The sequence below is a fragment of the Devosia sp. P3_B2 genome (genome assembly GCF_056402875.1).
Window position 1 is genome coordinate 1 of record NZ_JBFUGO010000008.1, and the last position, 55669, is coordinate 55669.

56 protein-coding genes (1 of these 56 cut by a window edge) are annotated in these 55669 nt (G+C 65.8%); 37 read left to right on the plus strand and 19 right to left on the minus strand.

The features are described from left to right. The coding region (locus AC1DV8_RS12770) for a cobaltochelatase subunit CobN (protein WP_477157701.1) at nt 1–1479 on the plus strand (1479 nt) is incomplete at its 5' end. Continuing rightward, the gene (cobO, locus tag AC1DV8_RS12775; RefSeq protein ID WP_477157702.1) at nt 1476–2117 is read left to right on the plus strand and encodes a cob(I)yrinic acid a,c-diamide adenosyltransferase; all 642 of its coding nucleotides are present in this window, start codon (nt 1476–1478) and stop codon (nt 2115–2117) included. The genes AC1DV8_RS12770 and cobO, both read left to right, overlap by 4 nt. 56 nt (nt 2118–2173) lie before the next feature. Here the strand turns inward: cobO and AC1DV8_RS12780 are convergent, their stop codons facing one another. From AC1DV8_RS12780 to AC1DV8_RS12800, 5 genes are all read right to left on the minus strand, one after another. Next, nucleotides 2174–2506: a cupin domain-containing protein gene (locus tag AC1DV8_RS12780; protein WP_477157703.1), complete on the minus strand. Its 333-nt coding sequence runs from the start codon at nt 2504–2506 to the stop codon at nt 2174–2176. After that, the gene (locus AC1DV8_RS12785) at nt 2506–2967 is read right to left on the minus strand and encodes a hypothetical protein (protein WP_477157704.1); all 462 of its coding nucleotides are present in this window, start codon (nt 2965–2967) and stop codon (nt 2506–2508) included. Before AC1DV8_RS12785 ends, AC1DV8_RS12780 begins: the two co-directional genes overlap by 1 nt. Nucleotides 2968–3056: 89 nt before the next feature. Beyond that, nucleotides 3057–3227: a hypothetical protein gene (locus AC1DV8_RS12790; RefSeq protein ID WP_477150813.1), complete on the minus strand. Its 171-nt coding sequence runs from the start codon at nt 3225–3227 to the stop codon at nt 3057–3059. A gap of 134 nt (nt 3228–3361) precedes the next feature. Continuing rightward, nucleotides 3362–3532: a hypothetical protein gene (locus tag AC1DV8_RS12795; protein ID WP_477150812.1), complete on the minus strand. Its 171-nt coding sequence runs from the start codon at nt 3530–3532 to the stop codon at nt 3362–3364. A 319-nt stretch (nt 3533–3851) separates the two neighbouring features. Continuing rightward, nucleotides 3852–4754, minus strand: coding sequence for a cation diffusion facilitator family transporter (locus AC1DV8_RS12800; protein WP_477157705.1), 903 nt, complete (start codon nt 4752–4754; stop codon nt 3852–3854). 250 nt (nt 4755–5004) lie between these two features. Between AC1DV8_RS12800 and AC1DV8_RS12805 the strand changes: the two genes are divergently transcribed. The 7 genes from AC1DV8_RS12805 to cobM are packed head-to-tail and all read left to right on the plus strand — an operon-like array spanning nt 5005 to nt 12498. Continuing rightward, nucleotides 5005–6300, plus strand: a complete 1296-nt coding sequence (locus tag AC1DV8_RS12805; protein ID WP_477157706.1) for a sirohydrochlorin chelatase — start codon at nt 5005–5007, stop codon at nt 6298–6300. Then, on the plus strand, nt 6300–7256 hold the full coding sequence (locus AC1DV8_RS12810) for a hypothetical protein (RefSeq protein WP_477157707.1): 957 nt from the start codon (nt 6300–6302) through the stop codon (nt 7254–7256). Before AC1DV8_RS12805 ends, AC1DV8_RS12810 begins: the two co-directional genes overlap by 1 nt. Continuing rightward, complete coding sequence (locus tag AC1DV8_RS12815) at nt 7253–7876, plus strand: precorrin-8X methylmutase (RefSeq protein ID WP_477150808.1); 624 nt, start codon at nt 7253–7255, stop codon at nt 7874–7876. The genes AC1DV8_RS12810 and AC1DV8_RS12815 overlap by 4 nt, the downstream gene beginning before the upstream one ends. Beyond that, nucleotides 7873–9228 (plus strand): precorrin-6y C5,15-methyltransferase (decarboxylating) subunit CbiE, encoded by a 1356-nt coding sequence (gene cbiE / locus AC1DV8_RS12820; protein ID WP_477157708.1) that lies wholly within the window; start codon nt 7873–7875, stop codon nt 9226–9228. Before AC1DV8_RS12815 ends, cbiE begins: the two co-directional genes overlap by 4 nt. Further along, a complete protein-coding gene (gene cobI / locus AC1DV8_RS12825) occupies nt 9225–9947 on the plus strand; it encodes a precorrin-2 C(20)-methyltransferase (RefSeq protein ID WP_477157709.1) in 723 nt (240 codons plus the stop codon). Before cbiE ends, cobI begins: the two co-directional genes overlap by 4 nt. Further along, complete coding sequence (locus AC1DV8_RS12830) at nt 9944–11719, plus strand: cobalamin biosynthesis protein (protein ID WP_477157710.1); 1776 nt, start codon at nt 9944–9946, stop codon at nt 11717–11719. The genes cobI and AC1DV8_RS12830 overlap by 4 nt, the downstream gene beginning before the upstream one ends. Further along, the gene (gene cobM / locus AC1DV8_RS12835) at nt 11716–12498 is read left to right on the plus strand and encodes a precorrin-4 C(11)-methyltransferase (RefSeq protein WP_477157711.1); all 783 of its coding nucleotides are present in this window, start codon (nt 11716–11718) and stop codon (nt 12496–12498) included. Before AC1DV8_RS12830 ends, cobM begins: the two co-directional genes overlap by 4 nt. Before the next feature lie 176 nt (nt 12499–12674). On the opposite strand, the gene AC1DV8_RS12840 is transcribed toward cobM, so the two are convergent. Then, nucleotides 12675–13400: a cobalt-precorrin-6A reductase gene (locus tag AC1DV8_RS12840; RefSeq protein WP_477157712.1), complete on the minus strand. Its 726-nt coding sequence runs from the start codon at nt 13398–13400 to the stop codon at nt 12675–12677. 134 nt (nt 13401–13534) lie between these two features. Between AC1DV8_RS12840 and AC1DV8_RS12845 the strand changes: the two genes are divergently transcribed. Then, nucleotides 13535–14917 (plus strand): cobyrinate a,c-diamide synthase, encoded by a 1383-nt coding sequence (locus tag AC1DV8_RS12845; protein ID WP_477157713.1) that lies wholly within the window; start codon nt 13535–13537, stop codon nt 14915–14917. Here the strand turns inward: AC1DV8_RS12845 and cobF are convergent. Further along, the gene (gene cobF, locus AC1DV8_RS12850; protein WP_477157714.1) at nt 14905–15663 is read right to left on the minus strand and encodes a precorrin-6A synthase (deacetylating); all 759 of its coding nucleotides are present in this window, start codon (nt 15661–15663) and stop codon (nt 14905–14907) included. The genes AC1DV8_RS12845 and cobF overlap by 13 nt on opposite strands. 46 nt (nt 15664–15709) lie before the next feature. Between cobF and AC1DV8_RS12855 the strand changes: the two genes are divergently transcribed. Next, the gene (locus AC1DV8_RS12855) at nt 15710–17161 is read left to right on the plus strand and encodes a cobyric acid synthase (protein WP_477157715.1); all 1452 of its coding nucleotides are present in this window, start codon (nt 15710–15712) and stop codon (nt 17159–17161) included. After that, complete coding sequence (cbiB, locus tag AC1DV8_RS12860; RefSeq protein WP_477157716.1) at nt 17161–18114, plus strand: adenosylcobinamide-phosphate synthase CbiB; 954 nt, start codon at nt 17161–17163, stop codon at nt 18112–18114. Before AC1DV8_RS12855 ends, cbiB begins: the two co-directional genes overlap by 1 nt. A gap of 161 nt (nt 18115–18275) precedes the next feature. Here cbiB and cobU read toward each other — a convergent pair whose 3' ends face one another. Next, nucleotides 18276–18833 carry a bifunctional adenosylcobinamide kinase/adenosylcobinamide-phosphate guanylyltransferase gene (cobU, locus tag AC1DV8_RS12865; protein ID WP_477157717.1) on the minus strand — a complete coding sequence of 186 codons (558 nt, stop codon included), beginning with the start codon at nt 18831–18833 and terminating at the stop codon, nt 18276–18278. Between the two features lie 231 nt (nt 18834–19064). Between cobU and AC1DV8_RS12870 the strand changes: the two genes are divergently transcribed. From AC1DV8_RS12870 to edd, 4 genes are read left to right on the plus strand one after another with little or no spacing between them, the layout of a single operon-like run. After that, nucleotides 19065–19991, plus strand: a complete 927-nt coding sequence (locus AC1DV8_RS12870) for a glucosamine kinase nucleotide-binding domain-containing protein (protein ID WP_477157718.1) — start codon at nt 19065–19067, stop codon at nt 19989–19991. 36 nt (nt 19992–20027) lie between these two features. After that, entirely contained in the window at nt 20028–21509 is a 1482-nt protein-coding gene (gene zwf / locus AC1DV8_RS12875) for a glucose-6-phosphate dehydrogenase (RefSeq protein ID WP_477157719.1), read from the plus strand. After that, complete coding sequence (gene pgl / locus AC1DV8_RS12880; RefSeq protein WP_477150795.1) at nt 21506–22204, plus strand: 6-phosphogluconolactonase; 699 nt, start codon at nt 21506–21508, stop codon at nt 22202–22204. The genes zwf and pgl overlap by 4 nt, the downstream gene beginning before the upstream one ends. A 31-nt stretch (nt 22205–22235) precedes the next feature. Then, nucleotides 22236–24050 carry a phosphogluconate dehydratase gene (edd, locus tag AC1DV8_RS12885; RefSeq protein ID WP_477157720.1) on the plus strand — a complete coding sequence of 605 codons (1815 nt, stop codon included), beginning with the start codon at nt 22236–22238 and terminating at the stop codon, nt 24048–24050. Here the strand turns inward: edd and AC1DV8_RS12890 are convergent. After that, nucleotides 24047–24541: a M15 family metallopeptidase domain-containing protein gene (locus AC1DV8_RS12890; RefSeq protein WP_477157721.1), complete on the minus strand. Its 495-nt coding sequence runs from the start codon at nt 24539–24541 to the stop codon at nt 24047–24049. The two genes, edd and AC1DV8_RS12890, sit on opposite strands and share 4 nt — an antisense overlap. Nucleotides 24542–24761: 220 nt before the next feature. Here AC1DV8_RS12890 and AC1DV8_RS12895 point away from each other — a divergent pair, with 220 nt between their 5' ends. Next, entirely contained in the window at nt 24762–25346 is a 585-nt protein-coding gene (locus AC1DV8_RS12895; RefSeq protein ID WP_477157722.1) for a hypothetical protein, read from the plus strand. 118 nt (nt 25347–25464) lie between these two features. Here AC1DV8_RS12895 and AC1DV8_RS12900 read toward each other — a convergent pair whose 3' ends face one another. Genes AC1DV8_RS12900 through AC1DV8_RS12910 form a run of 3 tightly spaced genes read right to left on the minus strand, consistent with a single transcriptional unit; the run spans nt 25465 to nt 29172 of the window. Next, nucleotides 25465–27015, minus strand: a complete 1551-nt coding sequence (locus AC1DV8_RS12900; protein WP_477157723.1) for a hypothetical protein — start codon at nt 27013–27015, stop codon at nt 25465–25467. Nucleotides 27016–27019: 4 nt separating this feature from the next. Next, nucleotides 27020–27961 (minus strand): DUF6384 family protein, encoded by a 942-nt coding sequence (locus AC1DV8_RS12905; protein WP_477157724.1) that lies wholly within the window; start codon nt 27959–27961, stop codon nt 27020–27022. Nucleotides 27962–27987: 26 nt separating this feature from the next. Next, nucleotides 27988–29172 carry a cell surface protein gene (locus tag AC1DV8_RS12910; protein ID WP_477150789.1) on the minus strand — a complete coding sequence of 395 codons (1185 nt, stop codon included), beginning with the start codon at nt 29170–29172 and terminating at the stop codon, nt 27988–27990. A gap of 234 nt (nt 29173–29406) precedes the next feature. Here AC1DV8_RS12910 and AC1DV8_RS12915 point away from each other — a divergent pair, with 234 nt between their 5' ends. The 8 genes from AC1DV8_RS12915 (at nt 29407) to AC1DV8_RS12950 (ending at nt 39027) form a co-directional block, all read left to right on the plus strand. Next, the gene (locus tag AC1DV8_RS12915; protein WP_477157725.1) at nt 29407–29868 is read left to right on the plus strand and encodes a CoxG family protein; all 462 of its coding nucleotides are present in this window, start codon (nt 29407–29409) and stop codon (nt 29866–29868) included. A 332-nt stretch (nt 29869–30200) separates the two neighbouring features. Further along, nucleotides 30201–31211, plus strand: coding sequence for a BMP family lipoprotein (locus AC1DV8_RS12920; protein ID WP_477150787.1), 1011 nt, complete (start codon nt 30201–30203; stop codon nt 31209–31211). A 24-nt stretch (nt 31212–31235) separates the two neighbouring features. Continuing rightward, nucleotides 31236–32885, plus strand: a complete 1650-nt coding sequence (locus AC1DV8_RS12925) for an ABC transporter ATP-binding protein (protein ID WP_477157726.1) — start codon at nt 31236–31238, stop codon at nt 32883–32885. Continuing rightward, a complete protein-coding gene (locus AC1DV8_RS12930) occupies nt 32882–34015 on the plus strand; it encodes an ABC transporter permease (RefSeq protein ID WP_477157727.1) in 1134 nt (377 codons plus the stop codon). The genes AC1DV8_RS12925 and AC1DV8_RS12930 overlap by 4 nt, the downstream gene beginning before the upstream one ends. 1 nt (nt 34016) lies before the next feature. After that, on the plus strand, nt 34017–34982 hold the full coding sequence (locus tag AC1DV8_RS12935) for an ABC transporter permease (RefSeq protein WP_477150784.1): 966 nt from the start codon (nt 34017–34019) through the stop codon (nt 34980–34982). 1 nt (nt 34983) lies between these two features. Continuing rightward, entirely contained in the window at nt 34984–35388 is a 405-nt protein-coding gene (locus AC1DV8_RS12940; RefSeq protein ID WP_477150783.1) for a cytidine deaminase, read from the plus strand. Between the two features lie 59 nt (nt 35389–35447). Then, nucleotides 35448–36473 (plus strand): deoxyribose-phosphate aldolase, encoded by a 1026-nt coding sequence (deoC, locus tag AC1DV8_RS12945; RefSeq protein ID WP_477157728.1) that lies wholly within the window; start codon nt 35448–35450, stop codon nt 36471–36473. Nucleotides 36474–36651: 178 nt separating this feature from the next. Beyond that, nucleotides 36652–39027 carry an aldehyde dehydrogenase family protein gene (locus tag AC1DV8_RS12950; RefSeq protein ID WP_477157729.1) on the plus strand — a complete coding sequence of 792 codons (2376 nt, stop codon included), beginning with the start codon at nt 36652–36654 and terminating at the stop codon, nt 39025–39027. Between the two features lie 59 nt (nt 39028–39086). On the opposite strand, the gene AC1DV8_RS12955 is transcribed toward AC1DV8_RS12950, so the two are convergent. Further along, entirely contained in the window at nt 39087–39482 is a 396-nt protein-coding gene (locus AC1DV8_RS12955; RefSeq protein ID WP_477150780.1) for an SRPBCC family protein, read from the minus strand. A gap of 89 nt (nt 39483–39571) precedes the next feature. After that, on the minus strand, nt 39572–40003 hold the full coding sequence (locus AC1DV8_RS12960; RefSeq protein ID WP_477157730.1) for a VOC family protein: 432 nt from the start codon (nt 40001–40003) through the stop codon (nt 39572–39574). A gap of 36 nt (nt 40004–40039) precedes the next feature. Here AC1DV8_RS12960 and AC1DV8_RS12965 point away from each other — a divergent pair, with 36 nt between their 5' ends. Genes AC1DV8_RS12965 through upp form a run of 4 tightly spaced genes read left to right on the plus strand, consistent with a single transcriptional unit; the run spans nt 40040 to nt 44100 of the window. Beyond that, nucleotides 40040–40900, plus strand: coding sequence for a helix-turn-helix domain-containing protein (locus tag AC1DV8_RS12965; protein ID WP_477157731.1), 861 nt, complete (start codon nt 40040–40042; stop codon nt 40898–40900). Between the two features lie 60 nt (nt 40901–40960). After that, nucleotides 40961–42274 carry a thymidine phosphorylase gene (gene deoA / locus AC1DV8_RS12970; RefSeq protein ID WP_477157844.1) on the plus strand — a complete coding sequence of 438 codons (1314 nt, stop codon included), beginning with the start codon at nt 40961–40963 and terminating at the stop codon, nt 42272–42274. 3 nt (nt 42275–42277) lie between these two features. Then, nucleotides 42278–43456 carry a phosphopentomutase gene (locus tag AC1DV8_RS12975; RefSeq protein WP_477157732.1) on the plus strand — a complete coding sequence of 393 codons (1179 nt, stop codon included), beginning with the start codon at nt 42278–42280 and terminating at the stop codon, nt 43454–43456. A 14-nt stretch (nt 43457–43470) separates the two neighbouring features. Further along, the gene (gene upp, locus AC1DV8_RS12980; RefSeq protein WP_477150776.1) at nt 43471–44100 is read left to right on the plus strand and encodes a uracil phosphoribosyltransferase; all 630 of its coding nucleotides are present in this window, start codon (nt 43471–43473) and stop codon (nt 44098–44100) included. Nucleotides 44101–44269: 169 nt separating this feature from the next. On the opposite strand, the gene AC1DV8_RS12985 is transcribed toward upp, so the two are convergent. From AC1DV8_RS12985 to AC1DV8_RS13000, 4 genes are all read right to left on the minus strand, one after another. Then, nucleotides 44270–44893 carry an HAD family hydrolase gene (locus AC1DV8_RS12985; RefSeq protein WP_477157733.1) on the minus strand — a complete coding sequence of 208 codons (624 nt, stop codon included), beginning with the start codon at nt 44891–44893 and terminating at the stop codon, nt 44270–44272. Nucleotides 44894–44952: 59 nt separating this feature from the next. Further along, nucleotides 44953–45531 carry a TadE/TadG family type IV pilus assembly protein gene (locus tag AC1DV8_RS12990; RefSeq protein WP_477157734.1) on the minus strand — a complete coding sequence of 193 codons (579 nt, stop codon included), beginning with the start codon at nt 45529–45531 and terminating at the stop codon, nt 44953–44955. Further along, a complete protein-coding gene (locus tag AC1DV8_RS12995) occupies nt 45513–46124 on the minus strand; it encodes a TadE/TadG family type IV pilus assembly protein (protein WP_477150773.1) in 612 nt (203 codons plus the stop codon). The genes AC1DV8_RS12990 and AC1DV8_RS12995 overlap by 19 nt, the downstream gene beginning before the upstream one ends. A gap of 108 nt (nt 46125–46232) precedes the next feature. Then, nucleotides 46233–46679 carry a pilus assembly protein N-terminal domain-containing protein gene (locus AC1DV8_RS13000; RefSeq protein ID WP_477150772.1) on the minus strand — a complete coding sequence of 149 codons (447 nt, stop codon included), beginning with the start codon at nt 46677–46679 and terminating at the stop codon, nt 46233–46235. A 359-nt stretch (nt 46680–47038) separates the two neighbouring features. Here AC1DV8_RS13000 and AC1DV8_RS13005 point away from each other — a divergent pair, with 359 nt between their 5' ends. The 8 genes from AC1DV8_RS13005 to AC1DV8_RS13040 all read left to right on the plus strand — a co-directional run bounded on the left by AC1DV8_RS13005 (nt 47039) and on the right by AC1DV8_RS13040 (nt 55175). Continuing rightward, complete coding sequence (locus AC1DV8_RS13005; protein ID WP_477150771.1) at nt 47039–47218, plus strand: Flp family type IVb pilin; 180 nt, start codon at nt 47039–47041, stop codon at nt 47216–47218. Between the two features lie 129 nt (nt 47219–47347). Beyond that, on the plus strand, nt 47348–47860 hold the full coding sequence (locus AC1DV8_RS13010; RefSeq protein WP_477150819.1) for an A24 family peptidase: 513 nt from the start codon (nt 47348–47350) through the stop codon (nt 47858–47860). Between the two features lie 129 nt (nt 47861–47989). Continuing rightward, nucleotides 47990–48859, plus strand: coding sequence for a Flp pilus assembly protein CpaB (gene cpaB, locus AC1DV8_RS13015; RefSeq protein WP_477157735.1), 870 nt, complete (start codon nt 47990–47992; stop codon nt 48857–48859). A gap of 17 nt (nt 48860–48876) precedes the next feature. Continuing rightward, entirely contained in the window at nt 48877–50370 is a 1494-nt protein-coding gene (locus AC1DV8_RS13020; RefSeq protein ID WP_477157736.1) for a type II and III secretion system protein family protein, read from the plus strand. 14 nt (nt 50371–50384) lie between these two features. Further along, on the plus strand, nt 50385–51659 hold the full coding sequence (locus tag AC1DV8_RS13025; RefSeq protein WP_477157737.1) for a CpaE/TadZ family protein: 1275 nt from the start codon (nt 50385–50387) through the stop codon (nt 51657–51659). A gap of 12 nt (nt 51660–51671) precedes the next feature. Beyond that, nucleotides 51672–53162: a CpaF family protein gene (locus tag AC1DV8_RS13030; RefSeq protein WP_477150767.1), complete on the plus strand. Its 1491-nt coding sequence runs from the start codon at nt 51672–51674 to the stop codon at nt 53160–53162. 9 nt (nt 53163–53171) lie between these two features. Beyond that, nucleotides 53172–54152: a type II secretion system F family protein gene (locus tag AC1DV8_RS13035; RefSeq protein ID WP_477157738.1), complete on the plus strand. Its 981-nt coding sequence runs from the start codon at nt 53172–53174 to the stop codon at nt 54150–54152. A 9-nt stretch (nt 54153–54161) separates the two neighbouring features. Next, on the plus strand, nt 54162–55175 hold the full coding sequence (locus tag AC1DV8_RS13040) for a type II secretion system F family protein (RefSeq protein WP_477157739.1): 1014 nt from the start codon (nt 54162–54164) through the stop codon (nt 55173–55175). Nucleotides 55176–55250: 75 nt separating this feature from the next. Here AC1DV8_RS13040 and AC1DV8_RS13045 read toward each other — a convergent pair whose 3' ends face one another. Next, on the minus strand, nt 55251–55669 hold the 3' portion of the coding sequence (locus AC1DV8_RS13045; RefSeq protein WP_477157740.1) for a tetratricopeptide repeat protein. It continues 334 nt past the right edge of the window; 419 of the gene's 753 nt are visible here — the last part of the coding sequence; the start codon falls outside the window, past its right edge; its stop codon occupies nt 55251–55253.

The following is a 55669-nucleotide window of genomic DNA, read 5'->3' on the forward strand; positions in this document are numbered from 1 at the left end:
CCCCCGCGGGGCGGGGGAGGGGGACCAGCGAAGCTGGTGGAGGGGGCGACCCCACGCACGGTCGGCGACGTCGTCGAATACCTGGAAGCGCTGGCGGCAGAGTTGGTCGAGGGCAGGGCCCCTGACGCCGATTGGCACGCGACAAAGTCTGTTCTCGAAACGATAGAGCACGTTATCCGCCCCCGCCTCGCCGCCTCCGGCCCGAACGAGCTCGCCTCCCTCCTCCTCGGCCTTGATGGCAAGTTCATCGCCCCCGGCCCGTCTGGCGCCCCCTCGCGCGGCCGCCTCGACGTGCTCCCCACCGGCCGCAATTTCTACTCCGTCGACATCCGCGCCGTGCCCACCCCCACCGCCTGGGAACTCGGCAAAAAATCCGCCGAGAACCTACTCACCCGCCACTTCCAGGACCACGGCCTCCCGCTCCGCTCGCTCGCGCTCTCCGTCTGGGGCACCGCCAACATGCGCACCGGCGGCGACGATATCGCCCAGGCCCTCGCCTTCATCGGCGCCAAGCCCGTATGGGACCCGTCCTCGCTCCGCATTTCCGGCTACGAGATCATCCCGCTGGCGAAACTCGGCCGCCCCCGGGTCGATGTCACCCTGCGCATCTCCGGCTTCTTCCGCGATGCCTTCCCGGCCCAGATCGCGCTGTTCGACAAGGCCGTCCGCGCCATCGGCGCGCTCGATGAGCCCGAGGACCAGAACCCGATCGCCGCCCGCATGCGCACCGACGCACTGGAGCTGATGAAATCCGGCGCCGATGATCGCACCGCCGCGCTGGGCGCCGGCCACCGCATCTTCGGCTCGAAACCCGGCGCCTATGGCGCAGGCCTGCAGGGCTTGATGGATTCCGGCAACTGGGAGACCAAGGCCAACCTCGCCGAGGCCTTCCTCAATTGGGGCCAGTACGCCTACGGCGCCAACGCCGACGGCGTGCCCGAGCGCGACCGCTTCGCCGCCCGCCTCTCCGACATCGAAGCCGTGGTCCACAACCAGGACAACCGCGAGCATGACCTGCTCGACAGCGACGACTACTACCAGTTCGAGGGCGGCCTCGCCGTCACTGCCGAAACCCTCACCGGCCGGGCCCCCGCGGCCTATCACAACGACCACTCCCGTCCCGACCGCCCGTTGGCCCGCACGCTGGAGGAGGAGATTTCGAAGGTCGTCCGCTCTCGCGTCGTGAACCCCAAATGGATCGATGGCGTGAAACGCCACGGCTACAAAGGCGCTTTCGAGATCATCGCCACGGTCGACTACATGTTCGCCTTCGCCGCCACCACCGGCGCCGTGAAGACCCACCATTTTGACCTCGCGTTCGAAGCCTTCGTCGAAGACGACGCGACGCGTACTTTCATCCAGCTCAACAACCGTTTCGGCTATGACGAGCTGATCGAAAAGTTCAACGAAGCCCGCCGCCGCGGCTTCTGGACACCCAGGTCCAATTCCGCCTACGCCTTCCTCGAGGAGTCCAAATGACCGACCGCGCCCCCAAGAAGACTGACCTGATGAGTGAAGCCGAGCGCGACGCCTATCACGCCGAAAAGATGCGCAAGAAGAAGGAGGCGCGGAACAAGATCCTCGCCACCAAGACTGAGGAACGCGGCCTGCTCATCGTCCACACCGGCAAGGGCAAGGGCAAATCCACCGCCGCGTTCGGCATGGTGTTCCGCGCCATCGGCCACGGCTTCAAGGTCGGCGTGGTACAGTTCGTCAAGGGTGCCTGGTCCACCGGCGAGCGCGACGTGCTCGACAAGTTCCCCGACCAGGTGACCATCAAGGCGATGGGCGAGGGCTTCACCTGGGACACCCAGGACCGCCAGCGCGACCTCGCCGCCGCCCGGGGCGCCTGGGAGATGGCCAAGGAACTCATTGCCGACGAGAGCTACAAGCTCATCCTGCTCGACGAGCTCAACATCGTGCTGCGCTACGATTATCTGCCGCTCGACGAAGTGCTCGAGGTCCTGCGCAACAAGCCGCGCGACACCCACGTCATCGTCACCGGCCGCAATGCCAAGGACGAAATCATCGAATTAGCTGACCTTGTCACCGAAATGACGGAGATCAAGCACCCGTTCCGTGCGGGCGTGAAGGCACAGGCGGGGATCGAGTTCTAGGAGGCGCGCCCTAAGCTCCGAAACGTCCGCCCCGGTGGATGGGCAAACCAGCCCGCTCACTCCAGCCACCGCGTCTCAAACTTCGGGCTCGCATGAATGTGCAGGCTCTTCATCGGCCCGAGCGTCCGGAACTTGTGCGGCGTGTTCGCCGGCACCACCAGAATCTGCCCCGGCCCGGCCTCGATCTCCTCGTCCCCCACCGTGAACACCGCGCGTCCCTCCTCGATGATGAACGTCTCGGGGTAGGGATGCGTATGCAGCCGCGGACCGATGCCCGCCTCGACGCTGTCGTGCAGGATCAGCGTCACATTGGCGTCGCCCCCTTCCCACTCGCCGGAGCGGCGCGTCGGATGCACCGCCCAGTCCTCGCGCTGGTAAACCCGCACCATCAGCACCCTCCCTCAAGGCTCTGCACCAACCGATCCACCACCGGACCCAGCGCACCGATATCGACCGCCGAGTATTCCAGCCGAAACGCCGCATATTGCCCGTCGCACAACGCGATCATCCGCTGGTACAGCACGCGCTGGCCCTGCGTGCCGGAGTAACTGGCCCAGCTCGGCGTCACCGCCTCATATGTGATGGTCCAGCCATCCCCGATCGCGAACGCCTTCGCTGCAGCGACCGCGCTTTCAAAACTGTGCTCGGTGATATTGCCACCCCACACCAGCAGCTTTCTGGCGCCATCGCGGAAGGCGCGGCCATCACCGTTGTCCGCCTCCTTGCCCCACTCGAACCCCGGCGACACGTCGATCGCGTAGCCGAAGCGGGGGTTGCCATAGGTCTCCCACCCAGCGGCAAGCGCCGGGGCAGCGAGGGCGATAAGTATGAAACAAATCAGAGCGCGCATGGCGGCGAGGATTGCCCGCCATGCGCTTGCCTGCAACCTCAAACCCCAAATGCTTTCGCCGTTTCATCAAACGGCGAAATGCCGGGGCGTCAGGCCCCCTTCATCATCACCGCTGCGGCGAGAATGATGAAGGCAACGATCAGAATCCAGAACGCGTAGGCACTGACGAAAGGTATCGCGACGATTGCCCCCAGCAACGCGATAACCGCGATGACGACGGCGACGATGAACATGGTCTGGCTAGGCGCATTGAGAGTCATAGAAGACCTCCTGGGTCATGCACACGAGCAGAAGCTTAGGCGCGCCGCTGAATCGCAGCCATGCCGCGAAGGCGGCTTTGCACAAGTTGTGCGGCGCGCAGCCGCCATGGGTTGCGCGCCGTTGCACCAGCGTCTCAGGCGGTTTTCACCAGCACTGCGACGGCGAGCACGACGAACGCGATCACCATCAGCCAGAACGCCCAACCCACGATCGCGCCGAGCACGCCGAAATAGGCGAGCACGCCGACAATCGCGAGGAGCAGCGCCAGCAGGTACATCACCATGTTGGGAGCATTGAGAGCCATCTTAGCCTCCATGTGCCAAGATGCAGAGCCCGCGGATCGAGCCCGCATCGGCTGCTGAATATGTAGGAATGCGCCCAACCGGCTGCAATAGTTTGAAGTACTTAGGCTTTCACGGGCTGTGCTGGTGCGAAGCGCCGACGGTAGCGCCTCGTTCCTGACGCCGGTGTTTTGGTCTCCCTCCCCCTTGCGGGGCTTCGAGCCGGCCGAAGGTAAAATCGCTCCAGTGGAGCGATTTTAGGGGAGAAGGCCATGAGAGCTATGCTCGAATGGCTTGGACAGGGGTGGGGGGTGGCTCGCACCAGCTCATCGGTGCGCCCCCTCAGACCACCACGATCCCCGAGTGCTTCGCCTTGTTCTCGGGCTCGACATGGATGGTGATCTGCGCCCGCTCCACGGTCTCGCGCAGCTTCGCCTCGATCCCGTCGCAGATCGCGTGCGCCGCCGCGACGCTCATGGCGCCAGGCACCACGAGGTGGAAATCGATGAACGTCATCTTCCCCGCCTGCCGGGTGCGGATGTCATGCGCCTCGATCGCCCCTTCGGCATTGGCCGAGATGATCTCGCGGATCTGGTTGAGCAGCTTGGGCTCCACCGCCACGTCCATCAGCCCGATGACGCTCTGCTTGATCAGCTCCCACCCCGACCAGAGGATCGCGATACCAACCAGCGCCGCGAGAATCGCATCGAGCTGCACCCAGCCGGTTGCCGCCGCCAGCGCCACGCCGATCAGCACGCCGAGCGTGGACACCACGTCCGTCCACAGGTGCCGCCCATCCGCCACCAGGGCCGGCGAGCCTTCCTGCCGGCCCCACCGCATCAGCCAGAACGCCCACCCGGCATTGATCGCCGTGGCCAGCAGGCTCATGCTCAACCCCAGCGGATCGAGCTCGAACGGGCGCGGATGGATGAAGCCGAAATACGCCTCGCGGAAAATCAGCAGTGCCGCGACCGCGATGAAGATGCCGATCACCACGGCCGAGAAATACTCGGCCTTGTAGTACCCATAGGGCAGCGATGCATCCGCCGGCCGTGCCGACAGCCGTACCGCGATCAGCGCCACTACCGACGTTACGAGGTTGACCACGCTCTCGAGCGCGTCCGAGTAGAGCGCGATCGATCCCGTCGACCATGCCGCAAAGCCCTTCAACGCCAGCACCAGGATGCCGATGGCGAGGCTGCCATAGGCGACACGGACGGCGAGGTTGGAAGAGCTGATGGCCATCAACGGCCAATAGACGAGCCGCCTCGCGCTGACAAGCTGCTGTATTTGCAAGTGATTTTCAGAAGCGTTCGCGGGTGATGGGGGAATCGTTTGACCCCTCATGGCCCCCTCACTACAACCCCTTGATAGCGCAGCGTTCCTTGATGGACTGAAACTCACGCTCGGTGCGGTCGACCCAAATCGGGGACCAAATCCGGGGCTGCTGGTTGGTCGAAAGCGAACTCTGCCTTTGTGATAAACAGAGGCGAGAATGGAAAAATCCCTGATCCTGCCGGCTGAGACCGGAATCATGCTGTGCGGCCATGGCAGCCGCAACCAACTCGCCGTCGGCGAGTTCGCCGTGCTGGCCGAGCGCCTGCGCGAGCGGCTACCGGGCGTGCCCGTCGAATACGGCTACCTCGAGTTCGCCAACCCGGTGATTCACCAAGGCCTCGACAAGCTCCGCACCGCCGGCGTCAAGCGGGTCCTCGCCGTCCCAGGCATGCTGTTCGCCGCTGGCCACGCCAAGAACGATATCCCCTCGGTGCTCAACACCTATGCCGCCGGCAAACCGGTTGAGATCACCTACGGCCGCGAACTCGGCGTCGACCTCAAGATGCTGCGCGCCGCCGGCGATCGCATCCAGGAGGCCATCGACTCTTCCCCCAACGACGTTCCGCGCCACGAAACCCTGCTCGTCGTCGTCGGCCGCGGCGCCTCCGATCCCGACGCCAATTCCAACGTCGCGAAAGTCATGCGCCTGCTCTGGGAGGGCATGGGCTTCGGCTGGGGCGAGATCGCCTATTCCGGCGTCACCTTCCCGCTCGTCGCTCCGGCGCTCGATCATGCCGTGAAACTCGGCTACCGCCGCATCATCGTCTTCCCCTACTTCCTGTTCACCGGCGTGCTGGTCAAGCGCATCTACGACGCGGCCAACGAAGCCGCCGCCAAATACCCGCACATCGAGTTCCTCAACGCGCCCTACCTCAACGATCACCCGCTGGTGGTCGAGACCTTCGTCGATCGCATCCAGGAAATGCTGGTCGGGCAGAACCTGATGAACTGCGCCATGTGCAAATACCGCGAGCAGGTGCTGGGCTTCGAAGCCGAAGTCGGCCTCGCGCAGGAAAGCCACCACCACCACGTCGAAGGCATCGGCGGCGGCCTAGAGAACTGCCCCTGCAAGGGCGATTGCGATTCCTCCTGCCGCGACGAAGCCTTCTGCCTGAAGCACGGCCTGCCTTGGACCCCGCTCCCCAGCCATGATCATGATCATGGGCATGACCACAACCACGATCACGCCCACCCGCATGCGCACCCACACACCCACGCGCCGGCCCAACACGCCCTCGTCGCCAACCCTGCTTTCCCGGTGATCCGCCTGGGCGGCAGCCACGATCACGGCTACCCCGAGGATCACGGCCATCACCACGGCGACGGCCCCCATCACCACCATGATCACGCCGATCATCACCACCACCCCTATCCCCACGCCGACCACCCACTCGGGCCAGTGACCCTCCCCAAAATCCCCGGCCGCCTCGCTCGCGAGGACCAGGAGAGCTAATGCCGCTCTTCGATCGCTACATCGCGGTGGATTGGTCGGCGGCGAACACCCCGAAGCGCGGCAAGGACTCGATCTGGATCGGCGAACTCGGCCCCGACGGCCGCGCCCCGAGCGAGAACCCACCAACCCGCTACCTGGCGATGCAGCACATCGCCAGCCGCCTCCTCGCCGCCCGCCAGCGCAGCGAGCGCATCATGCTCGGCTTCGACTTCGTCTTCGGCTACCCCCGCGGCGCCGCGGCAGCCATCGCGCGAGCCACCGGCCGCTCAGACACCTCCCCCCTTGCGGGGGAGGATGGGTGGGGGGGCGATGAGCCCCGATGGCTGCAGTTGTGGTCAACGCTCCACCGCCTTGTGGTGGACGCCCCTGACAACCGCTCCAACCGCTTCCAGCTCGCCGAGTCCCTCAACCTCCGCCTCGCCGACGGCCCGCACTTCTGGGGCCACCCGCACCAGCACAGCTACCCCGGCCTAACCCCGAAGCGCCCCGCCACCGCTTACTCCACCATCCCGGAACGCCGCCTCGCCGAGCGCTATGTCCGCAGCGCCCAGCCGGTTTGGAAACTTACCGGCGTCGGCTCCGTCGGCAGCCAGGCCATGCTCGGCATCGCCCGCCTCGAAGCCCTGCGCAGCGATCCGCGCTTCGCCGCCGACATCGCCGTCTGGCCATTCGAAACCGCCTTCGCCGACAATCTAGCCAAGCCCATCACCATCGTCGAAATCTACCCCTCGCTGTTCCCGGTCACCGATGCCGACGGCCTGCCGCGCGACCGCGCCCAGGTCGAAGTCACCACCGGCCGCTTCGCCGAACTCGACCGCGCCGGCCTCCTCGCCACCGTCCTCAGCCCACCGGCAGGGCTGTCGGGGGAGGAGCGCGAAATCCTCCTCACCGAGGAAGGCTGGATCGCCGGCGCTGGCCACCAAGCGCTGCTCGCCGAGCTGCGGAGCGCCGCATGAGCTACCTCCGCGACCCCGACGCCATCTACATCAAGAGCTTCGCCACCATCGCAGCCGAAGCCGACCTCTCCTCGCTGCCGCCCGAACTCCACCCCGCCGCCATCCGCATGATCCACGCCTGCGGCATGGTCGACCTCGCCGCCGACATCGTCGGCGATCCCTCCGTCGTCGCTGCCGCGCGCCACGCCCTCAACTCCGCCGCCCCCGTCCTCTGCGATTGCGAAATGGTCCGCTCCGGCATCATCCGCCGCCACCTTGCGGAGACCACCGAGCTCGTCCTCACCCTCAACGATCCGTCCGTCCCGGCTCTCGCCAAATCCCTCGGCACCACCCGGTCCGCTGCCGCCGTCGAACTCTGGCGCCCCCGTCTCGAAGGCGCCGTCGTCCTCATCGGCAACGCCCCCACCGCCCTGTTCCACCTCATCGAACTGATCGAAGCAGGCGGCCCGCGCCCCGCCGCCATCATCGCCGCGCCGGTCGGTTTCGTGGGGGCGGCTGAAAGCAAGGCCTTGCTCGCGACCAACGCGCTTTCTATTCCATTCCTCACGGTGCGCGGTCGCCGCGGTGGCTCGGCCATCGCCAGCGCCGCCTTCAATGCCATTTCGAAAGACCTCGCATGACCGCCTGGCTGCACATCATCGGGGTAGGGGAGCGCGGCCCGAGCGAGCTGCCGGCGTCCTACAAGCTGCTGCTCAACTATGCCGACACCGTCATCGGCCCGGCCCGCTTCCTCGCCGATCTCGAGCCCATCACCCGGCCCAATGCCGGCGCTGACCTGTTCAATCCCGAGTTCGTCACCAAGCGCAGCTTCGAGGCCGTCGCCCGCGCCCTCTCCGGCGAGGAACCGGACCATTCGCCGGCCTCCTCCTATGCCGATGGCCGCACCCTGATCGAATGGGAGCCGCCGCTCGAAACCATGATCGAGCAGGTGATGGCGCTGCGCGAAACCCCCACGGTCATCCTCGCCTCGGGCGACCCGATGTGGTTCGGCATCGGCGCCACGCTCACCCGCTATCTGTTGCCGTCCGAGTTCGTCATCCACGCCCACCCCTCCGCCTTCCAACTCGCCGCCGCGCGTCTCCACTGGCCGCTGCAATCTGTGGCGACCATCTCCCTGCATGGCCGCGCCGTCGAAACGCTGCACCCGCACCTCGTCCCCGGCAATCGCATCCTCGCGCTCACCGCCGACCACACCACCGTCGATCTCGCTATCGAGCTCCTCGTCGATCGCGGCTATGGCCGGAGCCTCGTCACCACGCTCGAAAACCTCGGCGGCCCGGACGAGAAGATCACCTCCGACGAGGCCGAGGCCTTCAACACCCGCGAAGTCGATGATTTCTACGTCCTCGCCATTGATTGCGTCCCCGATTTCACTGCCCCGCTGCTGCCCCCGGTCCCCGGCCTGCCCGACGAAACCTTCGTCAACGATGGCCAGCTGACCAAGCGCGAGATCCGCGCCGCCACCCTCGCCAAGCTCGGCCCGTTCCCCGGCGCGCTGCTGTGGGATGTCGGCGCCGGCTCGGGCTCCATCGCTATCGAGTGGATGCGTGCCGCTCGCGACGCCAAGGCCATTGCCTTCGAGCGCGAAGGCGAGCGCCTGCAGATGATCGCGCTGAACGCTGCCGCCCTCGGCGTCCCGCACCTCGAGATCGTCAGCGGCGAGGCGCCCGGCACGTTCGGGCGCACGGCCCCGCCCGACGCCATCTTCATGGGCGGCGATGTCGGCAATGATGATCTGTTCGATGCCTGCTGGAACGCGCTGAAGCCCGGCGGCCGCCTTGTCGCCAATGCCGTCACCCTCGATGCCGAGCATGCGCTCTACTCGCGCCACCTGCAGCTCGGCGGCGAACTCACCCGCATCGAAATCTCCGCGCTCGATCGCGTCGGCGGCCACCGCGCTTTCAAACCGCGCATGGCGGTCACTCAGTGGTCCGTCACCAAGGCGCTGCACGGCCTCGTGGTGACACCGTGACCGGTACCCTCCATCTCGTCGGTGTCGGCCCCGGCGATCCCGAATTGCTGACGCTGAAGGCCGCCCGCCTGCTCGCCTCCATCCCGGTCGTTGCCTACCCCACCACCGGTGAGGACGCCGCGCTCGCGCTCGAAATTGCCGGCCCGCACCTCAATCCCGCCGCCGAGCGCCTCCCCGTCAGCATCCCGATGTCGGTCGAACGCGGCCCGGCCCAGGCCGCCTATGATGCCGCCGCCGAAGCCATCCTCACCCACCTCCGCGCCGGTCGCGATGTCGCCTGGCTCTGCGAGGGCGATCCGCTGTTCTACGGCTCGGCCATGTATCTCGTCGCCCGCGTCGGCGCCCATGCCCCGGTGGCCATCGTCCCAGGCGTCACCTCGCTCACCGCCGCCGCCGCCGCCATTGGCCGCCCGCTCGCTGCCCGCAACGAAATGCTGAAGATCCTCCCCGCCCCCCTCGACGACGCCACCCTCCGCGCCGAGCTAGCCGCCACCCCCGCCGCCGCCATCATCAAGGTCGGCCGCCACTTCGACCGTGTCCGCGCGCTGCTCGCCGAAACCGGCCATGCCGCTGGCGCCATCGTCGTTGAACACGCCACCATGGATCGCCAGCGCATCACCCGCCTCGCCGATTTCGCCCATGACGAGCGGCCCTACTTCTCCACCATCCTCTGCTATCGCGGCGCCGAAGCCTGGGGCAGCGGGGAGAACGCGGCATGACCACCCCCGCCATCATCATCTTCGCCGACACCGGGCTCGATACCGCCACGCGCATCGCCGAGGCGACCGGCGGCGAGATCTACACCTGCGGGCAGGGCGGTGCCGATGCGCTGAAGCTGCTGCCGCGTCTGTTTTCCGAAGGTCGCCCCATCATCGGCGTCTGCGCGGCCGGCATCCTGATCCGCCTGCTCGCCGCCAGCCTTGAGAACAAGCAGAAGGAACCGCCGGTCCTCGCCGTCTCGCTCGGCGGCGGCAGCATCGTGCCGCTGCTCGGTGGCCACCGCGGCGCCAACCGACTGGCGCGCGAGCTCGCCGATGAACTCGGCGGCCACCCCGCCATCACCACGGCGTCCGACAGCAAGTTCCTCCACAGCCTCGACGAGCCGCCCGCGGGGTGGGTGCTCGGTACCCCGCAGGATGCCAAGCCCGCCATGATGGCGCTGCTGCTGGGCGCCAAGCTGCAGATCGAGGGCGAGGCGCCGTTCCTCGCCGAGGCCGGCTATCCGGTCTCTTCGATGGGCGCGGTCAAGGTGCTGGTCACTGAGCAGAAGCTGCGCATCGAGCGCGGCGTCGTCTATCACCCAAAAACCCTCGTCGCCGGTGTAGGCTGCGAGCGCGGGGCGGAAGCCGAGGAGGTCATCGCCCTCATCGATTTCGCCCTCGCCAAGCAGAACCTCGCCCCCGAAAGCCTCGCCGCCCTCGCCTCGATCGACATCAAGGCCGACGAACCCGCGCTGCTCGAGGCCGCTCGCCACTTTAGCGTGCCGCTCCGCCTGTTCTCCGCGGCCGAACTCCTGCAGGAGCGCTACCGCCTCAAGTCCCCTTCCGACTATGTCGAGGAAACGGTAGGCACCCCAAGCGTCGCCGAAGCCTCGGCCTTGAAGGCCGGCCCGCTGGTGGTCGAAAAGCTGAAATCCGAGCGCGCCACCTGCGCCATCGGCAAGGCGCTACACCCCATCGACCCCGCAACCTTCGGTCGCCGCCCCGGCGTGCTTCATCTCGTCGGCATTGGCCCGGGCGAAGCCATCTCTCGGACCGCCGCTTCCGTCAACGCACTCGAGCAGAGCACCGACTGGGTCGGCTACGACCTGTATCTCGATCTCGTCGCCGATCTCCGCCGCGGCCAGGTCGAACACCGTTACGGGCTCGGCGAGGAAGAAACCCGCGTCCGCCACGCCCTCGAACTCGCTGCCGAAGGCAAGGTCGTGTCGCTCATCTGCTCTGGCGACGCGCAGATCTACGCCATGGCCGCGCTCGCCTACGAGCTGCTCGATGCCACCGGCCCGCGAGCCGTCTCCGACGTCGCCCGCCGCGTCAATCTCGAAACCCACCCCGGCGTCTCCGCCTTCCAGGCCGCCTCCGCCGCCGCCGGCGCGCTGATCGGCCACGACTTCTGCTGCATCTCGCTCTCGGACCTCCTCACCCCCCGCGACGACATCCTGAAACGCCTCGATGGCGCCGCCCGCGCCGATTTCGTCACCGCGCTCTACAACCCGCGCTCGCAGCGCCGCACAGACCTGATCGAGGAGACCAAGCGTATCTTCCTCGAATACCGTCCGCCCTCGACCCCGGTCATCATCGGCTCCAACCTCGGCCGCCCCACCGAGCGCGTCCGCGTCGTCGAACTCAGCGAGTTCGATCCAACCGAGATCGACATGCTCACCATCATCATCATCGGCGCCAGCACTTCCCGCACCTTTCAGCGCGGCTCGGGTACCGTCGCCTACACGCCGCGCGGCTACGCGGCCAAGTCCGTCGAAAGCAGCAAATGACCGTCTACTTCATAGGCGCCGGCCCCGGCGCGCCCGACCTCATTACGCTGCGTGGCCAGCGCCTGATCGAGCGCTGCGAAGTCTGCCTCTATGCCGGCTCGCTCGTCCCCGCCGAAATCGTCGCCGCCGCTCCCGCTGGCGCGCTGGTCCGCGACACCGCCCCCATGCATCTCGACGAGATCATTGACGAGATCATCAAAGCCAATGACGTCGGCAAGGATGTGTCGCGCGTCCACTCCGGCGATCCGTCGATCTATGGCGCCGTCGCCGAGCAGATGCGCCGCCTCGACGCCCTCGGCATCCCCTACGAGGTCGTCCCCGGCGTTCCCGCCTTCGCCGGCGCCGCCGCCCGCATCTCCGCCGAACTGACCCTGCCGGAAATCAGTCAGACCATCATCCTCACCCGCACCTCCGGCAAGGCATCCGCCATGCCGGAGTCGGAAAGCCTCGAAATCCTCGGGCTGTCGAAGGCGACACTCTGCATCCACCTGTCGATCCGCAATCTCGGCTACGTCGAAACCGCGCTCACCCCGAACTACGGCGCCGATTGTCCGGTGGTTATCATCTACCGCGCCACCTGGCCGGACGAGGAAGTGATCTTCACCACGCTCTCCGAGATGAAGGCCCGCGTCCGCGAGGAAAAGATCACCCGCACCGCCCTGATCCTCGTCGGCCGCGTCCTGGGCGAAACCCGCTTCCGCGAGTCAAAGCTCTACGACGAGAGCTTCGCCCACGTGCTGCGGAACGCGGGAAAGAAGAAGTCGCGGGCAGGGGCATGACCGCCGATAGGGCCGTGCGGGAAGAGCACCCCTGTCCCCTCCCCGTAAGGGGGAGGCAGACCCTCCCTGTCAGCCGTCGCAGCCTCACGCGCGGTGCAAGTGTAAGCGTCTCCTCCCCCCTTGCGGGGGAGGGACAGGGTGGGGGGTGCGTTTCCCGCACCAGCCCCTCGACCAACCTACCCCAGCTTCAGCGCCGCAATCGCCTGCCCGACTGTCGGCACCTCATGCGCTGGCGGCAGTGCCGGCCGGTCGATCATGAACACCGGCAGCCGCAGCCTGAGCGCTGCCTGCAGCTTGGCCTCCGTCTGCGCCCCGCCCGAGTTCTTGCAGACCAGGTGGGTGATCCCCTGTTCCTGCATCATCTGGAACTCGCCGTTGAAGAAGAACGGCGGCCGCGCCAGGAGCGAGGTGGCATTGACAGGCAGTTCCTTTTCCGGCGGCTCGATCGAGCGCACCACGAAGCTGCAATCGGTGCGCTTGAGGTACGCATCGAGATGTGTGTGCCCCACCGTCAGCAGCGCCCGAGCCCCCTTGGGCAGGCTCGCCGCCGCTTCCTCTGCCGATGCGACGTGCTTCCAGAACGCATATTGCGGCTCGCTCCAGGCCGGCCGGGTCAGCCGCACCAGCTTCAGCTCGGCAAGCTCGGCCGCCCTCACCGCGTTGCGCTTGATCTCCTCGGCATAGGGATGCGTTGCATCCACCAGCCGGTCGAACCGCTCGGTGATGATGTAATTGCCCATCCCGTCGCCACCGCCAAAGCCGCCCACCCTCACCGCGCCTGCGGGCAGCAGCGGATCGCTGGTCCGGCCGGCGAGCGACGTGGTGACGTCGTGGCCCATCTTGGTCAGTTGCCCGGCAAGCTGCCGCGCTTCCTCTGTCCCCCCAAGGATCAGGATCTTCATCGTCTGGTCGCTTTCCCCAAGTCCGGCGCCCTGGCGGCCCGCCGTGGCGCCGCTAGTACCCCCCGGTCTCACGGCGCCGTCCCCACCATAACTGCTAGCCCCAAGATTTTGCAGCACAATCTTCGGGTGGCCAGATGAACGGCCTCGTCATCGCTGCCCCGCGCTCCGGCTCCGGCAAGACCACCATCACGCTCGGCCTCCTCGCCGCCCTCAGGGCGCGCGGCCTAGGCATCGCCCCGGCGAAGACCGGCCCCGACTATATCGACACCACCATCCTCAGCCGTGCCGCCCGTCGCGCCGCCATCAATCTCGATCCCTGGGCCATGTCGCCCGCCCGCCTGCGCCACCTCGCCAGCACCCACGCCGCCGATGCCGATCTCCTCCTCGTCGAGGGCGTCATGGGCCTGTTCGACGGTGCTGCCGACGGCCGCGGCTCCACAGCCGATCTCGCCGCCACCCTCGGCTTGCCCGTGATCCTCGTCCTCGATGCTGAGCGCCAATCCCAGTCGATCGCCGCGCTCGCCCACGGCTTCGCCACCTGGCGTCCCGACGTGAAAGTCGCCGGCCTCATCGTCAACCGCGCCGCGTCCACCCGCCACGAAGCCATGCTCCGCGCTGCGCTCAGCGCCATCGATATCCCGCTCCTCGGCGTCATCCCAAAACGCGAAGCCCTCGGCCTCCCCGACCGCCACCTAGGCCTCGTCCTCCCCGACGAGATCGCCCAGTTCGACAACGTCGTCGCCACCGCCGCTGCAGCGATGGAGGACTACCTCGATCTCAACCTGCTCCTTGCCCTCTCGGCCCCATTGCCTTCTCCCCTTGTGGGAGAAGGTGCCCGAAGGGCGGATGAGGGGTATCCTCCCCCGCGTGGCGAGGGAGCGGGACCAGCGACGCTGGTGGAGGGGGCGGCCACACGGACCAGCCTCCCACCCCTAGGCCAACATGTCGCGATCGCCCGCGACGACGCCTTCGCCTTCCTCTACCCGCATTGGCTCGCCGACTGGCGCGCCGCCGGCGCCAGCCTCAGCTTCTTCTCCCCGCTCGCCGACGAAGCCCCCGACCCATCCGCCGACGCCGTCTTCCTCCCCGGCGGCTATCCCGAGCTCCACGCCGCTCGCCTCGCCAGCGCCCAGAATTTCATGCGCGGCCTGCGTGCTTCTGCCGAAAACTCAGCGCTCATCTACGGAGAGTGCGGGGGCTTCATGGTGCTCGGCGCCACCCTCACCGACAAGTCCGGCGTCACCCACCCGATGTCCAGCCTGCTCCCGCACGAGACCCGCATTGACCGCCCCAAGCGCGTCCTCGGCTACCGCCGCCTGAGCCACCAAAGCCCGCTGCCGTTCCCGCGAGACCTCATCGGTCACGAGTTCCACTACTCGTCCGCCCGCAAAACCCACGGCACGCCGCTCTTCCACGCCACCGACGCCCTCGGCGAAGCGCTTCCGCCGATGGGTCTCATCCAAGGCCGCATCATGGGCTCCTACGCCCACGTCATCGACGTCGATCAGTCCGCCTGAGGCTTGCGGATCATGTACGTATCCATGATCCACCCGTTCCGCGCCTGCGCCTCGCGCCGCTTCACGTCGATCTCGTCCATCACCTCGGACACCTTCCCCGCGACGAGAATCTCGTCCGCCGTCCCCAGGTAGGCGCCCCAGAAGATCTCAGCGTCATCCCCGGCAAACCGCCGGAACACCTGGTGGTTATCCAGCATCACTACGGCGCTCGTCAGCCCATCCGCCTCGCCTTCGCCCACCCGTCGCCCGGTGGTGATGGTCACCGCCTCACCCACCCGGTTCAGCGTCACCTGATGCTGCGCCGCCAGTGCCTGCGGTGCCGAGATGCCGGGAATCACCTCGATGGCGATTTCCCATCCCGCTGCCTGCATGTCCCTGAGTATGCGGAGTGTGCCGTCATAGAGCGTCGGGCAGCCCCAGACGAGGAAGGCGCCAACGCCGTCCTCGGCCAGTTCTGAGAACATCCGGCGATAGGCATCCTCGAGCTTGTCTCGCCATTCCTCGACGCTGGCGCGATAGTCCGGCGTCTCGGCCTTCCGGCGCGAAGGGATGGCGAACTCCACCAGTCGGTATTGGTGGTCGATATACTGCTTCAGTATGGCCAGGCGAATGGTGTTGAGGCCGGCCCTCTCCGCTCCCTTGTCAGGTATGAAAAATACGTCGGCCCGCTCGAAGGCGGAGAGCGCCTGCACGGTGACATATTCCGGGTTGCCGGCCCCGATGCCGATGACGAGGATGGTGCGCATCCCTCCTCCCTATCGGATCGCGGCGTCAGCGGCTAGAACGGCGGGCATGGCAGGATCCCTCATGTTCATGGGCACCGGTTCCGACGTCGGCAAGTCGCTGCTGGTGGCGGGCCTCTGCCGCGCCTATGCCAATCGCGGGCTGCGGGTCGCGCCGTTCAAGCCGCAGAATATGTCCAACAATGCCGCCGTCACTGCCGATGGCGGGGAGATCGGGCGTGCCCAGGCGCTGCAGGCGCGGGCTTCACGCCGCGAGCCGGTCACTGCGATGAACCCGGTGCTGCTGAAGCCCGAGCATGAAACTGGCTCGCAATTGGTCGTGCGTGGGCAGCGTGTTGGATCATACAAGGCACGGGATTATTGGTCGAAAAGACATGAACTTCTGCCAGCTGTGCTCGCCGCGCACCACGAACTCGCCGCCACTGCCGACCTGATCCTGGTCGAAGGCGCCGGCAGTGCCTCCGAGGTGAACCTCCGGCCAGGCGACATCGCCAATTTCGGTTTCGCCCGCGCCGCCGACAAGCCGGTGGTGCTGATCGGCGACATCCAGCGTGGCGGCGTCATCGCCGCCCTGGTCGGCACCTTCGCGGTGATCGATCGGGCAGATGCCGCGCTGATCGCCGCGACGCTGGTCAACAAATTCCAGGGCGATCCAGAATTGTTTGACGGTGGCAAGCAATTCATTGCCGATCGCACCAATGTGCCCTGTCTCGGGCCGATCCCGTTCTTCGCCGACGCGCGAAAACTCCCGGCCGAAGATGCACTCGCGCTCGAGGAACAGCAGACGCCGGGGCAGGGTGCCTACCGCATCGTCGTGCCCCGCCTGCCGCGCATCGCCAATTTCGACGACCTCGATCCACTCCGTCTCGAGCCCGCCGTCAGCCTCGAAATCATCGAGCCCGGCCGTCCGCTGCCCTATGCCGACCTGATCATCATCCCCGGTTCGAAGGCCACCCGCAGCGATCTCGCCGCGCTCCGCGAATACGGCTGGGACATCGATGTCCTCGCCCATCATCGCGCCGGCGCTCGCGTGCTCGGCCTCTGCGGCGGCTTCCAGATGCTGGGCCACACGGTCTTCGACCCTGAAGGCATCGAGGGGGTCGCCGGCACCTCGGCCGGTCTCAACCTGCTCGACATCGACACCGTCCTCGGCCCCACCAAGGAGCTGCGCGTCGAGCACGCCACCTCGGCCCTGACCGGCGATCCGCTCGTCGGCTATCACATGCACATGGGCGTTACCCGCGGCCGGGGCCTCGAAACCCCCTTTGCCCGCATCGGTGATGCCGCCGATGGAGCGGTCAGCGCCGATGGCACGGTTATGGGTACCTACCTCCACGGCCTCTTCGCCGCCGATGCCTTCCGCCGCAACTTCCTCGGCCCCGCCGCCACCGCCACCTCGAGCCTCGCCTACGAGGCCACCATCGACACCACCCTCGATGCCCTCGCCGCGCACCTCGAACGCCATCTCGATCTCGACGCCCTGCTGAGGCTCGCCCGCTGATGCAGGCGCTCCTCGCCCCTCTCGCGCTGCTGATCGAGCGCCTCGCTGGCTACCCCAATAGCCTCGTCGCCCGCATTGGCCACCCGGTGATCTGGATCGGCAAGCTGATCTCGCTGCTCGATCTCCGCCTCAACCGCGACGCCAACCGCCGCGGCAAGGGCGTCCTCGCACTCATCATCCTGCTGGCGGTCAGCGGCATCCTCGCCGGCCTCGTCGCCTGGCTCTGCCGCCTCATCCCCTTCGGCTTCATCCTCGAAGCCATCCTCGCTTCGACCTTCCTCGCCCAAAAAGCTCTCGGCGACGCCGTGCGCACCGTCGCCACCGCGCTCCGCCGCAGCCTCCCCGAAGGCCGCGCCGCCGTCAGCCACATTGTCGGCCGCGATCCGCAATCCCTCGATGAGGCCGGCGTCGCCCGCGCCGCCATCGAGTCGCTCGCCGAATCCACGTCCGATGCTGTCGTCGCCCCGCTGTTCTGGCTGCTGCTGCTCGGGCTGCCCGGCATCGCGCTCTACAAGGCGGTCAACACCGCCGACTCGATGATCGGCCACAAGACCGAGCGCCACCTCGAGTTCGGCTGGGCCAGCGCCCGCTTCGATGATCTCTTGAATCTGATCCCCGCACGGCTCACCGCCCTGCTGATCGCCGGCGCGAGCTTCTTCGTCAAAGGCGCACACCCGGAGCTCGCCTGGTCCACTGCCCTCCGCGATGCGAAGAAGCACGAAAGCCCCAACGCCGGCTGGCCCGAAGCCGCCATGGCCGGAGCGCTGGGCTTTCGGCTCGGTGGGCCGCGCAGCTATGACGGCGAGGTGGTGGAACTCCCGAGTTTCGGCGATGGTCGGGCGGAACTGATTGCTGATGATGTCGATCGCTCGCTGAAACTCTACGCGATGACGCTGAACCTGACGCTGGTTGTGACGGTGCTGATTGCCCTGGTCCTGTGGCGACTGGCTTAGCGGACGCGACCCTGCTTTTCGTCCCCACCCTCCGGCTTCATTCCCGCGTAGGCGGGAACCCAGCGGGATATCTCATCGTCGACTGAGCTCGGAAGCATCCCACTAGGTTCCCGCCTTCGCGGGAATGACACCGAGTGTGAGGGCAGCATCCGCTGGCTACTTCAAGCCTCATACCCCCGCCGCGCCATCACTTCCGCCTCCGGCGCCACTCCCTTCAGCACCATCGGCAACCCGGCCACCACGAAATACGCATCGTCGCAGATCTCGGCCAATCGCTGGTGCGCCGAACCCGCTAGATCCCTGAACATCCGTGCCATCGCGTTGTCCGGCACGATCCCCAGCCCCACCTCGTTCGACACGAGGATCACCTGGGCACTCGTCGTCGCCGCCAGTGTCGCCAGCAACTCGTCCACTGCCGCCGCCACGTTCTCGTTGGCGACGATCAGGTTGGTGATCCATAGCGTCAGGCAATCGACGAGGATCACGTCGTGCACCTTGGCCGCACTGGCGATAGCAGCGCTGAGCCGCAACGGCTCCTCGATCGTGGCAAACGCCTGCGCGCGCTGCTGCTGGTGGCTCTGCACCCGGTCGCGCATCTCTGCGTCCAGCGCTTCGGCCGTAGCGAGATAGGCCGGCCGCTCTCCCGCTCGCATCGCCAGCCGTTCGGCAAATCCGGTCTTGCCCGAGCGCGCCCCGCCCAGCACCAGCACATGACCCATTTCTTGCCTCCTTGCCCTTCGCGCCGCATGAAGGAATGCGCGTTTCCGACGCTTCGATCCATCAGCGCCGGACTTTTGTCCGCATGCGAGCCATGCGGCAAGCGGCCTTTCCAGTCGCGCTCCCATGCTTATTCTACTTTCGTCTGAAAACCTTTGGCATTAAGGTCCGCGCCGGACTCGGGGGGCTCCTGGGTCGGCAAGCCAACAATCGTGGCAGGGAGTGCGCGTTCGGTGCCTAGGTACTATCTCGGGGTGGATGGTGGTGGCACCAACTGCCGTATCCGCCTCGCCAACGAGAATCTCGAGACCCTCGCCGATGCCGCCGGTGGTCGTTCGAACCTGCAGATCGAGGCCGGCGACCCGGCTTTCCGCTCCATCACCGAGGGCACCAAAGAGGTGTTCAAGAAGGCCGGCGTCGACATTGCCGAAGCCGCCAACACCTATGCCTGCTTCGGCATGGCGGGTGGCCGCCTGCCGTCGGCGCGCGAGGCCTTCGAGCAGCGCCCGTGGCCCTTCGCCAACGTCAAGGTTTACGACGACATCGATATCGCCCGTGCCGGCGCCCATGGCGGCGCCGATGGCGCGGTGATCATTGTCGGCACCGGCTCCGCTGCCATGGCCATCGTCAATGGCCAGCGCCACCAGTGCGGCGGCTGGGGCTTCCAGATCGGCGACCAGATGTCGGGCGCCATCCTCGGCCGCGAACTGGTGCGCCGTGCCGTGGAAGCGACCGATGGCCTCGTCTCCGGCTCACCGCTCACCGAAGCCGTGATTGCGAAGCTCGGCGGTAGTATCGACGCGGTGATGGATTGGTCGTTCCCGCAGGATCCGCGCGGCCCGATGCCCGCCGGCGATGGTGCGCCCTCGACGTTGCTCGGCCGCGCCCCGGCCGAATTCGGGGCATTGATCCCGATGTTTTTCGACTACTATGAGCAGGGCGACCCGGTGGCCAAGGAGCTGATGGAGCTCGAGCTGAGCTACATCGACACCTATGTCCGCTGGTTCAAGGCGCGCGGCGTCACCCGGATGGCCGCCGTCGGTGGCTTCGGTACCCGGCTTTATCCGCTGATGATCGAGCGCCACGGCGATTTCATCGTCCGCCCCGTCGACGAGCCGCTTCACGGCGCCGTCATCCTTGCCAAGCAGAACTTCGCCTGAGTTGCCATGAACTATCTCGATAGGAGCCTGAAGAGCGTGTCCAGCCGTATCATCCCGGTCCAGCCCTTCGATTATGTGGTGTTCGGCGCAACGGGCGACCTCACCAAGCGCAAGCTCATCCCGGCGCTCTACCATCGCTTCAAGGATGGCCAGTTCGACGAACACAGCCGCATAATCGGCGTGTCGCGCACCAAGCTGACCGATGCCGAGTTCCAGAAGCTCGCCCGCGAGTCCATCGAAGCCTTCGTCGAGAAGGACTACCAGGACAAGAAGACCATCGATCGCTTCATCGGTGCCTTCTCGTACGTCCCCAACGACGTCACCGACGAGGCCCACTGGGGCGATCTGTCGAAGAACCTGCGTGACGACCCGAAGGTCGTCCGTGCCTTCTACCTCGCCATCGCGCCAGACCTGTTCGGGCCGACCTGCGAGTACATCCTCAAGAAGGGCTATTACCGCCGCGACGCCCGCGTGGTGATTGAAAAGCCGCTCGGCCACGACCTCGCCTCGTCGATCGAGATCAACGACGAAGTGTCCAAGATCTTCAAGGAAGATCAGGTCTACCGGATCGACCACTACCTCGGCAAAGAGACGGTACAGAACCTCTTGGCGCTGCGCTTCGCCAACATCCTGTTCGAGCCGATCTGGAACTCCGCCCATATCGACCACGTGCAGATCACCGTCGCCGAGTCGGTTGGCGCGGGCACCCGCGGCTACTACGACGAGTCCGGCGCGCTGCGTGACATGGTGCAGAACCACATCATCCAGCTGCTCTGCCTCGTCGCCATGGAGCCCCCTGCGTCTGACGCCGCCAACGCGCTGCGCGACGAAAAGCTGAAGGTGCTGCGCTCGCTGAAGCCGGTTGCCGGCGCCGATGTCGGCCGCGTCACCGTGCGCGGCCAGTATCGCGGCGGCAGCGTCGACGGGTCCGCCGTCGCCAGCTACCAGGACGAGCTGCCCGAGGACAAGAAGGGCTCGCGCACCGAGACCTTCGTCGCCATCAAGGCCGAGATCGAGAACTGGCGCTGGTCCGGCGTGCCGTTCTATATCCGCACCGGCAAGCGGCTGGTCTCGCGCGCGTCCGAGATCGTCATCCAGTTCCGCAACATCCCGCACTCGATGTTCGATCACGCCCAGGGCGCGCCCAAGCCCAACCGGCTGGTCATCCGCATCCAGCCCGATGAAGGCGTAAAACTGTTCCTGATGATCAAGGATCCGGGCCCGGGCGGCATGCGCCTGCGCGAGGTGCCGCTCAACCTGAGCTTCGCCGAAGCCTTCCAGGAGCGCACGCCCGAGGCCTACGAGCGCCTGCTGCTCGACGTCATCCGTGGCTCGCAGACGCTGTTCATGCGCCGCGACGAGCTCGAGGCGGCCTGGCAGTGGATCGATCCGATCCGCAACGGCTGGGACCTCGCAAGCGACGCGCCGCAGACCTATACTGCCGGCACATGGGGCCCCACCGGCGCCATCGCGCTGATCGAGCGCGACGGCCGCACCTGGCATGAGGAAGGCCATTGAACGCGACCCGGCGCAGCTTCGGCACCAAGGAAGACCTGGCGCTGGCGCTCGCCGAAACCGTCGCTGAGCACCTGAACGACGGCATCGAGGCGCGCGGCCAGGCCGTGCTCGCCGTCTCCGGCGGCTCGACCCCGGCGCGGTTCTTCTCGGTGCTCGGGCGGCGGAAGGACATCGACTGGTCGAGGGTCACCGTCACCCTGGTCGATGAACGCTGGGTGGACGAGACCAGCAACCGCTCCAACGCGCTCTTGGTCAACGAGAAGCTGCTGCAGGGGCCGGCCGCGTCGGCGCATTTCGTGCCGCTCTATTCCGGCGGCGACGAGCCGGACGGCCCGGCCATCGCCCGCACCAACATCGCCATCAACGCCCTGCCGACGCCGTTCGACGCGGTGATCCTCGGCATGGGCAATGACGGCCACACTGCATCGTTCTTTCCCGGCGGCGACAACCTCGCTGCGGCGCTGACCGGCGAGGGGCCGGCCCTCGCCATCCGGGCGCCTGGGGCAGGGGAGCCCCGGGTGACGCTGGTCCTGAAGCGCCTTCTCGACGCGTCGGGCCTCTATCTGCATATCGAGGGGGAGGAAAAGCTGGCGACGCTGGAGCAGGCTGCGGCGGAAGGTCCCGTTGAGGACATGCCGATCAGGTCTATTCTCAGACAAAGCCAGACACCGCTGACTATCTTCTGGAGCCCCTAGAGACTGCTAGGGCTCCCCCAAGGAGCATGAGATGTCCGTCGTCAAGATCGTCCAGGAAGTCACCGACCGCATCGCGGCCCGGAGTGCCGGCTCACGCCGCGAATATCTCGAGCGCATCGACGCGGCGCGCGGCCAGGGCGTCAACCGCTCGGTGCTCGCGTGCGGCAATCTCGCCCACGGCTTCGCCGCCTGCTCGCCTTCCGACAAGGCAAAGCTCGCCGGTTCGAAGGCGCTGAACCTCGGCATCGTCACATCCTACAACGACATGCTGAGCGCCCATCAGCCCTACGCAACCTATCCCGACATCATCAAGGACGCAGCCCGCTCCATCGGCCAGACCGCCCAGGTCGCCGGCGGCGTGCCCGCGATGTGCGACGGCGTCACCCAGGGCCAGCCCGGCATGGACCTCAGCCTGTTCAGCCGCGACGTCATCGCCATGTCGACCGCCATCGCGCTCAGCCACAACATGTTCGATGCCGCGGTCTATCTCGGCATCTGCGACAAGATCGTCCCCGGCCTGATGATCGGCGCGCTGACCTTCGGGCACCTGCCCGCCGTGTTCGTCCCCGCCGGCCCGATGCCCACTGGCATCTCCAATGACGAGAAGGCCAAGGTCCGCCAGCTCTATGCCGAGGGCAAGGTCGGTCGCGCCGAACTGCTCGAGAGCGAGGCCAAGTCCTACCACTCGCCCGGCACCTGCACCTTCTACGGCACCGCAAACTCCAACCAGATGCTGATGGAGATCATGGGCCTGCATTTGCCGGGCGCCAGCTTCGTCAACCCCAACACTCCGTTGCGCGAAGCGCTGACCCGCGAAGCCACCAAGCGCGCCCTGTCGCTCACCGCCGAGGGCAACGACTACACGCCGATCGGCCACGTCGTCGACGAGAAGGCCATCGTCAACGGCCTCGTCGGGCTGCTTGCGACAGGTGGTTCCACCAACCACACCATGCACCTCGTCGCCATCGCCGCGGCGGCCGGCCTCAAGGTCACCTGGGAGGATATGTCCGAGCTTTCCGGCGCCGTCCCGCTGCTCGCCCGCGTCTATCCCAACGGCATCGCCGACGTGAACCACTTCCACGCCGCCGGCGGCATGGGTTTCCTCATCCGCGAACTGCTCGAAGCCGGGTACCTGCACGAAGACGTCAAGACCGTGTGGGGCCAGGGCCTCTCGGGTTACACCGTCGAAGCCAAGCTGATCGAGGACAAGCTCGCCTTCGAGCCCTCGCCGGCCGTCTCCGGCGACCCCAAGGTGCTCGCCCCGGTCAAGGACGCCTTCTCCGCCAATGGCGGTCTCAAGGTGCTCTCGGGCAACCTTGGCAAGTCGGTGATCAAGGTCTCGGCCGTGAAGCCCGAGAACCGCGTCGTCGAAGCAAAGGCTCGCGTCTTCCACACGCAGGAGGGCATGCAGGCCGCCTTCAAGAACGGCGAGCTCAACGGCGACGTCATCGCCGTGGTTCGGTTCCAGGGCCCCAAGTCCGTCGGCATGCCCGAGCTCCACAAGCTCACCCCGCAGCTCGGCATCCTGCAGGACCGCGGCCATAAGGTTGCGCTGGTCACCGACGGCCGCATGTCGGGCGCCTCGGGCAAGATTCCTGCCGCCATCCACATGACCCCCGAAGCCAGCGACGGCGGCGCCATCGCCAAGATCCGCGACGGCGACCTGATCCGCCTCGACGCCAACGAAGGCACGTTGACCTTCATCGGCGACGAACGCGAATTCCTCTCCCGCACCCCGGCGACCGAGGATTTGCGCCGCGAGCACTACGGCATGGGCCGCGAGCTCTTCGCCGGCTTCCGCGCCCTGGTGGGCACGGCGGATCGCGGCGCGAGCGTCTTCGGCTAGTTTGGCCGCTTGCCGGCGCGCGCCTCGGAAACCTTGATCCCCACGGGCTCGACATGTGTCGGGTCCCAGCCGATCTTGACGTTGGCATCCCAGTCGGCGTTCTCGATCGCCTGTTCCAGTCCTCCGAGCAGATGCTGGGGCACGCCCCAGCGGACGCCGGTCGCTACGCCGGCCGCCCGCGCCGCCGCTGCCAGCTGCAGCAGGTAGGATTTGCGCGAGTTGAGCGGGTTGTCGTCATCGAGCAGGTCCACCGCCAGCGCCTCGGGCGTCCCGTCCTTGCCGGTGACATTGTGGAACCCGTATTTCAGCTTCGAGTTGCCCGCGTTGAACGCCTTGAGCTGATCCTCCTGCGAACGCCACGCGTCCTGGATGCGCGGCCTGAGCCCTGCTGCCTCCAGCGTCTCGATCACCCGCCGCAGTCGAGCCGCGAATGCCGGATAAAGCTGCTTGAGCCGCTCGACGTTGCGCGCCCGACGCTTGCTGTCTTCCATGAACCTGTCCCTTCCCCTGTTCGAGGGAGAGGATAGGGCTGGCCGAAACTGCGGGGATTAGTCGGCGCCCTTAAGTACCATCACGCACGAAGCGGCCCCTCCGGCCGGAAGAATGGGGGAGCCATGATGCAGGGCGGGAACCCGTCTCCGCCATTCCCCCAAGCCCGGGAATCTCGTACCCATCGGTCGACGCTCCTTCACTGGGGCAGGGGAGGGGAACTTGATCCGCCGGACCACCCGCATCGCCGTCATCCTGGCCGCCACAGCGCTCGCCGCCTGCTCCTCCATCCCCATCGGCACCGCCAGCAAGCTCCGCGGCCTCGACTATCTCAATGACGACGTCGCCAGCCTGCTCCTCGCCTTCGATCTGCCCCCGGCCCTCGAGCCGGTCCCGGACGGCTCCACGCTCAGCTTCGACATCACCACCCCAGCCAGCGGCGAGCGCCACATCAAGGCGACCCTGGTCGCCGCCGACGCCGCCGAACTCGCCGGCACGCTGCCGCCCCCCAGCGGCGAGCGCAACTACTACCTGTTCGGCTTTTCTGACCCCGACAAGCAGGCGATCCGCGAAGCCCAGGCCTGGACAAAAACCCTGCCGCAGGGCAACAACGCCCTCTCCGTTTCGCTGTCGCCAAAGTTCTGCCGAACCGAAGCGATCGATCCCGCCAAGACCACCGTCTCCGCCCTCATCGCCCTCCCTGGCGCCACCGCCCTCGCCCCGCTCCTCAGCAACCAGCCCCTGTCCACGGTTCTCACCGGCGCCCCTATCAAGGACATCCCACCCTGCGCCGGTCACTCTGGGTAGGGCAAACGGCAGCAGGTGATCGCTATGCTGGTTGTGCGTGTCGGTCAGCACGAGATGTGAAACCCAGGGCGCGACAAAGCGCTCGCCATCTGGCCACGAGCGGACGTCTCCAGCCCGCCTAAAACCCGCCGCCGGTCTTGAACCCGCCGGTCGTGCGGTTGCCGCTGGAGCCCGTGCGCGGCCGCGAGAACCCGCCGCCGCCGCTGCTCGAGCCACCGCCGCCAAACCCGCCGCCGCCCGTTGGCAGGCGGCCCCAGCCTCCGCCGAACCCGCCATCCCGGCGTCCGCCCGAAGGCCCGCCGCCAAAGCTCGAATCCGGCCACTGGAAGCCGCCGCTATTGCCGCCCCACGGCGAGTCCTGCTGCTGCTGCCGCGGCTCGACGCCGCCCGTCCAGTTCTGGCTCCGCCGCCACTGGCCCCAGTAGTCTGCGGCAGTAATGCCGCCGCGCAGGAAATCGTTGAGCAGGTCCCCGACCAGCTTGTCCTCGCGGAAGGTCGAGCGCGGGTTGTCGAAGTTCTGCTTCTTGAACTCGTACTGGATGTCCTCGAGCTCGCGCCGCCGCGCCGCCAGCGTTTTCAGCCGGCTCTTCTGCTCGCGGCTGTCGCCGTCTTCCTCGCTGGCGCGCTGTCGGGTCTCGTCGATCTGCTTGACGATCGTGTCGTCCTGCCCGGTCTCGGTGGCGCGCGCCTCCGCCAGCAGCGTCTTGATATCCTCCCGGCCCAGCGCCTCCGCCAGCCCGCTCACTGCCGAGCTGAACGCCGGGTCGCTCCCCTGCGCCAGTTCGCGCTGCTCGCGCGCCTGTTCGTCGCGCTTGTCCTCGGCCGCCACCATCTCCTGGTCGATGGCCGCGATCCGCGCTTGCGCCTTCTCCAGCAGCTCGCGCGTCGGCTTGCCGCCGGCCGCATCCACCGCCGCCTTCTCGAGCCGGGTGACCTCGTCCACTGCCGCCTGCGCTATCTGCTGCTGCCGCTCGGCATGCTCTCGCAGCCGCAGCGGGATTTCGTTCAGCATGGCGAAGTTCACCCGCGCCTCGGGGAACCCGACCAGCCGCGCGATCAGGCTGTCGAAATACTGGATGAGGTTGTTTTCGCGATAGTTCTTGGTGCCGAAGCCGCGTTCCCACAGGTACATGAACAGCGGGTCGTCGCGATAGGGTCGCCCCTTCTGCTCCCGATCGGCTTCCGCCTGCTGCGTCTTGCGGATGCTCTCGCCGGCGACCTGCGCCAGCTGCTCGGCCGCCTTGCGCTTCTCGGCGTATTCAGGGTTCTTCACTGCCTCGACCGACACCTTGTTGGCCAGCACCTTCAGCTCGCCCTGCGCCTTCTCGGCCGCCGCGGCCTGCTCGGCGCGTTCCTTGGCCAGCGCCGCAATCTGCGCATCGAGCCCCTTGAGCTCGCCCTCCGTCGCATCGAGGTCGGCGCCGTGCTTGCTCAGCAATTCACGCGCCTTCAGCTCGGCCTGGCTCAGCCGCCCGGTCAGCGTCGCCTGCACCGACGGGTCGAGCCGCACCTCGGCCAGCTGCCTGAGCAGTTCGCTCTCGGTTTCCTTGAACTTGGTGACGAGTTCGGCCGAGCGCGCCAGGCGCTTGGCGATCTCATCCTCCTCGCGGCGGATGTCGCGCAGCGCCTCGTCCAGCGAACGCAGGGCCTCGGGTCCGGAAAGGCTCATGGCGCTACCACCGCGTTACTGCCCCGCCCAGAACCGGCATCACGTAATCCGGCTCCAAGAACCCATACTCCTTCAACCCCAGCACGTTGCGCTGCAGGATGCCGTCATCCTTCTTGTCGCTCTCCACCGCGCGATAGGTGCTCTCCGGCACCCGCACGCCCCAGATTGCGACATTCTCGGTCTGGCCGTTCTCCTCGTTGGAGATCGGCAGCGTCAGCGGCTTGCCGTCATCGTCGATCGCCTCGACCACGACATAATAGTTGGTCGCCGCCGTGTTGATCTCGGGGAAGGTCCAGAACCCGGTCTTCTGGTCGGGCCGGTTGACGATCTTGAGCTGGTATTCCTGCCGGATTTGGTCGCGCAGCCCGGTGAGCGAGGCGATCGCCTGCTCGGCGCCGGTCCGGTTGCCCTCGGCCGCCGCGGTCTTGCCGCGGGCGCGCATCTCCTCGGCCTCGCCGACCGCCTGCTGCACCTTGGTCTCGTCGAAGATCGTCTGGTACAGCGCATCCATCTCAGCCGGCAGCTTCTCGCTGAGCTCGATCCGCGCACCCTCGATCTGCGCCTGCTGGTAGGGCTTGTAGGCGAAGAAATAGCCGCCGAGCCCGATCACCAGGATCAGCGTGATGGCCAGCGCCGCCGGCCCCCATTTCTTCCGCCCGACATAGAGCTTGGCGAGGCTCACCCCGAGGCTCGGCTTGGGCGGCGTGTAGACGAAGCGGCTCTCGTCGAGCGCCTTCACCCCCTCGGCGAGCACCGCGTCGGTCACCTCGATGCCCTGCTGGTGATAGATGTCGCGCAGCTTCTCGATCAGTTGCTTCTCGCGGGCATCGCCCGCGAGTTCGCGCTCGACGAGGTCCTGTCGGTGACGGAGCGTGTCGACCACGTCCATCGCCAGCATCACTTCGTCGAGCGGGGCCTTCTCGGCGGTCGCCGTAGTCGTGCTCATCTGCTGCGAGCCTGCGGTTCCCCGGCCTAGTTCTTGGTTTCGAGCAACAGCGCGTTGCCGTCGGCCGCGAGTTGCGCCAGGCGGCGCTTGCCGTCTTCCACGGCATCGCGGATTTCGGCCGAATTCTTGGTCGCCTGGTCGCGCATCTCGTTGATGATGACCCGCGATTTCTCCTGGAACGTCACCACCGAGTCGACCAGCTTCTTGACCGCATCGGCGCGGATCGTCGGGCCGTAGCCGGCCTTCACCGCCGCCTCGCCAACGCGGTCGCCGATCTCCGAGAGCGTCTCGAGGCTCTTGGACATGCCTTCCTTCATGGCGTTCAGCGTCTCGGTCGATTCATGCAAGCCGAACAGGCCAGTGAACGAGGCCGACAGCGCCGTGAACACCGTCTCGTTGGTCGAAAAGAACGAAATCGCCTGCTGGTACACCCGCTCCTTGGCCTGCGTCGTCTGCATCAGCCGCGCCATCACCACTTCCGACGTCGAGTAGGAGATGGTGAGGTTGTCCGAGAGGTCCTTGGCGATCTGGTAGCGGCGCTCCTCATTCTGCAGGTCGCGCAGCTTCTCGTCGCGGTCCATTTCGAGCTTCGCCCGGTCCGCCGGCGTGCCGGTGGTGAACGCTGCGAGTGCATCGCTCGAGGCGCTCAGCGTGGCTTTCCTCTCGTCGAGCTTCTTGGTGGCGATATCGAGCAACTCGAGCGCCATCACTTCGGCCTGCTTCAGCGCGCCGCGGAAATCGCGATACGCCTCGAGAATGGTGTGCTCGCGGTCGACCTGGTTCTTGGTCTCCTTGGAGACGTCGAGATAGGTGTCGCGGATCTTGTCGAAACGGGTGGCGATATCGCCACGGCTGACCTTCATCCAGACGTTGGAAACGCGCTCCATCAGGTCGAGCTTGCCGTCGTCGAGCTGGTCCACCAGCCCCTTGGCGTCGTCGCGGATGGAGTTGAAGCCGTTGGTGATGTCCTCGTAGCGCTCGCCGACATTCATCGCCGCGACCTGGCTGCGCACCACCTCGTTGAAGGCGCTCGCCTGCGTCAGCGTGCGGCCGATGAGGATGACCTTGTTCTCGTCGAGGTCGGTAATCTCGTTCAACAGCCCGGTGATCGGCTGTTCGGCGGACTGCTCAGGCCAAATGCCGAGCTGCTTGATCGCCCCCATCGCCTTGTCGAGATACTGCAGGGGCTTTTCCATCACTTCAGTGGCCATTTGGATGCGTTCCCTCTATCGGTCACCTTGAGGTGACATGATTCACGTTCCCGGCGTCAGTTGCCAATGTTGCTTATATCGGCGCCGCCTATTTTGCGCGATATGGTGCTTAAAAGCCTCACGAAAAGGGCCTTGCACCAAGATTGCGGCAACCGTTGCAGTGGTGCCGCGGTTGTGGCTTCAGGCATCGCGCGCTAGCTAAGTATTACAGCATCGGTACGAGGGAATGACGGCATGGAATTCGGCGGCAAGTACCTCGTTTCGGCGCCACGGCAGGCTGTCTGGAAGGCGCTGAACGACACCCAGGTGCTGAAGGCCACTATCCCCGGCTGCCGCCGCATCGACTGGACCGGCGAGACCACGCTGGGGCTCGAGATCGAGGTCAATCTCGGCCTCATGCAGCCCGTCTTTTCTGGCGACCTGGAACTCCGCGACATCATCCCGGCCGAACGCTACACCCTCGCCGGCAAGGGCCGCGGCGGCCTCCTCGGCAAGGCCGAAGCCGCCGCCGACATCGTCCTCACCGACGCCGGCCACGACACCCAGCTGGTCTTTGTCGCCAATGGCGGCGCCGACGGCGGCATCATGAAGTTCGGCAAGGCCCTCATCGGCTCCTCCGCCCAAAAAGTCATCGACGGCTTCTTCGAACGGTTTGGCGAGGCGATGGGGGTAGAGGTAAAGCCGATCACCGCGTGATGCTCCCCTGAGCTCCCCACCCACCGGCGTCATCCCCGCGAAGGCGGGGACCCGGTGCGGTCTTTCAACTTCCGGTGGCGTTGCAGCATCTCACTAGGTTCCAGCCTTCGCGGGAATGACGTCGGTGGGATGCTATTGGCCCAACACAGAGCCGCACAGCCGCCGTCGCGCCCGCGCGTAAACCCTCGCATCACGAATTTTGCCCACTTGGTCAAAATCTGCACAGCCCCCTCTTGCAGAGCGTCGGTTTGCAGGATTGTATTCCTTCCCAACGCGCCGGGCTGTCAGGGCGGCATGTGCCGTTGCCGGACGCGACACAGGGAGACTGATCCATGAACTTTTTTTCGAAGCGCATCAGTGCGCTCGCCGCGGGCGTGGCGATGTCGGTTCTCGCAGCCGGTGCTGCCCTTGCCGATCCGGCGATCATCTACGATCTGGGTGGTAAGTTCGACAAATCCTTCAACGAAGCGGCCTTCAACGGCGCCGAAGCCTGGAAGAAGGAAACCGGTGGTTCTTACGTCGATCTCGAGCTGAAGGACGACGCGCAGCGCGAGCAGGCTCTCCGCCGCTTCGCTTCGCAGGGTGCCAACCCGATCGTCATGGCCGGCTTCTCGTGGGGCACCGCGCTTGGCACCGTCGCCGCTGAATTTCCCGATACCAACTTCGTCGTGATCGATGCCGTCGTCGATGCGCCGAACGTGCAGTCGATCATCTTCGACGAGCACACCGGCTCGTTCCTCGTCGGCGCCATCGCAGCGCTGAAGTCGACCACCGGCACCGTGGGCTTCGTGGGCGGCATGGACGTGCCGATCATCCACAAGTTCTACTGCGGCTATGCCCAGGGCGCCAAGGCCGCGAAGGCCGACGTCAAGCTGATCGAAAACTACACCGGCACTACCCCGGCCGCCTGGAACGACCCGGTCACCGCCGGTGAGCTCACCAAGGCCCAGTTCGATGCCGGTGCCGACGTGGTGTTCGCGGCAGCGGGCGGCTCGGGCCTCGGCGTGCTGCAGGCCGCTGCCGACGCGGGCAAGCTCTCGATCGGCGTCGACAGCAACCAGAACTACCTGCACCCCGGTTCGGTCCTGACCTCGATGCTGAAGCGCGTCGACGTCGCCGTCACCACCGCGATGAAGGAAGCCGGCGACGACGCTACCTTCAAGCCCGGCATCACCGTCATGGGCCTCGCCCAGAACGGCGTCGGCTATGCGCTCGACGATAACAACAAGGCGCTGATCACCGACGACATCAAGACCAAGGTCGACGACTTCTCGGCCAAGATCCAGTCGGGCGAGATCAAGGTGCACGACTACACCACCGACTCGACCTGCCCGGGCGTCTGACCCTTGGTCGAACCTGGCACCCCCATGGGTGATCAATCAGCGCAGCGGCCCGAAAGGGCCGTTGCGTCTTCGGCCGCCTCCGATTTCGCCATCGAGCTGATCAAGATCAACAAGCGGTTCGGGCCGGTCCACGCCAACAAGGACATCGACCTGTCGATCCGCCGCGGCTCGGTCCACGGCATCGTCGGCGAAAACGGCGCCGGCAAGTCGACGCTGATGTCGATCCTCTACGGCTTCTACCACGCCGATAGCGGCGAGATCCGCGTCAACGGCACCCCCCACGCCATCACCGACAGCCGCCACGCTTTGGCGCTCGGCATCGGCATGGTCCACCAGCACTTCATGCTGGTCGACAATTTCTCCATCCTCGAAAACGTCGTGCTCGGCGCCGAGGACAATGCGCTGCTCGGCCCCAGCCTCGAGCGCGCCCGCAAGGAACTGACCCGCCTCGCCAAGGAGTACCGCCTCGACGTCAATCCTGATGCGATCATCGAGGATGTCTCGGTGGGCACCCAGCAGCGCGTCGAAATCCTGAAGGCCCTCTATCGCGGCGCCGACGTGCTGATCCTCGATGAGCCGACAGGCGTCCTCACCCCGTCCGAGGCCGACGACCTGTTCCGCGTGCTGCGCGAGCTGCGCGACCAGGGCAAGACCATCATCCTGATCACGCACAAGCTGCGCGAGATCATGGCCATCACCGACTATGTCTCGGTCATGCGCCAGGGCGCCATCGTCGAGACCCTGAAGACCTCCGATACCAATCCCGAACAACTCGCCGAGCTGATGGTCGGCCGCCGCGTGCTGCTGCGCGTCGAAAAGGGCCCCGCCAATCCGGGTGAAGTGCTGCTCGGCGTCGAGCACCTCGTGGTCAAGGACGACCTCGGCGTTACCCGCGTCAAGGATGTGAGCTTCACCGTCCGCGCCGGCGAGATCGTCGGCATCGCCGGCGTCGCCGGCAATGGCCAGTCCGAATTGCTCGAGTCGGTCTCCGGCATGCGCGACCAGACCGCCGGCATCGTGCGCCTCAAGGGCACGCCGCTGTCGCTCGAGGGCGACGACGGTGCGCACCGCGCGCGCCAGGCCGGCCTTGCCCACGTGCCGGAAGACCGGCAGCGCATGGGCCTGATCACTGCCTTCGAGGAATGGGAGAACGCCATCCTCGGCTACCAGGACGACAAGGCCTACGGCAAAGGCTTCATCCTCGACCTCGATGCCGCCCGCGCCCAATCGCGCGAGCGCATCAAGAAGTTCGATATCCGCCCGGCCAACGAGCGGCTGAAGACCGCCAACTTCTCCGGCGGCAACCAGCAGAAGATCGTCCTCGCCCGCGAGATGGAGCGCAACCCGGATGTGCTCATCGTCGGCCAGCCGACCCGCGGCGTCGACATCGGCGCCATCGAGTTCATCCACAACCAGATCATCAAGATGCGCGATGCCGGCAAGGCGATCCTCCTCGTCTCGGTCGAACTCGACGAAATCCGCTCGCTATCCGACCGCATCCTCGTGATGTTCGACGGCCACATTGTGGGCGAAGCTGACCCGGCCACCGCCACCGAACGCGAACTCGGTCTGATGATGGCCGGCATCGGCGACAAGCAGGCGGCCGCCCCCCAGGCGCGCGCAGCGGCCGACGATTCGGCTCCGCGCGCAGCGGGCGAGGGATCGACTTCATGAGCGCGGTTCTGAAACCCTTGCCCCGCTGGGCCGATATCCTCCTGCTGCCGGTGATCAACCTGGCGCTGGCCTTCATCGTCTCCGGGATAGTCGTGTTTGTCATCGGCCAGAATCCGCTGGCGGCGCTAGAGGCCATCGTCAACGGTGCCTTCGGCAACGGCTACAATTTCGGCTACACGCTCTACTACTCGACCAATTTCATCTTCACCGGCCTTGCCGTGGCGGTCGCCGCCCATGCCGGCCTGTTCAACATCGGCGGTAACGGCCAGGCCTATATCGCCGGCCTCGGCGTTATCGTCGTGGCGCTCGCCATGCAGGCGCTGCCTTGGTGGCTGACCTTCCCGGCCGCCATCCTCGCAGGCGGCGCCGTCGGCGGCCTCTGGGCCTTCATTCCAGGCTACCTGCAGGCCAAGCGCGGCAGCCACGTCGTCATCACCACCATCATGTTCAACTTCATCGCCTCGGCGATCATGGTCTACATGGTGGTCAACGTGCTGAAGCCCGCCGGCATCATGGCGCCGGAATCGGCGATGATCGCCGTCGAAGGGCGCATGCCGAAGTTCGGCACGTTCATCCCTTGGTTCAAGAATACCGACGTCAACTTCACCCTGGTGCTGGCCGTTCTCTGCCTCATCGGTGTCTACGTGCTGATCTGGCACACACGCTTCGGCTTCGCCATGCGCGCCCTTGGCTACAACCCCACCGCCTCGACCTACGCCGGCATCTCCAACTCGCGCATCATCATGATCGTCATGACGCTGTCGGGCGCGCTCGCCGGCATGGTGGCGGTCAACCAGGTGGTTGGCGTGCAGTACCGGCTCGTGCTCGACTATGTCGCCGACGCCGGTTTCGTCGGCATCGCCGTGGCGCTGATGGGTCGCAATCACCCAGTCGGCATCGCCTTCGCCGCCCTGCTGTTCGGCGCCCTCTACCAGGGTGGCAACGAGTTGCAATACGTCATTCCCGGCCTGTCCAAGGAAATGGTGGTCGTCATCCAGGCCTTGGTGATCCTCTTCACCGGCGCCATGGAGGGCATGTTCCGCCCCGGCCTGCAGCGCGTCTTCGCGCTGTTCACGCCGGCACAGAAGGCCGAGGCTGTGGTGCGCAACACCGTCGGCAAGGAGAGCTGAGATGGATCTCGCACTCGTCCTCTCGACGCTCGACGCCACCATCCGCCTGTCGACGCCGCTGCTGCTCGCCTGTCTTGCCGGGCTCTATTCCGAGCGCGCCGGCATTTTCGATATCGGGCTTGAGGGCAAGATGCTCGCCGCCGCCTTCGGTGCCGCCGCCGTGGCCGCCGTCACCGGCAATGTCTGGCTCGGCCTCCTTGCCGGCCTTGCCGTTTCGCTCACCACCGCCGCCCTTCAGGGTCTCGCGGCCATCACGCTCAAAGGCAACCAGCTCATCGCCGGCGTCGCCATCAATATGCTGGCGGCCGGCCTCACCACCTTCCTCGGCATCCAGTGGTTCGCCCAGGGCGGCCGCACCCCACCGCTTTCGCCCGGCGGCCGTTTCGGCAATATCGATCTACCCTTCGCCGCCGAACTCGCCAACGTCCCGGTCATCGGCCAGATCTATTCCGAGCTGATCTCGGGCCATAACCTGCTCGTCTATATCGCCTTCCTCGCCGTACCGATCACCTGGTTCGTGCTTTACCGCACCCGTTTCGGCCTGCGCCTCCGCGCCGTCGGCGAAAACCCCAAGGCCGTCGACACCGCCGGTATCTCGGTGGTCCGGCTGCGCTACCAGGCGGTGCTGATCACCGGGCTGCTCTGCGGCTTTGCCGGTGCCTTCTTCTCGATCGCGCAGGGCTCCGGCTTCGGCAACAACATGACTGCCGGCAAGGGCTTCATCGCGCTCGCCGCGCTGATCTTCGCCAAGTGGAAGCCGGTGCCCGCCATGTTCACCTGCCTGCTCTTCGGCTTCCTCGATGCGCTGCAGATCCGCCTGCAGAATGCCGAGCTGTTCGGCATCCACATCCCGGTGCAGGCCATCCAGGCGCTGCCCTACGTGCTGACCGTCGTCGTCCTCGCCGGCTTCATCGGCAAGGCCGTCGGCCCCAAGGCCGGCGGCGTCGCCTACACGAAGGAACGCTAGCATGGCCGTCACCGACGCCGAGCTTTTCGCCGCTGCCGTGGCCATTCGCGCCAAGGCCTACGCGCCGTACTCGAAATTCCAGGTCGGGGTCGCCATCCTTGCTGACGACGGCAAGATATATTCCGGCTGCAACGTCGAGAACGCCGCTTACCCCATCGGTAATTGTGCCGAGGCCTCCGCCATCGCGGCCATGATCGCCGGCGGTGCGCACCGCATCAAGCGCGTCTACGTCACCGGCCCAGGCGCAACCCCCGTGACCCCCTGCGGCGGTTGCCGCCAGCGCATCCGCGAGTTCGCCGATCAGGATGTAGTCGTCGTCTCGCACGGTATCGACGGCACGCCGCTCGAGCAGACCATCGCCCAACTGCTCCCGCACTCTTTCGGCCCCGAGTTTTTGGGCCGATAATGGCAGTCAGCAAAGTGCCGCAAAAAGGGGCTAACCCGAAGCGGCAAGGAGGCCACCCCATGGAACTTCGCGTCGTCGATCAACCGGCCGCACCCAAGCCTGCAGCGGCAGCTAAGTCGAAGGAGGCCGCTGCCTCCCATCGCCGCAATCCCGGCTTCCCGCTCGATCTCGACTGGGTCGAACGCGTCCGCATGAACCGCTCGGCACTCGAACGCCGCGCGTCGACGCTGCCCGCCCGCCGGACCGTGAAGAAGGACTGGCAGGCCGCCTGGCTGCTCAAGGCCATCACCCTGATGGACCTGACGACGCTCAATTCCGACGACACGCCCGGCCGCGTCGAGCGCCTCTGCGCCAAGGCCCGCCACCCGGTGCGCCAGGATATCCTCGATGGCTTCGGGGTCAGCGACCTCAACGTCCAGCCTGCTGCCGTCTGCGTCTACCACAGCCTCGTCAAGACCGCCGTCGCCGCGCTGGAAGGCACCAATATCAACGTCGCGGCGGTCTCCACCGCCTTCCCGCACGGCCTCGCCCCGCTCTCCACGCGCCTCGCCGAAATCGAAGCTTCGGTCGCCGATGGCGCCAAGGAGATCGACATCGTCATCGAGCGCGGCATGGTGCTGCGCGGCGACTGGCAGGCGCTGTACGACGAAATACGCGCCATGCGCAAAGCCTGCGGCGACGCCCACATCAAGACCATCCTCGGCACCGGCGAACTGGCCACGCAGACCAATGTCGCAAAGGCCTCGCTGGTCTGCATGCTCGCCGGCGCCGATTTCATCAAGACCTCGACCGGCAAGGAAAAGGTCAACGCCAACCTCCCCACCTCGCTCTCGATGGTCCGCATGATCCGCTGGTTCCACGAGGAAACCGGCATCGAGATCGGCTACAAGCCCGCCGGCGGCATCGCCACGGCCAAGCTCTCGCTCGACTACATGGCGCTGATGAAGGAAGAGCTCGGCACCCACTGGCTGCAGCCCCACCTGTTCCGGTTCGGGGCCAGCTCGCTGCTGACCGACATCGAACGGCAGCTGGAACACACACTCACCGGCCACTACGCCGCTGACTACCGGATGCCGATGGTGTGACCCGCTGAGGGGGCGGTGATCCTCCCCCGCGTGGCGGGGGAGGGGCTTCGAGCCGGCCCGGAGGGCAAAATCGCTCCGGTGGAGCGATTTTAGGTGAGAAGGCCTTGAGAGCTATGCTCGAAAGGCCCGAAGAAGCTGGTGGAGGGGGCGGTCAAACGCTCCGTCGTTGGAGAATGAAATGAACAAAATCGCCGAAATCTTCACCTCCCTCGACTACGGCCCCGCGCCGGAATCCGCGGACGTGGCTCTCGCCTGGCTCGCCGCCCACGACAACACCTTCGGCCACTTCATCAACGGCGCCTGGACCAAACCGGGCAAGACCTTCGCCAGCGAAAACCCCGCCAACGGCAAGGTCCTCGCCCAGGTCACCGACGGCACCGCCGCCGACGTCGATGCCGCGGTGAAAGCCGCCCGCGCCGCCGCAAAGCCGTGGGCCGCCCTCTCCGGCTACCAGCGCGGCAAGTACCTCTATGCCATCGCCCGCCTGATCCAGAAGCACTCCCGCCTGTTCGCCGTGCTCGAAACCATGGACAACGGCAAGCCGATCCGCGAGAGCCGCGACGTCGATATCCCGCTGGTTGCCCGCCACTTCTACCACCACGCCGGCTGGGCCCAGCACCTCGAGCGCGAGTTCCCCGATCACGTCCCCTACGGCGTCTGCGGCCAGATTATCCCGTGGAACTTCCCGCTGCTGATGCTCGCCTGGAAGATCGCCCCGGCGCTGGCTGCCGGCAACACGGTCATCCTCAAGCCCGCCGAGTTCACCTCGCTCACCGCGCTGCTGTTCGCTGAAATCTGCGAGAAGGCGAAGCTCCCCAAGGGCGTCGTCAACATCGTAACCGGCGAGGGCGATACCGGCGCCGCCATCACCAACCACCCCGATATCGACAAGATCGCCTTCACCGGCTCCACCGAGGTCGGCAAGATCATCCGCCGCGCCACCGCCGGCTCCGGCAAGGGCATCTCGCTCGAACTCGGCGGCAAGTCGCCCTACATCGTCTTCGACGACGCCGATATCGATAGCGCCATCGAAGGCCTGGTCGATGCCATCTGGTTCAACCAGGGCCAGGTCTGCTGCGCCGGCTCGCGCCTGCTCGTCCAGGAATCGATCGAAGAGCGCTTCATCGAAAAACTGAAGAAGCGCATGTCCACCCTCCGCGTCGGCGACCCGCTCGACAAGGCCGTCGATATCGGCGCGCTGGTCGCCCAGGTGCAGGTCGAACGCGTCCGCGACCTGGTGAAAAAGGGCGTCGCCGAAGGCGGCCAACTGTACGAGCCCGATATAGATCTACCCAAGGGTGGCGGCTGCTTCCTCCGCCCCGCGCTGATCACCAACGTCTCGCCCGCCAACACCGTCGCCGCCGAAGAAATCTTCGGGCCGGTGCTCGTCGCCATGAGCTTCCGCACCCCGGAAGAGGCAGTGGCCTTGGCCAACAACACCAAGTACGGCCTCGCTGCCACCATCTGGAGCGAGAACATCAACCTCGCCCTCGATATCGCGCCTAAGCTCAAGGCCGGCGTCGTCTGGATCAACGGCACCAACAACTTCGACGCCGCGGTCGGCTTCGGCGGCTACAAGGAATCCGGCTTCGGTCGCGAAGGCGGCAAGGAAGGCATGGCCTCCTACCTGAAGCCCGCCTGGGAGAAGGAGCTCAAGCACTTCGCCGCTCCCAAGGCAGCGCCCGCCAAGGCCGCCAACCCGCTCGACGACAGCGCCGACATCGACCAGACCGCCAAGATGTACATCGGTGGCAAGCAGGCCCGCCCGGATTCCGGCTATTCCCGCCCGGTCCATGGCCCGAACGGCGCGCTCGTCGGCGAAGTCGGCGACGGCAACCGCAAGGACATCCGCAACGCCGTCGAAGCCGCCCGCGCCGCCCTCGGCTGGTCCACCACGGCCGCCCACACCCGCGCCCAGATCCTCTATTTCCTCGCCGAAAACCTCGAATACCGCGCCGACGAATTCGCCGCCCGCATCAAGGCGCAAACCGGCGAAGACGGCACCGCCGAGGTCGAGGCCAGCGTCGAGCGCCTCTTCGCCTTCGCCGGCTGGGCCGACAAGTACGATGGCGCCGTGCACAACCCGCCGCAGCGCATGATCGCCACCGCCATGGTCGAAGCCATCGGCGCCATGGCCATCCTCGCCCCGCCGTCGCGACCGCTGCTCGGCTCCATCGCGCTGATCGCCCCGGCCCTCGCCATGGGCAATACCGTAGTGCTGGTCCCCTCGGAAAAGTCCCCGCTCTCGGTCACCGACCTCTACCAGGTCATCGAAACCTCGGACGTCCCCTCGGGCGTCATCAACATCGTCACCGGCGAGAGCAAGGTGTTGGCCAAAACCCTCGCCGAACACGACGGCATCGACGCCATCTGGTTCGCCGGCGACGCCGAAACCTCCGCCATGGTCGAGAAGGCCTCTGCCGGCAACGTCAAGCAAACCTGGACCAGCCGCGGCCTCTATTACGATCTCGCCGACAAGGCGAAGTTCGAAGGTGACTACTTCCTGAGGCGCGCCACGCAGGTGAAAAACGTCTGGATCCCGTACGGGGCGTAACCCACAACCGTCCCACAGCGCCTCCCCCTGTTGAGGGGGAGGCTGGGGAGGTAGCCGCCTCAAACCTCGAGCATCGACTTGAGCGCCGTAAAGTCCGCGCGGATCCACTCCAGCGCCGATGCCAGTTGCTCGTCATCCATCCCCGGCCGTCGGTAGAACGTGAAGGTCACCAGCGTCCGGTTGCCATCGGCGACAACTCGCATCGGCATCATCACCGGCTCCTCGCCCGCCTTGTAGACGGCATGGTCGAGGATGCCCTCGCCATTGGGTGGGCTGAACCGCACGATACGGGGCCCGAACTCGGTCTCACCAGACCATTCGAGCGGCCCGATCTGCTTGAACGACGCCTCCTCCACCGCCGCCCAGCGCGGATAGTTCCGCGGCGCAGCCAGGAACCGATAGACCTCGGTGACCGGCTTCTCGATATACGTCTCGATCGGATGGGGCTCTAGCATGGCGTCTACCACGGCCGCCTAACTGGCCGCATGCTACACCGTAATCCCTTCCGGATGAATGCCGTGTTGACGCCGCCGGCATCGCGGCGTCAGGCCGCGTGCCCGGCCACCGTCTCTACGTAGTGCGGGTTGTACATGATCCCCAGTACGTTGCCGAACGGGTCGACCACCGACGCTGTCACGAACCCGGTCTCGCCGCGCTTGGTGATCGGGTCGTACTCTTTGGCGCCCATCTCCTTCAGCCGCGCGAACGCCGCCTCGATGTCCTCGACATGCCACAGGAGGATAGCGCCGCCCGGTCCCGGCTGCATCGCTGCCGGCGCATAGCGGCGGTCGATGATGCCGAATTCGTCCTCGCTGTCGCCGATCCGGAACTCGACATAGGCCGGAGCCTCGCGGCTCGGCATCTGGAAATAGGCCTCGACGCCGAACAGTTCGGTGTACCAATCGCGGGCCGCGTTCATATCGTCGGCAAAGAAGTTGACCGTGGCCATGCCGCGCAGAAAGTGCTTGTTGCTCATCGTCGTAACCTTCCTCGTTGAGTTGATGACCCGACAATGACCGATGCTACGAGGCCTGTATTTCAGAAACCCGCAGCGCCCAGCGAGCCCGGCGAGCCCGGGGAACCTCCATACGATCCGCGCGGCCGCCTCGATCCGGCGGGCTTCGATCGGCACGTCAAATTCCGCACTGTGCCGCCGCCCCCCGATCTCGCCCGCTTCATCGAGCATTTCTGGATCATCCGCTGGGACAGCGCGCTCGGCCCCTACGATTCCGACGAGGTGATGCACCGGCCCTATGTCGATCTATTCTTCTCGGCGCAGGAATCCGGCATCCAGGGCACCTTCCGCGGCAAGCGCACCTATTCCGCCGCCGGCAGCGGCCGCATCATTGGCGTCCGCTTCCGCCCCGGTGGCTTCCACGCGTTCTGGGCAGGCGAAATGGCCGACCTGCAGGACAAGGTGGTGCCGCTGACCTCGGTCTTCCCCTGGGCCGATGCCAGAGGCGTCGCCACCATCCTCGCCCACGATGACGACAAGGCCGTCGCCGCGCTGCTCGAGCGCATTCGCGCCGCCGCCCCCACCGCCGACGAGGCGCTAGAGGAGATCAATGCCATCATTGCCGCCGTCGAAACCAACGGCACCCTCACCACCGTCGCAGCGGTAGCCGAAGCCTTCGGCCGCAGCGAGCGCTGGCTACAGCAGGCTTTCCGCGACCATCTCGGCATCGGCCTCAAATGGCTGCTGCAGCGCAAACGCCTGCTGGCCGCCGCAGCCGAGATCCGCGCCAGCGACGAACCCGATTGGGTCGGCATCGCCTACGATCTCGGCTATAGCAGCCAGCAGCATTTCATCACCGATTTCCGCACCGTGCTGGGGGCGACGCCAGTGCAGTACCACAAGGGCGTCACCCGGTAGCGATGTGCCTGTCGTCGCTTGAGTTTCCGGCGGCCAGAGCGCAAGAAAGCGGCCATGACCGTGCTCCCGCAAGAAACCATTATCCGCAAGCGTGATGGTCTCGCCCTCACTGCCGGCGAGATCTCCAGCTTCATCGCCGGCCTCACCAACGGCACCGTATCCCACGCCCAGGCCGCCGCCTTCGCCATGGCGGTGTTCTTCCGCGACATGGCCACGTCGGAGCGTGTCGCGCTCACCGAGGCGATGCGCGACAGCGGCACCGTGCTCGATTGGTCCGATCTCGATGGCCCGGCGGTCGATAAGCACTCGACCGGCGGGGTAGGGGACAACACCTCGCTGATGCTGGCGCCGATCCTCGCCGCCTGCGGCGTCTACGTGCCGATGATCTCCGGCCGCGGCCTCGGCCACACCGGCGGCACGCTCGACAAGTTCGATTCCATTCCCGGCTATACCACCAGCCCGGACAATGCCCTGTTCAGGAAGGTCGTGCAGGAAGCCGGCTGCGCCATCATCGGCCAGACGGCCGATCTCGCCCCGGCGGACAAGGTCCTCTACGCCATCCGCGACGTCACCGGCACCGTCGAATCCATCCCGCTGATCACCGCCTCGATCCTGTCGAAGAAGCTCGCTGCAGGCCTCAGCGCCCTGATCCTCGACGTCAAAACCGGCTCCGGCGCCTTCATGCCGACGCTGGAAAAATCCCGCGCCCTCGCCGAAAGCCTGGTCTCGGTTGCCAACGGCGCCGGCCTTCGCACTGCGGCGCTGATCACCGACATGAACGAGCCGCTCGCCTCCGCCGCCGGCAACGCGCTGGAAATCCGCAACGCCGTCGACTTCCTTACCGGCAAGCATCAGGACGCCCGCCTCCGCGAAGTCACGCTAGACCTCTGCGCCGCCGCCCTCCAGCTCAGTGGCTACGACGGTGATGCCGCGGCAGCGGTTGAGCAGGCGCTCACCAGCGGCAAGGCAACCGAGCACTTCTCGCGCATGGTCGCGGGGCTTGGCGGCCCCGCGGACTTCGTCGAGAACATGGACGCACACCTGTCCCCGGCACCCATTGTGCGTGATATCCTCGCTCCCGTCGCCGGCACCATCACCGCCATCGACACGCGCGGCGTCGGCATGGGCGTCGTCGCCCTCGGCGGTGGCCGCCGGCTCCCCTCGGACAGCATCGATTTTGCCGTAGGATTCGACCAAGTCCTTGGTCTGGGTGCGAAAGTCGACGTTCATACTGTGTTGTGCCGCGTTCATGCACGCACCGAAGATATGGCAGCAGATGCGACCCAACGCTTCCTCGCCGCCTACACCATCAGTGACCGGCCGGCCCCAAATCACCCGCTGATCGCCGACTACGTCCCGCCTACGGAGGCCTGATCCATGCCCCGCGCCATCCTCTGCATCCTGGACAGTTTCGGCATCGGCGGCGCCCCCGACGCAGCCGATTACGGCGACGTCGGCTCCAACACGCTCGGCCACATCGCCGCCAACTATCAGATATCGCTGCCGAATCTGGACGCCCTCGGCCTCGGAGCCGCGGCAAAGCTCTCCACCGGCGAAATCCCGCGTGGCCTCACCGACCAGCCCAAGGGCGGCCGCTGGGGTGTTGGCCGCGAGGTCAGCAAGGGCAAGGACACACCGTCCGGGCACTGGGAGATTGCTGGCGTGCCGGTGCCGTTCGAGTGGGGCTATTTCCCGCAGACCGAGCCCACTTTCCCGCCCGAGCTGATCGCCCAACTGATTGAGAAGTCAGGCATTCCCGGCATCCTTGGAAACAAGCACGCCTCCGGCACCACCATCATCGCCGAGCTCGGCGAGGAGTCGATCCGTACCGGCAAGCCGATCTGCTACACCTCGATCGACAGCGTCTTCCAGATCGCGGCGCACGAGACCCATTTCGGCCTCGAGCGCCTCTACGAGCTCTGCAAGACCGCCTTCGAGCTCACTGCGCCATTGAACATCGGCCGCGTCATCGCCCGCCCGTTCGTCGGCGAAAACGCCAGTGATTTCAAACGCACCGGCAACCGCCGCGACTTCGCCATCGCCCCGCCTGAGCCCACTCTGCTCGATCGCGCCAAGGATGCCGGCCGGCAGGTCTACGCTCTCGGCAAGATCTCCGACATCTACGCGGGCCACGGCGTCACCCACAAGATCAAGGCCACCGGCAATATGGCCCTGTTTGATCGCGCGCTCGAGGCCATGCAGATGGCCGCTGACGGGGCTTTCATCATGGTCAACTTCGTCGATTTCGACCAGGATTTCGGCCATCGCCGCGACGTGCCGGGCTATGCGCAAGCCCTTGAAGCCTTTGACCAAAGGCTCCCCGAGCTGATCGCCGCGCTGCGCCCTGACGATCTCGTCGTGCTCACCGCCGACCACGGCAACGATCCGACCTGGCGCGGCAACGATCACACCCGCGAGCAGACCCCGATTCTGGCCTTTTCCCCAAGCCTCACGCCCGGAACCATTGGCATTCGGCCGACCTTCGCGGATATAGGGGAAAGCATCGCCCGCTGGCTCGGCCTCGCGCCCGGACCGCACGGCAAATCCTTCCTCTAGCTCACGAGGCCTCCATGCGTGGCGTAACGGTCGTCGATCACCCGCTGATCCAGCACAAGCTCACGATCATGCGCGACAAGGATACCTCGATCGCGGGGTTCCGGCGCCTCCTGCGCGAGATCGCGCACCTGATGTGCTACGAGGTGACGCGCGATCTCGAGCTCGAAATGGTCGAGATCGAGACGCCGATGACCAAGATGGATGCCCCCACCATCAAGGGCAAGAAGCTTGTATTCGCTTCGATTTTGCGCGCCGGCAACGGCCTGCTCGACGGCATGCTGGATCTCGTCCCCGCCGCCCGTGTCGCCCATATCGGCATCTACCGCGATCACGAGACGCTGCAGCCGGTCGAGTACTATTTCAAGGCGCCGTCCGAGCTCGACAACCGCCTGATCATCGTCGTCGACCCGATGCTGGCCACCGCCAACTCCTCGATCGCCGCCGTCGACAAGCTGAAAGAACGTGGCGCCAACAATATCCGCTTCCTCTGCCTGCTCGCGGCACCCGAGGGCATCGAGAAATTCTCGACCGCCCACCCGGACGTGCCGATCTTCACCGCCGCCATCGACAGCCATCTCAACGAGAAGGGCTACATCATCCCCGGCCTCGGCGACGCCGGCGACCGCATGTACGGCACGAAGTAGGTCCTCACGCGCTGGTCGCGCTCCGGACCGGGCGCGCCACGCGCGGCGTCCTCGCTTCGCTCGTCCGGACAGCACATTGCATGGAAATCAATGCCTTAGACGCCCGGCAGTCTGGCAAAAGTCCAACGCTAGATCGTGAACTTCTGCCAGTCGTCGGCTAATACGAGCCTCAGCTCTTCTTCAGCGGCAGGCCGAGCCCCATCAGTTCTTTCCGCAGCGCCTTCGTGTCGCCGGTGAAGTGGATGGCGTTCATCCCGAACTTGCGGGCCGAGACCACATTGGGCTCGCTGTCGTCGATGAAGACGCACATCTCGGGCGCCATGCCGTAGCGTTCGCAGAACACGCGGTAGAGGCGGGGGTCGGGCTTCACCAGCCCTTCGAGGCCGGAGACCACGACGCCGTCGAACTTTTCGAGGAACGGCCATTCGCCGAGGCAACTCACCCACTTCTCCCACGAGAAGTTGGTGATGGCGAAGGTGGGGATCTCCGCTGCGATCAGCTCGTCGTGGATGTCGATCGTGCCCTGGATGAACTCCCCGACAGTCTCTTTCCAGCGCAGGTCGAACGCCTGGATCTCGCGCCAGTAGCGCGGGTAGCGGGTGATCAACTCAGCGACGCCCTCAGCGAAGATGTCGCCGGCGTCGAACTCGAGGTTCCAGTCCTTGGTGCAGATATTGTCCCAGAACCACTGCGCCTCTTCCTCGGTCGGAAAGAGCTTGCGGAACAGGTACATGGGGTTCCAGTCGACGAACACCCCGCCGAGGTCGAACACGGGGATCAGGGTATCTTGCATCGGCTGGCCTCGCTCTGGAACGCGCCCGGCCTATGCCACGCCCGCTGACCGGCGGCAAGCTACTCGCCGGCCTTGAACTCGATCTCACTGCTGAAGCGGGGCAGGAAGTACTCGACATGCCGAATGTCGATCGTGTCGGTGATCACGAGCCCCACGATCGGCTGGTGCGGATACTCGATCTCGGACACCACCAGCCAGCCACTCGCTTCGCGCGCCAGAATGTTGATTTTCGCAGTAGCATCAAGCGGGTAGACGCTGTCCACCTCGCGTCCTTCCTCGGCGCCGCTGGCCGCGCTCCATGAGACCGTGGCAACGCCGTCGGCGTCGATGCTCAGCAGCGACACCGTCTGCACGAGGCCGGTGGTCGAATAGGGCTGCATGATGCTCGCCGCGGCCTCGAAATAGTTGTCGAGCGTCGATTCCTTGATCTCGGCTTTCTCTCGAGACACCAGGTCCGCAACGGTGCTGGCAACCGTCGCAACCTTGTGGTCGACAGTATAGAGCGTCGCCGTCTCGATCGCTCCGAGGTAAAGGCCAAGCAGCAGCGGCAGGATCAGCGCGAACTCGACGGCGGCGATGCCCTCGACGTCCCGACGAAATCTCGCAATGAGGCCCAGGGTCACGTGCAGGTGCCGCATACGAACGGCTCATTGCGGAACACGCGTGACGCACCAAGCAGACGCGTACCGTCCGGCAGGGTCTGCCAGTTGAATCCAGGCAGGCGAACGACGGTGGGCCACTTGTAGTAGGCCCGCACCAGCACCACCGACCCGCCTTCGCCGGGGTCGTAGTCGTCGGCGAGGGTCCAGTCGCACTCGTCCTCGTCGCAGTCCTCGCCGGTCTTGAGCGGATAGCCGATCGTAACGTCCGAAAAGTCGTCGATCACGGTGACGTTGATGCGCAGCTTGCCGTCCGCCTCGGCGCAATCGAACATCTCGTACAGCCCATCGCAGATCGCTTCCCGGAACGCCTCCCTGTTATAGGCCGGCGTACTGTTTTGCGCCTGGCCGGTCCGGATCAGCCGCGAGGAGTCCTGCACGGCGCTATCGAGGATCTGCCCGGCAAGAAAGATCAGCGAGCTCTCGAGGATTGCGGCGACGATGGTGAAGAAGGGCAGGGCGAGGAATGCGAACTCGATCGCCGTCACGCCGCGCTCGTCGCGGCCGAACGCACGCCCCCGGCGGATCGCCGGCGACATGAGCTTTCTCAGCCATCTGGAGCGTTTGGACATTCGGCCACTGCATTCCGTTCGCGACCGGAACCTAGCGGTTCGTACCTAGTGATTGGTTAGTGTCTGGCTCGCATTTGCTTGCGATGCGGTGGCGTGGTTAACCGCCGGTTAGTTCGCCGCGGACTCGATCGCGTTGGCCGCGCCAATGGTCTCGCCGGTGAAGCTGGAGTCGTCGCCCAGCATGATGATCGGCTGGCACACCGGCTCGCACGCGAGGCTGGTCCGCTTGTCGCCGAGGTACACGGTAACGAGGCCCGCCTGCTCCTGCACCACTTCGATCATCGTGTCGGCAATCGGGTTGCCCTGCGCGTCGAGCACGATGAGATTGGTCTGCCCGTAGCTCTTGCCGGTCAGTACCAGCGTCTGCGGGTCCTGTATCGCCGCATCCGCAATGGCCGGGTTGCCGATGATCACGGTCGCCGCAGGCGCATTGATCCTCAGGATGCGCGCCATGTTCACCTTGACGCTCACCGGCGCGCTCTCCGCCACAGCGGCCACCGGCGCAATCAGCGCCGAAGCGAGGGCAAGGGCGGCAAGGCTGGAACGAAACGACATGGCGGACCCTTGGGAAACGGTACTAGAACGCAAACAGAGTGTTGCGCGGAATGGTGAACAATTCGCAAATGCGGCGCCAAGCCCGCGTGAAGCGCGTCGGCGGCAATTATCGGCGCCTGGGCCAACGTCATTGCGCCATCATTACTGTGTGGATGATTGGAACAATTGCGTCGACTGCTTTAACGATCTGCTCAGTATGCTGGAAACCCTTGCAATCCGGGGCTCTTGGGGCCTCGCTATTAACTCAATTTCAAGACGTGGCGACTTAGCCTAAGGCCATGTTCGATGTGTGACGTGTCGAACGGTGCTGACGCATCACTTGATGCTGTCACTGAATGACGTGTGCAAGGAGCCAAAAAATGAACACTGTCGCTCGTTTCGTGAATGACGAGTCCGGCGCTACCGCGATCGAATACGGCCTGATTGCCGCGCTCATCGCCGTCGGTATCATCGTTGCTGCCACCGCCCTCGGCGGTAGCCTCTCCACTCTGTTCACCGGCATCTCCAGCAAGCTGGATACGGTCGAAATCCCGGAATAATAGCCTCCCGGGGGCTACGAATTCGGAGGGGACCCAACAGGGTCCCCTTTGCATTTCAGCTTTCTTAACCACGATGCGCCAAGACTGCGGTCAGGACCGAAGCCCGGCCCACCGCAACAGCCGGCCCTCATGCCCACATTCATCGCCTTCCCCGCAATGCTCGTGTTTCCGCTGCTGATGGCCTATGCGGCCTCCTCGGATCTGTTGACGATGCGGATCTCCAATCGCCTGGTGCTGCTGCTGGTAGGCGGGTTCTTCGTCCTGGCCCTGCTGGCCGGTTTCTCGCTGCAGACGATCGGCATGCACGTGGTGGCCGCCATCGCGGTATTGGCATTCTCGTTCGGCTTTTTCGCGCTGGGATGGATCGGCGGAGGCGACGCCAAGCTGATCGCGGCAACCACGCTGTGGTTCGGCTTCGGTTCCATGCTGCCCTACCTCGTCTATGCCTCGCTTCTCGGCGGCGCCCTGACGCTGCTGTTGCTCAGCGTGCGCCGCTGGCCCTTGCCGCCGCAATTGAAGCAGGTGGCCTGGATAGATCGGCTGCACGACAGCAAGACCGGGGTGCCCTACGGCATAGCGCTCGCTGCTGCCGGCCTTCTGGTCTTTCCGAGCAGCGCGATCTTTCTGCACCTTCTCGGCTGAAGTCTTTGAGATACGGGCCGTTAACCGTAATTGACAAGCATCGATTAACCAAACTTTGACCCTTTGGCCCGATAGTCGAGTGCAAGTGTAGCCGGGCTCTTTCGGGCCCAGTCGCGTGGAGTTTGGGCAATGGGAGTCTCGCGTATCATCCTGCTGGTGGTGGCCCTCTTGGCAGGAGGGCTGGCCGCCTTCCTCGCCACGCGCGGCACCGCCCCGCAGCAGGTTGTTGTGGAGGGGCCCACCCAGGTCATCGAGGAAAAGAAGGCCAAGGTCCTCGTCGCCAAGACACCGATCGGCGTCGGGCAGCGTCTCACCGCCGAAACCATCGAATGGCAGGCCTGGCCGGAATTCGCGGTTCGCCCCGAGTATATCAGCGAGGCCGTGCTGCCCGATGCGCCGACCAAGATGCTCGATGCGGTAGCGCGGTTCGAGTTCTTCCCCGGTGAGCCGATCATCGACAAGAAGCTGGTCCATTCCAACCAGGGCTACCTCTCGGCAGTGCTGACCAAGGGCATGCGAGGGGTCTCGGTCCCGGTCAGCGCCGATGCGGCCGCCGGCGGTTTCGTGCTTCCCAACGACCGCGTCGACGTCGTGATGAGCCGCGGCAGCATCAGCCAGACCATTCTTGCCAACGTGAAGGTCCTCGCCATCGGCACCCGCCTCGGCGAGGCCGGCACGACCGGCGAGAAGGCCGACCCCGAGAATCCGCGCGCCGATGTGTTCCAGGGCGGTACCATCGCGACGCTCGAACTCACTCCGGCGCAGGGCGAGCTGATCATCAATGCCGCCAAGATCGGTTCGCTGTCCGTGGTCCTGCGCTCGATCGCCGATTTTGCCCAGACGCAGGACGACACGACCGGCAACGAGACCAGCCGCGCCATCCGCATGATCCGCTTTGGCGTCGGCACGGATGTCATGCCGAGCAGTTCCAGCCCAGGCGTGGTCGCCGACGCCTCCTTCGACGAGACGCAGGCCAACTCAGAAGAGCAGGCCCAATGATGCGTGAGGATTACGTGATGTCTCCGACTATCACTACCCGCCCACCCCGCGGCCTCCTGGCCAACACGCTGCGCCTGATGGCGGCAGCGGCTGTTGTCGGCGCGGCCCTGGGTCTCGCTCCTCTCGGCTTCGGACAGGCCCACGCCGCCGACGCTACCCACCTGCGGATCAGCGCTAATTCCTTCGGCTCCACCCAGCCGGTCAGCATGAACCTGAACAAGTCGATGATCATCGACCTGCCGGTCGACGTGCAGGAAGTCATCGTCTCGCAGCCCAGCGTCGCCAACGCGCTCCTGCGTTCGAAGCGCCGGGCCGTGCTGCAGGCGGTTGGCTCGGGCGATACCAACATCTTCTTCCTCGATGCCGCAGGCCGGACCATCGTGGTCCTCGACGTGAGCACGACGGGCAGCAACAACAGCTCCGGCGGCTCCAACGTCGCCGCCGCGCTGCGCGCAACCTACACCAAGGTAATGCCCAATTCCGACATCCAGGTGGAGTCGGTGGCTCTCATCGACGGCGACGGCAACACCACCAACCGCATTGTTCTGTCCGGTAGCGCCGGCAGCGCCGACGATGCCGACAAGGCGCTGGCCATCGCGGCGCAATTCGCCGGCGCCCCGGAGAATGTCACCAGCGTCATCACCGTCGATGGTCCCCAGCAGGTCATGCTGAAGGTCACGGTTGCCGAAGTGAACCGCAGCCTTGCCAAGCAGTTCGGTATCGATCTGTCCGGCAGCTTTGCCGGCGGCGGGTTGACCACCAGCTTCGTCAGCGAGCAGCCGCTCGGCGGCGCGTCCAACCTGTTCAGCGACAACGGCCTCGAACTTGGGCTCAAGGCGGGCGGCTTCAGCATCGACGCGCAGATCCGCGCGATGGAACAGCGCGGCGCGGCTCGCACCCTCGCCGAACCTCTGCTCACCGCCGTCTCCGGCCAGCAGGCCTATTTCACCGCGGGCGGCGAGTTCCCCATCCCAACCAGCGTCTCGGACGGCGAAGTGTCGGTGGGCTACAAGGATTTCGGCATCAGCCTCACCTTCACGCCGACCATCAAGTCCAACGGCAACATCGGCCTCGTGGTCGATACCTCGAGCAGCGAACTGAGCGCGGAGGGCAGCATCACGGTGGGCAACTCGTCGCTTCCCGGCATCAAGAAGCGCCAGGCCAAGACCACCGTCGAGATCGGCGCCGGCCAGACGCTCGCGATCGGCGGCCTGATCCAGGACCAGACCCGCACCCAGATCCATCGGTTGCCCGGCCTTGGGGACATCCCGATCCTCGGCGCCTTGTTCCGGTCGCGCGATTTCATCCGCTCGCAGAGCGAACTGGTGATCCTCGTCACCCCCTATCTCGCCAAGGGCAGCGACCATAAGCCGGTGTTGCCGACCGACCGGCTGGAGTTTGCCAACGACGCCGAGGCGATCTTCCTCGGACATATCGAAACGATGTACGGCGTCGGCCCCGCGGGCACCCGCGGCAGCTACGACGGGTCCGTCGGTTTCCTGCTGGATTGATGGAGTCTGTAGTCATGAGTTTCCTCTCCCGCGATAACGCCAAGTCGGCCGATGAGCCCGCCCTCGAGGTGGCAACGGGCGCGCGGCTGATCCCGCGCATCACCATCCAGGCCTTCTGCGAACACTCCCAGACCGCCCAACTGGTCGAGTCGGCGGTGCATGATCGCCGCATGTCGAAGGTGGCGCTCACCACGCACAATGGCGGCCTCGAGGGCGCCATCGAGACCTACAAGTCGAACCCGACGCCGAACCTGATCATCGTCGAGACCTCGCTGCAGCCCGACGAGATTCCCGGTGCCCTCGAGCGTCTCGCCGAGGTGTGCGACGCCTCCACCCGGCTCATTGTCCTTGGCCACGTCAACGACGTGCTGCTCTACCGCGAGCTGATCCGTTCCGGCGTCTCGGAGTACATCGTGCTCCCTGCCTCGGCGCAGTCGATCGTCTCGGCGATCAGCGAACTGTTTGCCGCCGAGGGCGCCGCGCCGATCGGCCGGACCATCGGTTTCATCTCGGCCAAGGGCGGCGCCGGCGGCTCCACCGTCTCGCACAACGTGGCCTGGGCCATCAGCCAGGCCCTGCGGCAGGACACGCTGATCCTCGACATGGACTTCGCCTTCGGCACCGCCGGGTTGAACTTCAACCAGGACCCACCGCACGGCATCGCCGACGCCATCGGCAACAACCAGAAGATGGACCAGACAATGCTGGACCGGCTCGCCAGCAAGGCGGCCAACCACGTCAATCTGCTCACCGCCCCGGTGGTGCTCGACCGCGTGTTCGACTTCGACGAGCGCGAGTTCGAGCAGGTCGTCGAGCTGAGCCAGAAGTCGACGCCCATCGTGGTGCTCGACATTCCCCATATCTGGAGCGCCTGGGTTCGGCACACCATTGCCACCATCGACGAGGTGATCATCGTCGCCGAGCCCGATCTGGCCAACCTGCGCAACGCCAAGAACCTTTCCGACACCATCAAGGCGCTGCGCCCGGCCGAGAGCGAGCCGCTGCTGGTCATCAACAAGGTGGGCATGCCGCGGCGTCCGGAGATCGCGGCGAACGAGTTTGCGGCGTCGGTGGAATGTCGGTTGCTCGGCCAGCTCGCCTTCGACGCGGCGACCTTCGGCACGGCAGCCAACAACGGCCAGATGATCGCCGAAGTGTCAGCCAACAACCGCGCCAACGAGGTGTTCCGCTTCATCGGGATGCACGTCACCGGTCGCAACGCCCCCGAAAAAAGTGCCTCGAAGAAGCCGGGCATTAAGCTCCCGTCCTTTATGATGAAGCGCGCCTGAGAGGCAGTCTAGATGTTCGGCAAGCGTACCAGTTTCGGTGGCAACACTCCCGGCGCCGCGCAGCCGCCGCGCCCGGCGATAGCTCCGCTTGTTCCGGCAGCGCAGAGACAGGAAGTCGCACGCCCGGCCGACACCGCCAAGCGTGGCGGCGGCGGGGACGATGGCGGCGTGCTCGATGTTCGTAGCCCCGAGGCCGTGGCGCGCGACAAGGAGTACTTCCAGACCAAGTCGGCGATCTTCAACGCGCTGATCGACTCGATCGATCTCAGCCAGCTCGCGACCATGGAGCAGGAGTCGGCGCGCGAGGAAATTCGCGACATCGTCGCCGAAATCATCGCGCTCAAGTCGATCATCATGTCGATCTCCGAGCAGGAAGACCTGCTCGAGGACATCTGTAACGACGTGCTCGGCTACGGCCCGCTGGAGCCGCTGCTGGCCCGCGACGACATCGCCGACATCATGGTGAACGGGTCGCAGAAATGCTACATCGAGGTCAGCGGCAAGGTGAAGCTCACCAACGTGCGCTTCCGCGACGACGCCCACCTGATGAACGTCTGCCAGCGCATCGTCAGCCAGGTCGGCCGCCGCGTCGATGAAAGCTCGCCGATCTGCGACGCGCGCTTGCCCGACGGCTCGCGCGTCAACGTCATCGCCCCGCCGCTCGCCATCGACGGCGCCGCGCTCACCATTCGTAAGTTCAAGAAGGACAAGCTGACCCTCCAGCAGCTGGTCAAATACGGCTCGATCTCGCCCGAGGGCGCCGAAGTGCTGCGCATCCTCGGCCGCGTCCGCGCCAACATCCTGATCTCTGGCGGTACCGGTTCGGGCAAGACGACCCTGCTCAACTGCCTCACCGGCTTCATCGAGAAGGACGAGCGCGTCATCACCTGCGAGGACTCGGCCGAACTGCAGCTGCAGCAGCCGCACGTGGTGCGCCTCGAAACCCGCCCGCCCAACCTCGAGGGCGAGGGCGAGATCACCATGCGTGATCTGGTCAAGAACTGCCTGCGTATGCGCCCCGAGCGCATCATCGTGGGTGAAGTGCGCGGACCCGAGGCGTTCGACCTGCTGCAGGCGATGAACACCGGCCACGACGGCTCGATGGGCACGCTCCACTCCAACAGCCCGCGCGAAGCCCTGTCGCGTCTCGAATCGATGATCACCATGGGCGGCTATTCGCTGCCCAGCCGCACCATTCGCGAGATGATCGTCTCCTCGATCGACGTGGTCGTGCAGGCTGCCCGTCTTCGCGACGGCTCGCGCCGCATCACCCACATTTCCGAGGTGTTGGGCATGGAAGGCGACGTCATCGTCACCCAGGACGTGTTCCTCTACGACATCCTCGGCGAAGACTCGAACGGCAACTTGATGGGTCGCCATCGCTCGACCGGCATCACCAAGCCGCAGTTCACCGAACGCGCCCGCTACTTCAACGAGGAAGCCAACCTGGTCGAAGCGCTGGAGAAATCCAACGTCGAACAGCACGAGATCCTCGGTGCATAAGGCCCAACGATGACTCCGATCATTCTCGCCCTCCTCGCTGCCGTATGCGTAGGCGCTGCCGGCTTTGCGCTGGCGCCGGCCCTGTTCGGCAACAGCGGACGGGCGGGAAAACGCATCAAGGCGATGCAGGGCGATATCCAGGCCAACCGGCGCAACGCCGACGTGGCGCGCAACCGCGATACGCGCCGCAAGGAAATCCAGCAGACGCTGCGGGCGCAGACCGCGGTGCTCGAAAAGCGCAAGAAGCGCATTCCGCTTCAGGATCGCCTCTATCAGGCCGGCATGAAGCTCAAGCGCGGCGCCTTCATCCGCAATTCGGTGATCTTCGGCGCGATCATCTTCGTGCTCTGCTTCGTGCTGCAGCTCGAGCTGATCTACTGCCTCGTATTCTCCATTGCCGCGGGCTACCTGCTGCCGCGGATGTACCTGGGGCGGCGGCGCAAGAAGTACCAGAACGCCTTCCTCGATGAGCTGCCCAACGCCGTGGAAGCCATCGTCCGCGGCGTGAAATCCGGTCTGCCGCTCAATGACTCGATGCGGCTCGTGGCCAAGGAAGCCAAGGAGCCGATCAAGTCGGACTTCCAGCGGGTGCTGGACCAGCAATCGGTCGGCAAGACCATCCAGGAAGCCGTCGTGACGCTTTACGATCGCGTGCCGCTGCCAGAGGTCAACTTCTTCGTGGTCGTCATCACCGTCCAGGCCCAGGCCGGCGGCAACCTGTCGGAAGCGTTGGGCAACCTGGCGCGCGTGCTGCGCAACCGCAAGAAGATGAAGCAGAAGGTCAAGGCCATGTCCTCGGAAGCCAAGGCCTCCGCCGGCATCATCGGCTCGCTGCCGATCATCGTGGCGGTCCTCGTTTCGCTGACTACGCCCAGCTACCTGCTGCCGCTGATCCAGACGCCGATCGGCAACGTGATGCTCGGCATCGCCGCGATCATGATGTTCCTTGGCGGGTTCATCATGAACCGCATGATCCAGTTCGATATCTAGGGGCCAGCGATGGACAACCTCGTCGCGACGCTGACCAACACCCAGTTCCTGGTGGCAGTCCTCGCCGCAGTCGCTGCCGCCGCGGTGGTCTTTTCCGTCGGCGCCACCTTCTTCGGCGGCAACTCGCAGATGCGCCAGCGCATCAAGCGTGTCGCGCTTGAGCGCGAGAAGATGCGGGCCGAGGAAATGGCCCGCCTGCGCGGCACCGGCGCTGGCAGCGACCCGCAGACCCGCACCATCCGCCAGGCCGCCGGCCGCGACTACATGAAGAACATCGTCGAGCGCTTCTCCCTCGAGAAGGCGTTCATGAACGAGAACACCGCCGAGCAGCTGGCGCGCGCCGGCTATCGCGGCCAGTCGGCGATGACCACCTTCCTGTTCCTGCGCTTCGTCACACCGGTGGTGCTGTTCGTCCTCGCCTTCGCCTACATGGCTTTGACGGTTTTTGCCGACAAGCCGCTGTGGATGAACGCGGTCTACGCGCTGTTCGTCGCCCTGATCGGCGCCTACCTGCCGAGCCTCCTGCTCAAGAACAAGACCATCAAGCGGCAGCAATCGATCAAGCGCTCGTGGCCGGATGCTCTCGATCTGGTGCTGCTCTGCGTCGAGGCTGGCATGTCGGTGGAGCACTCGCTCAAGCGCGTCGCCAAGGAAATCGGTGCCCAGAGCATCGAGCTTGCCGAAGAGATGACGCTGACCACCGCCGAACTCGCCTTTCTCGAGGATCGCACCCGCGCCTACGAGAACCTCGGGCGCCGTACCGGGCTCGACAACGTGAAATCGGTGATGCAGGCGCTGATCCAGGCCGAGCGCCATGGTACCTCGGTCGGCTCGGCGCTGCGCGTCATGGCCGAAGAAGGCCGCGAGGCCCGCATGATGGAGGCAGAAAAGAAAGCCGCCGCCCTGCCGCCCAAGCTCACCGTGCCGCTGATCGTGTTCTTCCTGCCGGTGCTGTTCATCGTCATCCTGTCGCCGGCCATGATCCGCGTCTTCTCCAACAGCTACATCAGCGGCGGCAACTGATCTCGGTCGGCAGCCACAATGACAAAGGGCGCCCCAGCGGCGCCCTTGTCATCTCCGACGATAGCGGGCGTGGCGTCAGCCGGCGCCCTTGATCAGGTCCCAGCGGTTCTGCTGCGTCAGCAGGGCCCGGATGTACTCCATATTGGCCTCGACCTGATCGGCGGGGAGTTCCGTCGAGAACAGCGCACGGCTCTCGTCGAACCGCCCCTGCAGCCCGACCACCAGCGCCAGGTTCTGTCGCACCTGGCTGTTGGCGCCGCGCATCTTCACCGCCATCCGCAGTTCCGACTCGGCCTTGTCGAGCTCGTTGGTCATGGCATAGGAGAGCCCGAGATTGGCATGCAGCGACGCCTGGTCGGGAGCGATCTTCAGCGCCTGCCCATAGGCCACCCGCGCTTCGTTGTTGCGCCCGCTCTGGTCGAGGATCGCGCCCTTGACCATCAGCGCATTCCAATCCGGCGAGGTCGGGTTGATCGCCCGGTCGATGACGTTCA

Excerpts from the sequence above, each read along its gene's own strand:
- cobO (WP_477157702.1), top strand. The coding sequence starts at position 1,476 with ATGACCGACCGCGCCCCCAAGAAGACTGACCTGATGAGTGAAGCCGAG.
- AC1DV8_RS12780 (WP_477157703.1), bottom strand. The coding sequence starts at position 2,506 with ATGGTGCGGGTTTACCAGCGCGAGGACTGGGCGGTGCATCCGACGCGC.
- AC1DV8_RS12785 (WP_477157704.1), bottom strand. The coding sequence starts at position 2,967 with ATGCGCGCTCTGATTTGTTTCATACTTATCGCCCTCGCTGCCCCGGCG.
- AC1DV8_RS12790 (WP_477150813.1), bottom strand. The coding sequence starts at position 3,227 with ATGACTCTCAATGCGCCTAGCCAGACCATGTTCATCGTCGCCGTCGTC.
- AC1DV8_RS12795 (WP_477150812.1), bottom strand. The coding sequence starts at position 3,532 with ATGGCTCTCAATGCTCCCAACATGGTGATGTACCTGCTGGCGCTGCTC.
- AC1DV8_RS12800 (WP_477157705.1), bottom strand. The coding sequence starts at position 4,754 with ATGGCCATCAGCTCTTCCAACCTCGCCGTCCGTGTCGCCTATGGCAGC.
- AC1DV8_RS12805 (WP_477157706.1), top strand. The coding sequence starts at position 5,005 with ATGGAAAAATCCCTGATCCTGCCGGCTGAGACCGGAATCATGCTGTGC.
- AC1DV8_RS12810 (WP_477157707.1), top strand. The coding sequence starts at position 6,300 with ATGCCGCTCTTCGATCGCTACATCGCGGTGGATTGGTCGGCGGCGAAC.
- AC1DV8_RS12815 (WP_477150808.1), top strand. The coding sequence starts at position 7,253 with ATGAGCTACCTCCGCGACCCCGACGCCATCTACATCAAGAGCTTCGCC.
- cbiE (WP_477157708.1), top strand. The coding sequence starts at position 7,873 with ATGACCGCCTGGCTGCACATCATCGGGGTAGGGGAGCGCGGCCCGAGC.
- AC1DV8_RS12830 (WP_477157710.1), top strand. The coding sequence starts at position 9,944 with ATGACCACCCCCGCCATCATCATCTTCGCCGACACCGGGCTCGATACC.
- cobM (WP_477157711.1), top strand. The coding sequence starts at position 11,716 with ATGACCGTCTACTTCATAGGCGCCGGCCCCGGCGCGCCCGACCTCATT.
- AC1DV8_RS12840 (WP_477157712.1), bottom strand. The coding sequence starts at position 13,400 with ATGAAGATCCTGATCCTTGGGGGGACAGAGGAAGCGCGGCAGCTTGCC.
- AC1DV8_RS12845 (WP_477157713.1), top strand. The coding sequence starts at position 13,535 with ATGAACGGCCTCGTCATCGCTGCCCCGCGCTCCGGCTCCGGCAAGACC.
- cobF (WP_477157714.1), bottom strand. The coding sequence starts at position 15,663 with ATGCGCACCATCCTCGTCATCGGCATCGGGGCCGGCAACCCGGAATAT.
- AC1DV8_RS12855 (WP_477157715.1), top strand. The coding sequence starts at position 15,710 with ATGGCAGGATCCCTCATGTTCATGGGCACCGGTTCCGACGTCGGCAAG.
- cbiB (WP_477157716.1), top strand. The coding sequence starts at position 17,161 with ATGCAGGCGCTCCTCGCCCCTCTCGCGCTGCTGATCGAGCGCCTCGCT.
- cobU (WP_477157717.1), bottom strand. The coding sequence starts at position 18,833 with ATGGGTCATGTGCTGGTGCTGGGCGGGGCGCGCTCGGGCAAGACCGGA.
- edd (WP_477157720.1), top strand. The coding sequence starts at position 22,236 with ATGTCCGTCGTCAAGATCGTCCAGGAAGTCACCGACCGCATCGCGGCC.
- AC1DV8_RS12890 (WP_477157721.1), bottom strand. The coding sequence starts at position 24,541 with ATGGAAGACAGCAAGCGTCGGGCGCGCAACGTCGAGCGGCTCAAGCAG.
- AC1DV8_RS12900 (WP_477157723.1), bottom strand. The coding sequence starts at position 27,015 with ATGAGCCTTTCCGGACCCGAGGCCCTGCGTTCGCTGGACGAGGCGCTG.
- AC1DV8_RS12905 (WP_477157724.1), bottom strand. The coding sequence starts at position 27,961 with ATGAGCACGACTACGGCGACCGCCGAGAAGGCCCCGCTCGACGAAGTG.
- AC1DV8_RS12910 (WP_477150789.1), bottom strand. The coding sequence starts at position 29,172 with ATGGCCACTGAAGTGATGGAAAAGCCCCTGCAGTATCTCGACAAGGCG.
- AC1DV8_RS12915 (WP_477157725.1), top strand. The coding sequence starts at position 29,407 with ATGGAATTCGGCGGCAAGTACCTCGTTTCGGCGCCACGGCAGGCTGTC.
- AC1DV8_RS12920 (WP_477150787.1), top strand. The coding sequence starts at position 30,201 with ATGAACTTTTTTTCGAAGCGCATCAGTGCGCTCGCCGCGGGCGTGGCG.
- AC1DV8_RS12925 (WP_477157726.1), top strand. The coding sequence starts at position 31,236 with ATGGGTGATCAATCAGCGCAGCGGCCCGAAAGGGCCGTTGCGTCTTCG.
- AC1DV8_RS12930 (WP_477157727.1), top strand. The coding sequence starts at position 32,882 with ATGAGCGCGGTTCTGAAACCCTTGCCCCGCTGGGCCGATATCCTCCTG.
- AC1DV8_RS12935 (WP_477150784.1), top strand. The coding sequence starts at position 34,017 with ATGGATCTCGCACTCGTCCTCTCGACGCTCGACGCCACCATCCGCCTG.
- AC1DV8_RS12940 (WP_477150783.1), top strand. The coding sequence starts at position 34,984 with ATGGCCGTCACCGACGCCGAGCTTTTCGCCGCTGCCGTGGCCATTCGC.
- deoC (WP_477157728.1), top strand. The coding sequence starts at position 35,448 with ATGGAACTTCGCGTCGTCGATCAACCGGCCGCACCCAAGCCTGCAGCG.
- AC1DV8_RS12950 (WP_477157729.1), top strand. The coding sequence starts at position 36,652 with ATGAACAAAATCGCCGAAATCTTCACCTCCCTCGACTACGGCCCCGCG.
- AC1DV8_RS12955 (WP_477150780.1), bottom strand. The coding sequence starts at position 39,482 with ATGCTAGAGCCCCATCCGATCGAGACGTATATCGAGAAGCCGGTCACC.
- AC1DV8_RS12960 (WP_477157730.1), bottom strand. The coding sequence starts at position 40,003 with ATGAGCAACAAGCACTTTCTGCGCGGCATGGCCACGGTCAACTTCTTT.
- AC1DV8_RS12965 (WP_477157731.1), top strand. The coding sequence starts at position 40,040 with ATGACCGATGCTACGAGGCCTGTATTTCAGAAACCCGCAGCGCCCAGC.
- AC1DV8_RS12975 (WP_477157732.1), top strand. The coding sequence starts at position 42,278 with ATGCCCCGCGCCATCCTCTGCATCCTGGACAGTTTCGGCATCGGCGGC.
- upp (WP_477150776.1), top strand. The coding sequence starts at position 43,471 with ATGCGTGGCGTAACGGTCGTCGATCACCCGCTGATCCAGCACAAGCTC.
- AC1DV8_RS12985 (WP_477157733.1), bottom strand. The coding sequence starts at position 44,893 with ATGCAAGATACCCTGATCCCCGTGTTCGACCTCGGCGGGGTGTTCGTC.
- AC1DV8_RS12990 (WP_477157734.1), bottom strand. The coding sequence starts at position 45,531 with ATGCGGCACCTGCACGTGACCCTGGGCCTCATTGCGAGATTTCGTCGG.
- AC1DV8_RS12995 (WP_477150773.1), bottom strand. The coding sequence starts at position 46,124 with ATGTCCAAACGCTCCAGATGGCTGAGAAAGCTCATGTCGCCGGCGATC.
- AC1DV8_RS13000 (WP_477150772.1), bottom strand. The coding sequence starts at position 46,679 with ATGTCGTTTCGTTCCAGCCTTGCCGCCCTTGCCCTCGCTTCGGCGCTG.
- AC1DV8_RS13005 (WP_477150771.1), top strand. The coding sequence starts at position 47,039 with ATGAACACTGTCGCTCGTTTCGTGAATGACGAGTCCGGCGCTACCGCG.
- AC1DV8_RS13010 (WP_477150819.1), top strand. The coding sequence starts at position 47,348 with ATGCCCACATTCATCGCCTTCCCCGCAATGCTCGTGTTTCCGCTGCTG.
- cpaB (WP_477157735.1), top strand. The coding sequence starts at position 47,990 with ATGGGAGTCTCGCGTATCATCCTGCTGGTGGTGGCCCTCTTGGCAGGA.
- AC1DV8_RS13020 (WP_477157736.1), top strand. The coding sequence starts at position 48,877 with ATGTCTCCGACTATCACTACCCGCCCACCCCGCGGCCTCCTGGCCAAC.
- AC1DV8_RS13025 (WP_477157737.1), top strand. The coding sequence starts at position 50,385 with ATGAGTTTCCTCTCCCGCGATAACGCCAAGTCGGCCGATGAGCCCGCC.
- AC1DV8_RS13030 (WP_477150767.1), top strand. The coding sequence starts at position 51,672 with ATGTTCGGCAAGCGTACCAGTTTCGGTGGCAACACTCCCGGCGCCGCG.
- AC1DV8_RS13035 (WP_477157738.1), top strand. The coding sequence starts at position 53,172 with ATGACTCCGATCATTCTCGCCCTCCTCGCTGCCGTATGCGTAGGCGCT.
- AC1DV8_RS13040 (WP_477157739.1), top strand. The coding sequence starts at position 54,162 with ATGGACAACCTCGTCGCGACGCTGACCAACACCCAGTTCCTGGTGGCA.